This is a genomic window from Dyella sp. 01N448 (assembly GCF_056399225.1).
Map to the genome: position 1 here is coordinate 344169 of NZ_JBFTQX010000005.1, position 56716 is coordinate 400884.

Sequence of the window (56716 nt, forward strand, 5' to 3'; positions counted from 1 at the left end):
GCCAATCCGCTGGTGGAAGATCCGCGCTTCAAGCTGCTCTCCTTCACCGGCAGCCAGATCGGCTGGGATCTGAAAACCCGCGCCGGCCACAAGAAGGTGACGCTGGAACTGGGCGGCAATGCCGCGTGCATCGTCGATGCGGATCAAGGTCCGCACATGGACTATGTGATCGACCGCCTGGTGTTCGGCGCGCTCTATCAGTCCGGCCAGAGCTGCATCAGCGTGCAGCGCATCTACATCCACGAGTCGCTGTATGACGAAGTGAAAAAGCGCCTGGTGGCCGCCGTGAAAAAGCTCAAGGCCGGCGATCCAAAAAAGAAAGACACCTTTCTCGGCCCGATGATCGACGAGGCAGCTGCCGAACGCCTGCAGGGCTGGATCGAGGAAGCGCGCAAGGCCGGCGGCAAGCTGCTGTGCGGCGGCAAGCGCAACGGCGCCATGCTCGAGGCCACGCTGATGGAAAACGTGCCCACCAGCGCCAAGGCCTATCGCAACGAAGCGTTTGGTCCGTTCGCCCTGCTCGCGCCTTTCAAGAAATTCGACGAGGTCGTGGCCTTGGTCAACGATTCGGAATACGGTCTGCAGGCCGGCATTTTCACCGACAGCCTGGCCCACGCCATGCGCGCCTGGAACGAGATGGAACAAGGCGGCGTCGTTGTCAACGACGTGCCGAGTTTCCGCGTCGACAACATGCCCTATGGCGGCGTGAAGCTCTCCGGCATCGGCCGCGAAGGCATCCGCTGGGCCATCGAGGACATGACCGAGGTGCGTCTCATGGTCATGCGCGAGCGCTGATTTCCCGACTCATCCGGCCAGCCGCCGCGCCCTTGCGTTGACCGATGCAGGCGCGGCGGACCGCCCTCTGACTGTCACGTATCTGTCTTGCGCCAGTGCTTAGCTTGCGGGAGACCGACACCGAGGGCATGTCATGCAGACCGAAGCCGCAGTCGTCTCCGCCGCACCAGCACGCCAGGGATCGGGTCGACTGTTTGCGTTGATCTTCGTGGTGATCCTGTTGATCGGCGCCGGTTATGCCGGACTCCATCTGGTGCAGGACCTCTCGGCGGTCCGCTCCCAATCGCTGGCACCGTTTCTCCTGCTCGGCGTCGCGCTGTTGATCGCGCTGGGCTTCGAATTCGTCAACGGCTTCCATGACACCGCCAACGCGGTGGCCACCGTGATCTACACCAACTCCATGCCGGCCAATATGGCGGTGATCTGGTCCGGTGCCTTCAACTTCCTCGGCGTGTTGTTGTCCTCCGGCGCGGTGGCTTTCACCGTGGTCTCGCTGCTGCCAGTGGAGCTGATCCTGCAGGTGGGTGGACAGGCGGGTTTCGCCATGGTGTTCGCGCTGTTGATTGCCGCGATCCTGTGGAATCTTGGCACCTGGTATTTCGGCCTGCCCAATTCCTCCTCGCACACGCTGATCGGTTCGATCATCGGTGTCGGCCTGGCCAATCAGCTGATCTCCGGTCACAGCGGCACCAGCGGCGTGAACTGGGATGCCGCCATGAACGTGTTCCGCGGCCTGGTGTTTTCGCCCATCGCCGGCTTCCTGCTGGCCGGCCTGCTGATGTACCTGTTGAAGGCGCTGGTGAAGATTCCCGCGCTCTATCGCGCCCCCGAAGGCAAGAAGCCGCCGCCGTGGCCGATCCGCGCCCTGCTGGTGCTCACCTGCACCGGCGTGAGCTTCAGCCACGGCTCCAACGACGGCCAGAAAGGCATGGGCCTGATCATGCTGATCCTGATCGGTACGGTGCCTACGGCGTACGCGTTGAACGGCGCGGTGTCGGGTGGCGAAGTGAAGACCTTCCACCAGGTGTCGGTGGATACGCAGCATGTGCTCGGCAGCCTCGCCGGCAGCGTGACCTTCGACGGCGACCCGCGCGCCGTCATCACCACCGCCGTGCAGCAGCGCACGGCCCAGCCCAGCACGGCGCCTGCGCTGGCTCAGCTGATCGCGCAGATCGACCATGAAGTCGGCAATCGCACCTCGCTCAAGTCGGTGCCGCCGGAACAGATGGGCAACGTGCGCAACGACATCTACCTGGCCAACGCCGCCATTCCGCTGGTGCTGTCACAGCCGGGCCTCAGCAAGGAGCAGACCGCCACGCTCACCAGCTGGCGCGGACTGGCCACGCAGGCGATCCAGTTCATCCCGCCGTGGGTGAAGGTGGCCGTGGCGCTCGCGCTCGGCCTAGGCACCATGGTGGGCTGGAAGCGCATCGTGGTGACGGTGGGCGAGAAGATCGGCAAGGAGCACCTCACCTATGCGCAGGGTGCATCCGCCGAGCTGGTGGCCATGACGCTGATCCAGGCGGCCGACATGTACCACCTGCCGGTCAGCACCACCCACGTGCTCACCTCGGGCGTGGCCGGCACCATGGCGGCGAACGGTTCGGGCCTGCAATGGGCCACCGTGCGCAACCTGCTGATGGCCTGGATCCTCACCCTGCCCGCCTCGATCCTGCTGGCCGGCGGCTTGTACATTGTCTTCCGCCAGGTCTTTTGAGCGTTTAGGTAGCTAAGGCGTCGTTTCGGCTCCCTCCGGAGTGCACCGACCGTCCACGCCGGATGGCCATGGCCGCCTCCGCGCACCGCATCGGGCGTCGCAAGCACGGCTATCATGGCAACAGGGAGCCCGCCTTGGCGGGCTTTAGCCGTCGCGTCCTTTCAAGGAGCTTGCCGGATGCACGCAAGAACTGCCTTATGGCTTGGCGCGTTGCTGTTTATCAGCGGCGCGCAGGCGCAGAACATCCCCACACCCGCCGCCACGACGCCCGCGCCAGCGGCCGCAGTCGACTTGCAGACGGTGACCGTACGCGGCGAGCAACCCGGCCCTGAGTTATGGGAAGTGCGACGCGGCGACCATGTGTTGTGGATCGTCGGCACGCTGTCGCCGCTGCCCAAACACGCAGAGTGGCAATGGACCAAACTGGAGGAAGCGCTGGGCCGCTCATCGGAGTTGCTCGAAGCCCCTTCCGCACGCCTGAAGATGCCGTCGAGCCTGTTTTCCCGGCTTGCCCTGCAGCCGTCGGCCAAGCTCAATCCGGGCGGCGCCACCTTGCAGCGCCTGCTGCCGCCGGAGATGTATACGCGCTGGCTGGCGCTGCGCCATCAGTATCTGCAAGACGACGATGCGCTGGAATTCATGCGCCCGATGATCGTCGCCCAGCAGCTTTATGAGAAAGCGCTGGCCAAGGACGACCTGAGCAACGAGATCGACGTGGCCGCCATGGTGGAGAAGCTCGCGCGCAAGCATGGCAACCGCGTGATCGCCGTGCGCTATGAACTGCTGGTCACGCGGGCGCCGCCCAGTACCAGCATCGACCAGGACCAGCAGAATGGCATCGCCTGCCTGGACGAGACCATGCAACTGGTCGAGCACGACATGCCCAAGCTCACCCAGCGCGCCAACGCCTGGGCCACCGGCGACATGAAGACCCTGCAGAGCCTGATGCCGCAAAAGAACTACGAGCCCTGCATCGTGTCGGCCATCAACGGCGATTTCGAAAAGCAGCTCAATATTCCCGACCTGCCCCAGCGCATCGAGTCGGCCTGGATGAATGCCGCCGAGGCCGCGCTGATCCGCAACCGGCAGACGGTCGCCGTGCTGTCGATGGAGCAGTTGCTGTCGACGGACGGCTATCTGGCCAAGCTCAAGGCGCGCGGCTACATCGTGCGCCAGCCGGACAACACACTGCTCTGAGTCTGGCCGGCGCAAAGAAAAGGCCGCGCTCCTTTGAGAGGCGCGGCCCGCTCTGGTGCATCGATAAGCTTACTTGCTGCTGCGGTAGAGCGTGGCAGCGTCGGCCTTGAACGATTCGGCACTGCCCGGACGGCTGTAGAACATATGGCCGCCCGGATAGACCGCCAGCTTCACGCGCTGCGCCTGGCCGAACGTCGGCATCTGGTCGATGATCAGACGCGAGGTGAAGAACGGGCACGACAAGTCGTTGTAGCCGTGCACGATCAGCACCTTCATGTTCGGATCGTTGCCGATCGCCTTGCGCAGGTCCGCCACCGGCTTGTCGTCGGCGTTACCGCGATCCCAGGCCTTGTTCACGGCGTACGACAACGCTTCGTAGTGCGCGTCCGTCTTCCAGCCCACTTCGCGTGTCACGAAATCCACCATCGCGCTGGTGGTCGGCGCCAGCAGCGCTTCGAGAATCGGATCGCCCGACTGGCGATCGGCCGAGCCCGGGAACGGATCGAAGGCGGTGACGTTGGAGTCGTACACGCTGCCGATCTTCTTGTCGTTGCGATGGATTTCGCGCAGGTAGGTGGCGATGTCGACACGGCCATCCAGTCGCGACACCACGGCCGGATCCAGGCCCGTATACGCCGACACCTTCTGCACCATGCGACCGATCGCGCCCGGGTCCGAACGGCCGGCCAGGAAGTCGGTGACGAACTGCGTGCGCACATAGGTCTCGACGTCGTTCATCGCCGCCGGCGTGAGCTTGCCCTGGCTTTCCAGGCGCGCCGCGGTCATCGACGGCAGGTTGATCATCCACGGCAGCGGCGACAAGGCATCGCCATCGCCGATGGCGGCCGGATCGAGATACGGCGACACCATCACCAGGCCATTCACGCCCACACCCATGCGCGTCTGCAGCTCATAGCCGATACGCGGGGCGCGGTAGCCGCCGTAGCTCTCGCCCATCACGTACTTGGGCGCGCGCAGGCGGCCGTGCTTGACCAGCCAGTCGTACACCACGCGCGACAGATACTTGATGTCGGCCTCGGTGGAGTAGAAATCCTTCTTGGTCTGCTCATCGTCTTCCAGCGAACGCGAGAAGCCCGTGCCGACCGGATCGATGAACACCAGGTCGCTCATGTCGAGCCAGGTGTTGGGATTGTCCTTGGTGATCGCCGCATCGGACGGCGCATCGCCATCCACGCCGAACTGAATGCGCTTGGGACCAATGGCGCCCATGTTGAGGTACACCGACGACGCGCCCGGACCACCGTTGAAGGCGAAGGTCACCGGACGGTGCGGGTCGTTGCCCGGCACCACGTACGAGGTGTAGACCACGTCGGCGATCTTCTTGCCCTTGGCGTTGCGCACCTCGATGGTGCCCACGGTCGCCTCGTAGGACAGCGTACGGCCGCCTACGCGCACGCTCTGCTTGATGGTCTTGTCGGCGGGCAGCGGCGGCAGGTCGCTGTCGGACTTCTTGTCGGCGGCTTCGGCCGCGGGCTTGGCATCCTTGCCTTCGGCGGCCATGGCGGACCACGGCGACAAGGCCAGGCCCAGCGCGAACACACCCGCTGCGCACCACGCAGCTCCACGCCCCACACGGGCGAAACGACCTCGTACAGCCAAATCAGGATTCATCGACACTCTCACGCAGGGACTCATGGGACTCGACCGGCTATCGCGCGGGCGAAACACCATAGATGCGTCATGCGGCACCGGGTGACCAGTGCCGTAAGACAGGGTCAAGACCTTGCGATGCGAGCCGACGCCTTAGGTCGAAGGCACCGCGGCAACATCGCCGCGCGGCCGCGCCCCCATCACTACCATCCACAACACGAAGGCCAGCTCGCCCAGCTGGAGCGGGAAAGCCACTTTCGAGATGAGGTCTTCGTACGCCGGYAACACCACGCCGGTCACGCACAAAGCCAGATAGGCGAAGCCGTTGAGGATCAGCCAGTAGCCCAGAAAGCGCGGCAGGAAGCGCGAGCGGATCACCAGCAGCGCCAGCGGGAACAGCCACAAGCCCCAGAACATCTCGGCACACGAAATCATCATGCCGTGCAGGCGCAGGAACAGCGCCGCGAGCGCCTCGCGCTCGGGCTGCTCGAACGCTGCCAGAATCGGGCCGCCCTTGACCAGCAGCAGTGCCGCCGCATCATTGAGCACGTTGAAGAAATACAGCGGCGTATCCATGAAGCCCAGCACGAACATCAGCCCTGCCAAGGTTTTGTTGACGCCCTTGAACAGCTGGTAGAGCGTGAACGTCAGCAACAGGCTGATCACGCCGGTCAGCAGATCGCCAAAGATGCCGAGCCGGAACAACAACTCGTGCGCTGCGATATTGCCGGCCGTCGCGGCGGGGTTGTCGTGGACAAAAAGCGTGTTCGGGATATAGATCAGCCGGAATGGCGCGGTGATCGTCAGTGCCAGGTAGATGAGACCGGCAATACGCGCGTCACGCTTGAGCGTTGTCATTGGATGCATTCCCCAGAGATGCGTGACTCATCGTACCGATTATCGGGATGCAGAAACCGGCATCGATGTTGATGGCCCTGCCTGCACCTGCCGACACCGCAGCATCCAGACCATCCCGATGGCCAGCAACGCGCTAAAGACACGCAGGCCATTCCCCAGCCAGCCGGTCGCGGCCGATGGCGCCACATCGAAGACATCCCACGCGGCATTGAGCGAGCAGTGGAAGATCAGGCCGCACCACAGCGTGTAACCATCCATCGCATCGAGCACCGCGAACACGATGCCGCCGACGAAGGTGATGGCGAAGACTTGCAAAGCCAGCTCACTGTCCTGCATGCCCACCCAATGCACCCAGCCAAACACCAGGGCCTGCACCAGCACGGACGGCAGCATCCGCCACCCGAGGCCGCGACGTACGAAAATGAAGCCGAAGCCGCGAAACACCAGTTCCTCGGCCAGCGGAAACAACAAGGCCGTAAACAGGATGTCCCGCCAGTCGATGGTCGCCTGCAACTGGCCAGTGACCGCGCATCCGATCCAGAACGGCAGCGTGGCCAGCAGCACCAGCAGCGGCGCCTTCCATCCGTTCGAGTGCAGACCCAAGAGGCGCCGAACCGATGGCCCGGTCCGCCGCGACCGCAAGGCCAGCAAGGCAACGAGCGCCAACAGTACCGCCAGCAGGTTGTCCATGCTGGAGCCGCCGAAGGACGACATGGGCAAGCCGGGAATCTTCAGGCCCACCATCAAAGTCAGGTCGCGCACGGACAGCGCAGCGAACAGCACCGCGATCACCACGACCGCCTTGGCCCAAACAACTGCGGGATGCGACGCCTGCATATGCCCTCCTGGCCGATGGGACGAACGCCCTACTCTCACTCCGGCCCGTGGTTCACCGCAAGAATGACCTTTGGGGCAGAGCGTCGCCCGCCCGTGCCCGGGAGATCGTCGAAGCCTGGGCGATCGAACAACGTCTTTGATCCGCGAACCGTAGCCTCAGTGCGGTATGCCCTGATCCCGTTCCAGCTCACCCACGGTCACCGTGCCGTACCAGGCCGCATCGCGAATGCGAAAGTACTGCTTGGGGTCCCAGCGCCAGGCCACGTAAATATTCCCGCAACCCGTGATGGGCGCGCCGTCGATGGATTCAGCGCCGCACGACGGCAGTGGCCCGGTGAAGTCGCCCAGGGAGGGGTTGGCCGCCGCAAACTGTGCCAGCGTCAGCGAGCTGACCTCGGGCGCACCGTAGCCAACCAACGATCCAGTCATCCCGGTCCTGGCCTCGCGCAACGCCCGCTCCATGCGCGGCTTCGCCACCGCATCGCCGTACTCGCCGGACAGTTGATCCAACAGCACGCTTCCTTGTTGACGCTGACTGGCGTCCAGCTGATTCCATACGGCATCGCGGGTGGCTACGTAGCGCGGAAATTTCCGCTCCGCGCCCAGCGCCAGCCACGCATACGCGGTGACAGGATTCTTGGCGACACCCTCGCCGTGCAAATACATCAAGCCGATGCTGAGCTGAGACAGCTTGTCGGCATAGCGCGCGCCAATCTCGAAATATTTCATCGCCTTGGCGTAGTTGCCACTTGCATAGGCGCGCATCCCGACAAATTCGCCGTACTGATCGGGGTGCCCCCAGGTGGACGTGCGGTCCATGGCGGCCAGGACTTTCTGCGACGCCTTGTCGTCCATGGATGCCGCATGGCTCGTAACCAGAGAAAGCGGAAGAACCGCGACGACCAGGATACCGATCCATTGCGTCTTCATGAGTGCCTCCGAGGGTGTCCAGAGCTCTCTCGCGCATTTCATGACCAGACCCATTCACGCCATGTGAAGAGCCGGCGCCAGCCATCGATCAGCTCACTTCCTGCCACTGAAAATAGCGACGGTGGGCGATGCTAAGCAGATGCTGATCCTCCGGCGTATCGCCGTAGGCATAGACCACGGGATAAGCGGCCAGATCATAGGCGGCGCGGACGCGGCGCGCTTTTTCCGCGTTCACGCATTGTTCGCCGCGGTAGCGACCCGTCAGCTGGCCGTCGCGCGCCTCAAGCTGGGAGCACAGCAGTTCCAGATCATGCGTGCGGCACCAATGGGACATATAGACGTCCAGCGCACCGGATACCACGACGACGCGATCGCCCTGCGCCTTATGCCACTGGATGCGCTCCAGCGCCTGCGGGCGCAGCACGCCCGGCAATACATCGCGTGCAAATTGCTCGCCGCGTGCATGGGCATGCGTTTCCGGCACGCCACGAAAACCCAGCTGCACTGCACTGCGCCGCATGAGGTTGGGCGACACCCAGCCAAGCTTGTAGCCAGCCACCATCGGGGCAAGCAGCGCGCCGCCAAGGGCGCGCCGGCGCGGCGACACGGCAAATTCGATGAAGGGCCGGAACATCTCTCGCGTGGTGATGGTTCCGTCGAAATCGAACAAAGCGAGATTCATGGCATTCCCTGGCCGTGTTGTCAGCGCGGCGCATGCTCGATGCCTGCCACGCGAAGGTCAAGTGCCCTCAGGCGACCGACTCGGCGTCGGCCGGACGCAGGCGCGCCACGTCGCGCAAGGGCGGCGCGCCGAACTGGCGACTGTATTCGCGACTGAACTGCGAGGGACTTTCATAGCCCACCTGATGCGCCGCCGTGGCGACGTCGCACTGGCTGGCCAGCAGCAGGCGACGCGCTTCGTGCAAACGCAGCTGCTTCTGGTACTGCAGCGGACTCATCGCGGTAATGGCGCGAAAATGGTGATGCAGCGAGGAGGTGCTCATGTTCACGCGCATCGCCAGCTCCTCGATGCGCAAGGGCTCGTCGTAGTGCTGCCGCAACCAGTCGATGGCGCGCGACACCTGATGACCCTGGCTGCCGGACGTGGCGATCTGCGCCAGCAACGCACCCTGCTCGCCCGTCAGCAATCGGTACAGCAGTTCGCGCTCGATCAAGGGACCCAATACCTCGAGGTCGCGCGGCGTATCGAGCAGGCGAACCAGGCGCAGCAGCGGATCGAGCAGCCCGCCATCGAGCGGACTCATCGAAAGACCGGGCGCAGACGCGACGGCACTGCGGCGCAACTGCACGCCGGGCAGCAGCTCGCGGATGCACTGCAGATCCAGGCGAAAGGTCAGGCACAGGCACGGCGCATCGTCCGATGCCCGGACCACCTGCGAGGACACCGGCACATCCACCGCGTTGACCATGTAGTTGGCCGGCTCATGCAGGAACGTTTGCTGGCCGAGCAGGATCTGCTTCGCCCCCTGCAGCGCAAGGCCCAGACCCGGGCCGTACATGGCGCAGGTCGGCACGCCAACCGAGTTGGCGCGAAACAGCGTCAGGGCTGGCCAAACCGTGGTGTGCAAGCCATCAGCCGCCGCCAATCGTTCAACGATGGCTGTCAATTCCTCGCGATCTTGCGCCAGTCGCGCCGAAGAGCCAGGAGCGGAAGGTTTTTCATTCATGGACTTAGGTTCCATTTCTGCAGGACGAGATTGCCTGTTCCTCCGCCATATGGCGAGCCCCTGGGCCACGACCTTGCAGGATCAGGCAATCATCTCGCAGGAATCGGCTACCCGGGCCATACACCGGGCGCCCATACTCCTCGCCTTGCTGTCCCGTCCCCAAGGAGTCATGCCATGACGCTTTCCATCCGCGGCTACGCCGCCCAGTCCGCCACCACGCCGCTGGCCGCTCACCAGTTCGAACGCCGCGATCCGCGCGCGAACGATGTGGTGATCGACATCCTGTATTGCGGCGTTTGCCACTCGGATATCCACCAGGCGCGCGACGAATGGGGCGGCAGCCTCTACCCGATGGTGCCCGGCCACGAGATCGTGGGCCGCGTCAGCTCCGTCGGCCCCGAGGTCACCAAGTTCAAGGTGGGCGACACGGTGGGCGTGGGCTGCATGGTCGACTCCTGCCAGCACTGCGCCTCGTGCAACGCCGGCCTCGAGCAGTACTGTGTTGAAGGCGCCACCTGGACCTATAACGGCATCGATCGCCACGACAAGATGCCCACCTTCGGCGGCTACTCCGAGCGCATCGTGGTGTCGGACAAGTTCGTCGTGTCGATCTCCGACAAGCTGGACCTGAAGGCTGCCGCGCCGCTGCTGTGCGCCGGCATCACCACCTGGTCGCCGCTGCGTCACTGGAATATCGGCAAGGGCAGCAAGATCGCCGTGATCGGCCTGGGCGGCCTGGGCCACATGGGCCTGAAGTTCGCCAAGGCGATGGGTGCCGACGTCACCTTGTTCACCCGTTCGCCGGGCAAGGAAGCGGAAGCACGCCGCCTGGGCGCCGACCATGTGGTGTTGTCCACCGACGAGAAGCAGATGGCCGCCGTGTCGCGCCAGTTCGAGTTCATCCTCGACACGGTGCCCAACCCGCACGATCTCAACCCGTACCTGGCCACGCTCGCCGTCAATGGCGTGATCTGCCTGGTCGGCCAGCTGCAGCCGCTCGATCCTCCGGTGAACGCTGCGCAGGTGCTGCTGGGTCGTCGCTCGATCTCGGGTTCGGCCATCGGCGGCATCGCCGAAACGCAGGAAATGCTCGACTTCTGCGCCGAGCACAACATCGTCAGCGACATCGAAGTGATCGACATCAAGAACATCAATGCCGCCTACGAGCGCGTCATCACCAGCGACGTGCGCTATCGCTTCGTGATCGACATGGCTTCGCTCAAGGCTGCCTGATGATGTACTGACCCGGGCAGCACAAGCCGCCCGGACGCCCCACAAAACCGGCCCTTACACGGCCGGTTTTGTTTTTCCGCCGAGATGACGGCTGGCCTCATGTGCTTCGCGCAGTCGTTGCGCATGCGCCTTGAGCAGATCGCCGCGGGTGATGATGCCCACCATCCGGCGTCCCTGGCGATCCATCACCACCAGGCGGCCGACGTCGGCCTCCACCATATGATCGGCGGCTTCGCGCAGCGTGTGGTCTTCGCGCACCACGAGAGGCGGACGATGCAGCAGCGAACGCACTTGCGCATCCAGCGGCGAGCCGGCGCGCAGCAGATCGCGGCGGGTCACCACGCCCAGCAAGCGGCCCTGCTCGTCCACCACCGGAAAGCCCTGATGTTTGGCCGGTGCATGTTCCGTCGACAGCCAGGCCTGCACCTCGCCAATCGTCTCGCTGGCGCGCAGGCTCACGACGTCTCGGCTGCATGCTTCGCCAACAGCAAGGCGCTCCAGGTAATCGGCCGTGTACTCGTCCGGCACGAGCACGCCGCGACGGACGATCTTCTCCGTCATGATGGTGTTCCGCATCAACAAACCCGAAACCAGGTATGCCGCCGCGCAGGCGCCGAGCAAGGGCAGCAGGCCGTGCGGCTGCTGGGTCGTCTCGAACGCAAAAACGACCGAGGTGAGGAAGGCGCGCGACGCCCCCGCGAAAATCGCCGCCATGCACACCAGCGCCGCCACCCGCGGATCCACCTGCAGCCATGGCAACCAGTCCACGCACAGCAGGCCGAGCACGCCGCCCATCGCACTGCCGATGGTGAACAGCGGCGCGAGCGTACCTCCGGAAGTGCCACTGCCCAGCGCCACCGACCAGGACAGCAGCTTCATCAGACACAGCGCGAGCATGCCGGCAAACCCGACCTGCCCGGCAATCAGCGCCGCGATATTGCCGTAGCCCACACCCAGCGTGGCCGGCATGAAGTAACCCACCACGCCCACCACCACGCCACCGATGGCCGGCCACCACATCCAGTGGATCGGCAGTTTCTCGAAGCCGTCTTCAATGGCGTAGGTGAGCTTGGTGATGCCGACGCTGACCACGCCCGTGACGATGCCCATGACGATGTAGGCCACCACGGCGCTGAGTGCCGGCGTGGCGATGGCGGGCATCGGGAACATCGGTTCATTGCCTTCCAGCAGGTAGCGAACTGCTGTGCCCATCACCGCCGCCAGCGCTACCGGAATCAGCGAACGCGCGCGACGTTCGAACAACAGCAATTCGATCGCCAGCAACACGGACGAGATCGGCGCGGAGAACACCGCGGCCATGCCTGCCGCGGCGCCGGCCGCCAATAGTGTCTTGCGCTCGTCCGCCGTGACGCGCAACAGCTGGCCGATCAATGACCCCAATGCACCGCCGGTGGCGATGATCGGTCCTTCGGCGCCGAACGGACCACCGGTGCCGATGGCAATGGCGGACGACACCGGTTTCAGCCAGGTGATGCGCGGCGGAATCCGGCTTTCATTGAGCAACACCTGCTCCATCGCTTCGGGAATGCCGTGACCACGAATGGCACGCGAACCCCAGCGCGCCATCGCGCCGACGATCAGGCCACCGACCACCGGCACCGCAATCACCCACAGGCCCAGATGATTGCCTGCCGGGCTGCTGAATTCCGTACTGAGGCGCCCGTAAAAAGCGAGGTTGGTAACCAGTCCGATCAACGCGGTCAGTAACCGCGCCACCAGCGCCACCGCCGATCCCAGCAGCATGGCGAGCAGACAGATCCACAGCACGCGCCGCTCCAGCGGACGAAATTGGCGCGGCATGTGCGCCGCGGTCAGCGTCCGATCCAGCGAAGGGGCAAGCGGAAGCGCCGCACGCGAGTGCGGATCGGTGGGCAGTTCGGAGGGCATGGAAGCGACCGGCGTGAGTAAGCCGCGCAAGGTTACGCCGATACGCGCTCAGTAGCTGGCTGGAAAATGAACGGCTATCAGGCGCTTCAGGCACCCAGCGGCGGCGCCTTCGGGGCATTCCAGCCCAGCACGTTGTAGACCCGGTAACGCAGGATGCCCAGGTACTCGTGCAGCGAGGCATCCATCAGCATGAAGTTCCACGAGTCGGGCGCCAGTTCCCTGCGCGCATTGACCCAGTCGCCGGCCACCGGCTGCGGCACGATGCCGAAGTGCGCGAAGTACAACAGCGATCGACGCAGGTGAATGCCAGAGGTCACCAGCACGATGTGCTGCGGCGCGTACTCGGCGAGGATCGGACGGCTGAACTGCGCGTTCTGCCACGTGCTCATGCTGCGCGATTCAATCGACAAATCCGCCGCGGGAATGCCGAGCGCGCGAAGTGCCCGGCCATACACCACCGCCTCGGCCTCGCCGTGGTCTTGCGAATCGCCACCGCTCACCACCAGGCGGCACTCCTTGCCGGCGGATTTGCACGCGCTATAAAGCTGGGCGGCACGCAACAGGCGACCATTGACGAAATAGGAAGGTTGCAACGGATGGCCTTCGTCCACCGCCGTGCCCGCGCCAAGCACCACGATGGCATTGCGCGGCGTCCACGCAATCGCCGGATCGACTTCGTATGGCGCTTGCAGCCCGTCGGAAAGCCAGCGTGGCAGTGCGCCGCAACCGATGCCGAAGAACAGCAGCAGGCTCGCGATCAACAGCGCGCGCGCGGTCTTGCGCCAGCGCAGGCGATACAGCCACACGATCAACAGCAGCAGCACGAACAGAACGGCCAGCATGCGGATTCCCCGCTCCATGGAAAGGCATGGCATCTTAGGGCCTTACGCTATGGCGAGGCGATAGCGCAGGGTCGATCGACCTGTCGCCTGGGGACACGCCAGCATGCTGGCGAGCGGACAATGTGACACCGCAGGGACCGGTACATGACCACACTCGTTTTCGTGCACGGCTGGAGCGTCACCAATACTTCAACCTATGGTTTGCTGCCACAGCGTCTCCAGGCGCAGGCCGCATCCGCAGGCATCGCATTGGCGGTGGCCGACATCTGGCTATCGGAATACGTGAGTTTCGATGACGTGGTCACCATGGCCGACGTCGTGCGTGGATTTGATCACGCCCTGCGCGACCTGCATCTGCACGACGCCAGTTTCGTTTGCATCACCCACTCCACCGGCGGACCCGTCGTGCGCGAGTGGCTTCGCGCGCAGCGGGAACGACCGCACGCCTTCAGCACGATCCGCCTGACCCACCTGATGATGCTGGCGCCGGCGAACTTCGGCTCCGCCCTCGCCCAACTCGGCAAAGGCGTGCTGAGCCGCCTGCGCGCCTGGGCCGGTGGCGTGGAACCCGGGCAACGCATACTCGACTGGCTGGAACTGGGCAGCAGCGAATCGCTGTCGCTCAACCTCGATCATATCCACGGCGATGATGCGGCCGAGCGCGGCCAGTTCCTCTTCGTGCTCACCGGCGACCGACCTGATCGATCGCTCTACGACCACATCAACAGCTATACCGGCGAAGACGGATCGGACGGCGTCGTACGCATCGCGGCGGCCAATCTCAATGCGCGCCACGCCGTGCTCGCGCGCCAGGGCAGCAGCAACGACGCAACGCTGGCCATCAATGCCACGGTCGCGCCGCGCACCGCGTTCAAGCTGATCCCGGGCGCAGCGCACTCCGGCCTCGGGCAAGGCGTGATGGCCGCCGCGCCGCAAGCGACGGTGGACGCGCTGCTCCGCTGCCTGCAGGTGCGCGACGTGGGCGGCTACCACCAACTGTGCGACGCCTTCGATGCGCAAAATGCACAGCGCGACGCCGAGCGGGTGGAAAAGGAGCCCGTAGGTCCGTTCTCGCCCCGCGTCCATATCCACGATCCACGCAGCATGCTGGTGGTTCGCCTCACCGACGAGGCGGGTGAGCCGCTGCTTGGCGCACGCTGGCTGTTCGAGGCCGGCCTGCCGCCGAACCCCGACTGGATGCCACAGGGTTTCATGCTCGACCGCCAGGCGAACAGCCGGCAGGGACACGTGATCACGTTCTTCCTCAACCATGGCTTGCTGGCCGGCACTGCACGCGTCGCCGACCCGGACAACAGCCGGCGCACCTTGCGTGCCGCCATGAGCGGGCATCGGCCCTATAGCGCGACGATCGAACCGGCTGATCTGGCCGGACTCGTGCATCACGCCATCGCCAGCTCGGCCTCCAGCGACGACCTGTTCCTGATCCTCGCCCCGCACCAGACCACCGTGCTCGACGTGGTGCTGCCACGCCACGTGCGCGAAGGCGTGTTCCGGCTCACCCAGCAACGCGAGCCTGAGGATTTCTCGCACCCTGTAGCAGGTGACGTCATCCCCTGACCTCCGGGCACGGCCAAACCCCAAGTGGCGATGGCCTGCGTTACATGGGAATGCAGCCACCTTTCCTGAACCCGACACTTCAATGGACGCCTGCCACTGACCCGCCTGCTTACCCCAAGCCCCGGTTTGGCTTAACCTCGCCGCCCATGGATGCCCCTGTGGACGACGATGCGACGCTGATGCTTGCCTATGCCAGGGGCGAGGCTGCGGCGTTCAATGCGCTCTACGCCCGGCACCGGGCCGCACTCTATCGATTCCTGCTGCGCGCGGCGCGCGATCCCCAGCTGGCCGAGGAGCTTTTCCAGGAGACCTGGAGTCGCGTGGTGGCCTCGCGCGCGCGCTATGTGCCACAAGCCAAATTCACCACCTGGCTACTGCAGATCGCGCATAACCTGTTGATCGACAGCTACCGCCGCAAGCGCCCGCTCGCCACCGGCGAGGAAGCCGAGCGGGTATTCGAAGTAACCGCGTCACCGGAACGCGAACAACCCGAGCACCTGCTGTCGGAGTTCGAACGTCGCCGGCGTCTGCAGTTGGCGATCGAGCAACTGCCCGATGAGCAGCGCACCGCGGTGCTGCTGCGCCTGGAAAACGAACTGAGCGTGGAGGAGATTGCCGAAGTCACCGGCGTGGGACGCGAGACTGCCAAGTCGCGCCTGCGCTATGCCATGAACCGTTTGCGCGAACAGTTGGCCGAATGAATACGCACGACCACGACAACGACGCGCTGCCCGGCGAAGACGAGCTCAAGTCGCTCTATCGCAGCCTGCCGCGCAAGGAACCATCGCCCGCCCTCGATGGCGCGATCCAGCGCGCGGCGGCCGACGCCGTGCGCGCCGACAAGCGCAGCGGTGTGACGCGCTGGCCGGTAGCCGTTGCCAGTGTGGCCGTCCTGGTCGTGGCTGCCGGGCTGGGCTGGCGCATGGTGCAACAACCCGCGAGCGTGCCGCAGGGCCCTGCTTCGCGCGCTGTTGCCGTCAGCGCGGCGCCCGCATCCGAACCGGCGCAGGCGGCGTCCAGTCCAAGCGATGCGCAGGTCGTCAACACCCCTGCCGCACCCTTGGCGGCTGCAGCTCCGGCGACGCGCATCGCGGCGCCGACGGCAGCGAAGCGGGAAAACATCCGTTCCGCCATGAAGCCGAAAGTGGTGGCGCCGGTCGCCGCGACTGCGCAACCACCCACCTCCGAGACGGAAGCGGCACCGCTGGCAGCCATCAACGAGGACCGCATGGCGGCGGCGCCGCCGCCGGCAGCACCTGCGCCCGTCGCGCAAGCCGCCCCATCCGCTTATGCACCGCAGGCTGCGATGCGAGCCACGGCTGCCACCGGCGCGCTCAGCCAGCGCGCAACGGCGATGAAGGACATGTCTGCCCCCGCCGTTTCGCCGGACAGTACGGCAGCCAACGCGGCCGATACGCCAGCCCAAGAGCTGGAGAAGATCCGCCAGCTGTTCGCCCTGCATCGCCACGATGAAGGCGTGCAGCGGCTGACCACCTTCCAGCAGACACACCCGGACGTGCCCTTGCCCGACGACCTGCGAGCGCAACTGCCCGACCATGAGTGATCCGCTGCATACCCTTGCCGCTGCCTGCCAGCACAGCGAGGACATCAAGAAGAGTCGGTTCCTGGCCCAGGCGGCACCCGTACAGACGCCCGAACAGGCGCTGGCCTTCGTACGCCAGGTGAGCGATCCGGCAGCGACGCACAACTGCTGGGCCTACCGCATCGGCCAGGACTATCGCTTCAACGATGACGGCGAGCCGGGTGGCACCGCGGGACGCCCGATGCTTCAAGCCATCGAAGGCCAGGGTATCGATCGCGCCGTGGTGGTCGTCACGCGTTGGTATGGCGGCATCAAGCTGGGCGCCGGCGGACTCGTGCGCGCCTACGGTGGCACGGCTGCGGAGTGCCTGCGTCGCGCCGATCGCGTTCCCCTGGTTGCCATGGCGCGACTGGGCCTGCGTTGCGACTTCGCCGAACTGGCCTTGCTCAAGGCCCGCCTGCGCGAGTTCGACGCCGAGATCGTGCAGGAAAGCTTCGATGCGCAAGGGGTCGCGCTGGAGATCCAGCTGCCCGACAGGCATGCCGACGAGGCACAGGCGCTGGTCAACGACCTCAGCCGAGGCCGTCACCGTGCACGCCGCCTGGATTGAATCAGGCGCGAGTCGCCCCACCTTCAAACAGATGCGCCAGCCCGGCGCGGATGCCGACGACGAGAACTCATGAGCGAAACCGCCGACACTCAGCGCCCTGCACGTCGCATTGGCACCCTGATGCAGCTGTGGCCGTTCGTGCGACCCCATCGCGCGCTGGCCGGCGGGTGGCTGGTGTTTCTGGCGATCTCCTCGAGCGCCACGCTGGTGTTGCCGATGGCCGTGCGGCACATGATCGACCAGGGCTTTGGCCATTCCAGCCTCGCCACCATCAATGCCACCTTCCTGGGCTTGTTTGGCGTGGCCCTGGTGTTGGCGTTTGCCACGGCGGCGCGCTACTACTGCATCGCCTTGCTGGGCGAGCGTTCGCTGGCATCGCTGCGCTCTCAACTTTATGCGCATGTGATCCGCCTCGATGTGGGCTTTTTCGAGCGCAGCCGCGTGGGCGAACTTATCTCGCGCCTTGGCACCGACACCGAAGTCATCCAGGCGCTGATCGGCTCGGGCATCTCCGTGGCGCTGCGCAGCGCCGTGATGCTGCTGGGCGCCACAGCCATGATGGTCTGGACCAGCCCCCGACTGGCCGGCCTCACCGCGCTGGTGATTCCCGCCGTGATGCTGCCCATCCTGGTCTTCGGTCGCCGCGTGCAGAAGCTGTCACGCGCCAGCCAGGATCGGCTTGCCGATGCCGCGGCAGTGGCCAATGAAACGCTCAACGCCGCGCCAGCGGTCAAGGCGTATGCGCGCGAGGATATCGAAAGTGCGCGTTACGGCGGCGCCATCGCCCGCGCGCTCGCCACCGCCCGGCAACGCATCGGCATGCGATCGATCCTCACGGCGACCGTCATCGTGCTGTTCTTCGGCGCCATCGCGCTGGTGCTGTGGGCCGGCGCGCGTGATGTGCTGGCCGGCACGCTCGATGTCGGCGTGCTCGCGCAGTTCGTGATCTACGCGTTTCTCGCGGCCGGTTCGCTCGCCGGGCTTTCCGAGGTATGGGGCGACGTGCTGCGTGCGGCAGGCGCGATGGAACGCATTGGCGAACTATTCGAAGAGCGCGCAGAGATCACCAGCCCCGCGCAACCCACGTTCCTGCCTCGTCCGATGGAAGGCGCCTTGCGCTTCGAACACATCCAGTTCCATTACCCGTCCCGACCCGACGCACCTGCGCTACACGACTTCGACCTGAGCATTCGCCCCGGTGAGACCGTGGCGCTGGTTGGGCCTTCCGGAGCGGGCAAGAGCACGGTGTTCGCCTTGCTGCTGCGCTTCTACGATCCGCAGAGCGGACGCATCACACTCGATGGCATCGATCTGCGCGCACTCGCCCTGCCCGAACTGCGCGGCGCCATCGCACTGGTGCCGCAGGAAACGGTGATCTTCGGCGGCAGCGCGGCCGAGAATATCCGCTTCGGTCGCCAGGATGCCGACGATGAGGAAGTGCGCGATGCCGCCCGCGCTGCCGAAGCGCACGACTTCATCATGGCGATGGGCAAGGGCTACGGCGAGGAACTCGGCGAGCGCGGCGTACGCCTGTCCGGCGGCCAACGCCAGCGCATCGCGATCGCCCGCGCCATCCTGCGCGACGCACCGCTGCTCCTGCTGGACGAAGCCACCTCCGCGCTCGATGCCCAATCCGAAGCCGCCATCCAGCAGGCGCTGGAGCGTCTCGAAAAAGGCCGCACCACCCTCGTCATCGCCCACCGCCTCGCTACCGTGCAACGCGCCGATCGCATCGTGGTGATGGACGGCGGCCGCATCGTGGCCCAGGGCACGCATCAAAGCCTGCTGGCCGAAGGCGGTCTCTACGCGGAACTGGCGAGGCTGCAGTTCACTGCCTGAGGCATCACTCGATCGAGCGCTTGCGCTCAGCGTGAATGCTCGTTTTGTCACCTAATGACGCGGCGCTCATCGGCTCACCGCGACGGATCATCCGCGCGTAACGCCAGAAGCGTTTGATTGACGCGATCAACGTGTACCACCCCAGCGGCGTGGGATGGATGGCGGCCTTGAGTGCGCGGGCGTAATCAAGCACGAATCCCGGGGTCCAGGCCATAGCCTCGGCGCGCTTGCGCAATTGGGCGGCGACCCAGAGTTCCGGATTGACCATGGTTCGAAGGAAGCCGCGTTTTGCCGACGATCCTTCCAGCGCGGCCTCCAGACAATGCGCCACCGTGCTGCTGCAATTGCGGCTGGTCAGGTTGTACGTGGCGTCTTCGCGGTAGCGCTTCCAGAACGCCAGCAGGCGTTGGCGGTCGTAGCGATCAAAACGCACTTCCGCGTTCGATTCGCACCAGCCGGCGGATTCCTGCGCATAGCTGGGCTGGAATTTTCCAGGCACGTCGTTGATCGCAGTGGCGCGCAGCATGCGGGTGAAATCGCCGCTGGAGCGATCGATTTCGACAGCCGGATAATGACTGACGTACACATCGGGCGGGCACCCCAGCGCCGCGTGCCCCGTGGAAATCACTCCTTTCGCATCCACCGCAGCGATATAGCGATCCACCAGCGGCTGTGGCACGGCGTCGTCGACGGAGCCCGTCGGCGTCCACACGTAAACGACCAGGTCGCCCGCGGCCTCATCCAGCAGTTCGGGCGTGAAGCCCGCATCGGCAACCGGCATGTCACGCATCAACAGCCACGAAAGCACGGCATGATCGGGCAGTTTCTTCAGTCGCCAGGCCTGCCTGAACATGCCGCAGCCGGAGAGGAAAAGTCCCATGCCGATGCAGTACGGCACCGTGCCCGCGTAGAACGTCGGATACGGCTCGACCATGAAAACCGCAAAGCCCACCTCGAGCAGACCGGTGAGCAACGACAGCCGCCAACCGCGAAAGCGCACCACCAGCGCCGCTGCGATCCGGAAGATGCCATCGAGCAGGAAAGCGAGACCGAAGGCCATCGCCAGGATCACGCTCGCCGCATGATGCGGGTCGACGATCAACAAGCCGAGGATCAGGAACACTACGCCGCGCGCCTTGCGCAGTGCAGCCGAGGTACCGGGCCGGGGCGAGGACACTGCCAGCGTGACCACGGCCTCGACCACCAGCAGATAGCCGAACACGTGCACCGGGAAATACAGCACGTTGTCCAGCGCATCGATAAAGATCGCCACGCCCAGCGCCGCCCAGGCGATGCCCCCGATGGCCAGAATCAGCCAGCGCCGCCGGATGAAATCGCTGCCCAATAGAAGCAAGCCCAACTGCACCATGTGACGACTCCATCGTTCGAACCACGTGCGGACGCGGCGCCCCTCAGGTTTCGCTGCGCGACCTCGCAAGGAACACCGCAAACACCGCGCAACCCAGCGCAATGATGCCCGGCAAGCCGAACAGCGCATTCACGCCCATCGCTACGCCCGCGAGTGTCGGTCCCATCAGCGCGCCCAGGCCCCATGCCAGCCCCATCACGGCATAGACGCCCACCAGATCGTTGCCCTGGAAGCGACTGCCCACCATCGCCAGCATCACGGTGTAGATGCCCACGAACAGTCCACCCCACACGAACACCACGGCGAACGCCAGCCATGTCTCGCGCAACGCGAACGGCCAGAACAACGCCGTCAGCGCGGAAATCGCGGCCAATGCCAGCACCAGGCGCCGCTTGTCGACCTTGTCGGCCAGCCAGCCAATGGGCAGCTGCAACACGATGGCGCCGAACATCAACACCGAGATCAGCTGCATGGCACGCGCCTGTGTCCAGCCCAGCTGCGTGGCATACAACGAGATGAAGGAAAGTCCGGCAGTCTCTACCCCTGCATTGAGCACCGTGGTGGCCAAGGCAATCGGCGCCAGGCGCATATAGCGGAGGGGCTGCGCGCGCTCGGGCACACTGCGCCGGGGCGCCACCACCCAGGGCGGCAGGATGAACGCCACCGCCGCCAGCGCGATGGCCGCACCGGCGAGATAAGCACCCGCATCCACGCCCAGCACCGACAGCAAGGCCGGCCCCAGCACCATGCCCAGCGAGAGCGCGGCGGTATAGACGGCCATGGTGCGACCGCGTGCCTGCTCGGTGCTGAGCACGTTGGTCCAGGTTTCCGACATTACGAATAGGACTTCGGCAGCCATGCCGAGCACCACGCGCATCGGAAACCACCACGCCACGTCAGTGACTCGTGCGAACGCAGCCAGCACGACGGCCGTGACCACCAGGGCCGCCACGGCCAGTGTCCGAGCGCCGAAGCGTGCGGCGAGGGTCGGCATCACGGGCGCGATCAGCAACACGCCCAGCGCATGCATGGCCGCGTTGAGGCCGATGTAACTGCCGGAGTGCCCGCTCGCCGCCAGGCTCATGGCGATCAGCGGGGCGGAGAGGCTATAGCTCAGGCCGAAGATGGTGGCGGCCACGATGACAGCCGCGGTGGACAGCAAACGGGGCCAGCGGCCCAGGAGGAGCGTCGCCGAGGCGGCAGTCTCCTGCGGCGCACTCATGGCCGCACGCCCGGCGCCGGGGCCGCTCGAACACCTCGCCTGCTCCGCTCATCCATGCCGTGGACTCTCTGGAGGAAGGGTGACGCGGTTCGAGCTTAAGGCGCCATCGGTCTGAATGACAGCAAATCAGGCCTTCGAGTGGAGCGCAGCAACCAGGGCGTGCACTTCATCCACGTCGCTGCGGACCTCGCCAGCGGCCATATCGGTCAAGGCCGGATTGCTCCAACGCATGCCCGACGGCAGCATGCCCTTGGCCGAAGCGTGGAGTTCCGATGCGCCGGTCGCCTTGGCAAGCTCAGCGATATTGGCGGCCCGAACACCTGCACCCGGCATCACCACGATGCGGCCGGCCGCCTGGTCGATCAGCTGGCGAAGCGTATCGGCCCCGTCGATGGCCGCTATCGCACCGCCGGAAGTGAGCACGCGCTCCGCCCCCAAGGCCACGACATCCTCCAGCGCCCGAGGCAGATCACGCGTCATATCGAACGCGCGGTGGAAGGTCACGCCCATGCCGCCCGCCGCTGAAAGCAGCGGTTTGCAGCGCGCCACATCGACGCGCGCATCGGCATCGAGCACGCCAAACACCACGCCATCGCAACCCAGCGAAAGACAGGTCTCGATGTCGTGCTGCATCACGTCCAGCTCGTCATCGTTGTAGAGAAAGTCGCCGGCACGTGGACGTATCAGCACGTACAGCGGGATGCTCAGGCGCTCGCGCACCTGGGCGATCTGCGCCATCGATGGAGTGAGCCCACCCAATTCCAGGCCGGTGCACAACTCCACCCGGTCCGCACCGCCCGCCTGCGCGGCCAGCGCGGACGCCAGCGAATTGGCAGCGACTTCGAGCAGGCGTCGTGCCATCAGTACACGCTCTTGGACGGCACCAACCCATCCTGTTTGGTCGCGTCGCATACGGCATACGAGAAGCCGGACTGGATCGCGAACGCGCCCACTTCGCCGTGCTTGTTCATGGCAAGAAAGCCGACCTGCAGGTCCTTCGACGCCGCGGGCCGGCGCTTGACGATGCGCATCACCGCCTCGCGGCAGGCGTCCTGCGGCGAGCGACCATGACGCATCAACTCCACCACCAGGAAGCTGCCCACGTTGCGGATCACTTCCTCGCCCACGCCGGTCGAGGTGGCCGCGCCGACATCGCCATCCACGTACAGGCCTGCCCCGATGATGGGACTGTCGCCCACGCGCCCGCGCATCTTCCACGCCATGCCGCTGGTGGTGCAGGCACCGGCCAGGCGGCCGTTGGCATCGATGGCCAGCATGCCGATGGTGTCGTGGTTGCCCTTGCCGCCCGGCATGCCGGTCTTGCCGTAGTCGCGCACTTCGCTGTTGGCCGAGGGTTGGTAGTGGGCCGTCTTCAGCCACTCCTTCCACGCCGCCTCGGACTCCGGGGTCAGCAGTTCTTCCTTCTTGAAGCCCTGCTCCAGCGCGAACTGCAGCGCGCCATCACCGGCCAGCAAGACATGCGGCGTGCGTTCCATGACACGACGCGCCACCTGGATCGGATGAGCGATGTGCTCCAGCGCCGCGACCGCACCGCAACTGCCGTCGGCGTCCATGATGCTGGCGTCCAGGGAGACGTGGCCGTCGCGATCCGGATAGCCGGCGCGGCCTACGCTGTGATTCTTCAGATCCGCTTCCGGGATCATCACGCCCGCCTCGACGGCGTCCAGCGACCCACCGCCCTTCGACAACACGCCCCACGCGGCCTGGTTGGCGGCCACGCCGAAGTCCCAGGTCGAGATCACGCGCGCACCCGTGCTGCCCTTGCTCGTCCCACTGGCGCCGGCCAGCGCATGCGCGCCACCCGCCAGTGCCACCGCGGAGGCCCCCAGCACGGAGGCCTTCAGAAACCCTCTACGATCCGTCATCACCCCTCCACTCCAACCACTCCACACAAAAAAAGAAAGCCCCGCGCCTTGCGACGCGGGGCTTCCTCACATCGATGACCGGCGCTGGCGCCGGTTCGCCGACATTAGCCGGCGATTTCGACGCCCGAAGCCTGGGCGCCCTTCGGGCCCGTGGTGACTTCGAACTTCACGCGCTGACCTTCCTGCAGGCTACGGAAGCCCTTGGAGTTGATTGCCGAAAAGTGGACGAACACGTCCTCCCCACCGTCCTCAGGCGCGATGAAGCCGAAACCCTTGGCGTCGTTGAACCACTTGACCGTACCGAAACGCATTGCGTGAACCTCTGAATCATGGACTGGATGCACCACGGTAAGCGCTGAACCACCTTGACCCCTTGGTCCGCCGCCCCTGGCACAACGGAAGTATCAACATGTTTTATGGCAAAGCGCAATATGGTGACCACTTTGACACGATCAAAACCGTACCGGTTGCTCAGCTTTTGAGCAGAACACCCAGGATGCGGGGTACCTCGGCGGTGGCTGCTGCCAGGTGGGCGAAGATTTCCTCGATGCTGATCTCCGCCTCGTCGCCACAACCGGCGGCGAAGTTCGCAACCAGCGCGAGACAGGCGTAAGGCAGCTCCAGTTCGCGGGCGAGCACGGCCTCGGGCATGCCGGTCATGCCGACCAGGTCGCAGCCGTCGCGCTTCATGCGGGCGATCTCCGCCCGGGTCTCCAGGCGCGGACCCTGGGTCGCGCCATAGCAACCACCATCAATGACAGCGATGTCAGCCTTGGCCGCCGCGTCGATCAGTTCGCGACGCAGCGACTCGGTGTACGGCTCGCTGAAATCGATATGACGCACCTCGGCGCCCTCGACATCGCAAAAACTCGTGTAGCGGCCATGGGTGTAGTCGATGATCTGGTCGGGCACCACGATGACGCGCGGACCCATATCGGCGCGGATGCCGCCCACGGCGTTCACCCCGACCACCCGGCGCGCGCCCAGCGAATGCAGTGCCCACAGGTTGGCGCGGTAGTTGACCCGATGCGGCGGCACCGTGTGGCTCTCGCCGTGGCGGGCGAGAAAGGCCAGCTTGCGGCCGGCGAAATCACCCGTCACCACATCGCCCGAGGCCGCGCCGAACGGCGTGTCGATGCGATGGCGCGAGGCGTTCTCCAGGCCCGGAAAGTTGTACAAACCGCTGCCGCCGATGACGGCCAGATCGATGCTCACGATGCGTTCCTATATGCGTTCAATTCGTTCGGTGTCGCCGCCAACCGCTCGGCAAAGCCTGCGAGATGGCGAGTCAGTGCCTCGCGCGTCCGCTCATCGCTCAACTGACCGTCGACGATCTTGGTATGCGCGTGGAACACCAGCACGTCGCCCTGCGGCTCGGTACGGGCGCCTGCGCGGCGCAGGATCAGGCGCAGTTGGTCCTGCGCTCGCACCGTCCCGGTGACGCCCGGGCTCGCGCCGATGATGCAGACGGTCTTGCCGGCGAGCGCAGCCACTTTGCGCGCCTTGCCGGCGCGCGAGGCCCAATCCACCGCATTCTTCAGCACGCCGGTGATGCCGCCGTTGTATTCCGGGCAGGCAATCAGCAGCCCGTCGGCCCGATCGATGGCGTTCTTGAACTCGACCACCGACTCGGGATCGCCCTGCTCTTCCACGTCCTGATTGAACATCGGCAGGTCGTGCAGGCGATGCATCACGATGTTCATGCCGGCCGGCGCAAGCTCCTGCGCCGCATGCAGCAGCGCGGTATTGAACGAAGCCTCGCGCAGGCTGCCGGAAATCCCCAAAACATTCATGCGTGACTCCGTGGTCGATCGTCGCCTTACTTGAGCGCGTAAATGCCCGGCAGATTGCGGCCCTGCTCGTGATAGTCCATGCCAAAGCCGAACACGTAGCGATCAGGCAACTGGACGCCGTTGAAGTCGGCCTGGATGCCGTCGACCAGGCGGTCGTGCTGCTTGGTGCACAGACTCACCACCAGCACGCGGCGTGCGCCGCGGCGCATGCAGTCGTCGCGCACGGCCTTCAAGGTATGACCTTCATCGAGGATGTCGTCCACCAGCAGCACGGTGCGGCCGGCGAGATCCACCGCCGGCTCGCGCAGCCAATGCAGCTCGCTGCCCGAGGTGGCGCCGCGATAACGCGTGGCATGCACATAGTCGAACTCAACATCGGTGCGGATGGCCAGTGCGAGATGACCGGCAAAAATCAGCGCGCCGTTCATCACGGTAAGAAAGACGGCGCGCTCGCCATCGAGCGCGACGTCGATGTCGCGCCCCATGTCGACAATGACCGACTCCAGCGCCGCGCGATCGAACAACAGCTCGGCACCGGCAAGTGCGGTAGCCAGTGAAGGGGTGGATGTACTCATGCCGAAGCTTGTCCTTCCACGGCGTGCAGCGCCGCGATGCGCGCGATGAATCGTTCGCGCTGGGGGTTGTCGTTGAGGCCGTCCCAGGTGGAGGCCACGTCGCCGCGCAGGGCGGCGATGCGTTCGGGCGAGGTGGCCGCGCGGTCTTGCACAGCGGCAATCGCCTCGTCCACCACGTCGGGGAAGCAGGCGAGCACCAGGTCGCAGCCTGCATCCAAATGGGAATGCACGCGACCGGTCACGCCGCCTGCCGCGCCAGCAGCGGCCATGCTGATGTCGTCGCTGATCACCGCGCCGCCAAAGCCCAGCTCGTTGCGCAAGATGTCCTTGATCCAGCGCGAGGAAAAACCTGCCGGCTGTGCGTCGACCTGGGGATAGACCACGTGCGCCACCATGACCGCCTCGGCGTGCGCCGCCATGCCTTCGACGAAGGGCAGCAGATCTTCGCGACGAATCACGTCCAAGGGACGCGTATCCACTGCCGTGGCCTTGTGCGTATCCGCCGCCACCGAACCGTGACCCGGAAAATGCTTGAGCACGGCAGCCATGCCGCCCAGGTGCATGCCGCGCACATAGGCCTGGCCAAGCTCAGCAGCCACCGCGGGATCGGCGTGAAACGCGCGCAGACCGATCGCAGCGTTGCCGCGCGCCAGATCCACGACGGGGGCAAAGCTGAAATCCACGCCGCTGGCGCGCAACTCGCTGGACATCACCCAGGCGTGTTCTTCGGCCAGGCGGATGGCGTCTTCCGGATCGCGGTCGTACACGGCGCCGATCGCCGACAACGGCGGCAGGCGCGTGAAGCCCTCACGGAAACGCTGGACCGGGCCGCCTTCCTGATCCACGGCGATGAGCATGTCGTCGCCGCCGACCTCGCGAATATCGTCGATCAGTTTCATCAACTGATCGCGCGTACTGAAATTGCGCGAGAACAGCACCACGCCGGAAACGCCGGGCGCCTTGAGCCATGCATGCTCCGACGCAGCGAGTGTGGCGCCTGCCAGGCCGATCATCAGCATGAGGTGGGTTCTCCGGCCGCCTGACGCTCGTCCGACGTCCAGCGCGCATACGGATGCGCGATCAGGTTGACGTTGTAGTAGCGCGGCAGGTGGCTCACTTCGCGCCCCAGCCACGAGGGGCGCGGAAACGAGGCGTCGGTGCTGGGCAATTCCACCTCGACCACGACCAGTCCCGCATTGTCGCCAAAGAATTCGTCGACCTCGAACAGCACGCCGTCGACGACCACGTGATGCCGGATCTTCTCCACTACGCCGTCGCACAGCTCGGCGAGCATTTGCTCGGCATCGGCGATGGGCACGGGGTATTCAAACTCGGCGCGCTCGATGCCGAGCTTGGCCGATTTGATATTGAGCCACCCACGATCCCCGGTGCGGCGTACGCGCACCGACGCCCGCGCGGTACCGTCGTGCAGCGCCTGCGCACTGACCAGATAGCCCTGGGCGATGCGCTCGCTTTCGCTCACGGCGTCTCGCCAGCTGTCATCGCTGAGGAGGAATTTACGTTCGATCTCGATGCCCATGCGTCAACCGATGATTGGGGAAGGATGTGACGGAGCGGTGAAGGCGTCCCGCCTTCCTTGCCCTGGCTCAGCGTTCGAACAGCGCGATGGACTCCACGTGCGCCGTATGCGGGAACATATCCATCACGCCGGCCGCACTCAAGCGGAACCCATGCTTCTGCACCAGGATGCCGGCGTCACGCGCCAGTGAACCCGGGTGGCACGAGACATAGACAATGCGGCTGGTCTCCTTGTGCGGCAGATACTCCAGCACCTTGTCAGCGCCGGCGCGCGGCGGATCGAGCAACAGCTTGTCCCACGATTGCTTGGCCCAGTGGGTGTGACGCTGATCTTCGAACAGGTTGGCCACTTCGAAGCGGGCGTGGGTGATGCCGTTGCGTGCGGCGTTTTCCGCAGCGCGCTCGACCAGGCCATGCTCGCCCTCCACGCCGACCACCTCGGCGACGCGGCGACCAATCGGCAGCGTGAAATTGCCCAGGCCGCAGAACAGATCCAGCACGCGATCCGTGGGCTGCGGATCGAGCAGCTCCATCGCACGCGCCATCATGCGGCGATTCATGCCGGCATTGACCTGGACGAAATCGAGCGGGCGGAACTCCAGCTCCACGTCCGCGAACGCGGCATTGTCGCTGGGGATGTTGAAGGCCAGCCGCGGCGACTCCGGCCACAGCGGATGCACGCTGGTCACGCCGCCCGGCTGCAGGTAAATCGCAAAACCATGCTGCTGACCGAACGCAATCAAGGCCGCCTGATCGCGCTCGCTCAACGGCTGCATGTGGCGGAACACCAGCGCCACCACATCGTCGCCGGCGGCGAACTCGATCTGCGGAATGTCGGAGGCGGCATCCATGCTGCTGACCAGTTCGGCCAGCAAACCGATCTTGGGACCCAGCGCCGGATGCACGACTTCACACTGGGTGATGTCGGCGACAAAGCGCGGATTGCTCTCTTCGCGAAAGCCCACCAGCACGCGCCCCTTCTTCGCCACCGAGCGCACGGACAGGCGTCCCTTGCGACGATAACCCCAGGGCTCATCAGTCAGCGGCGGCAACCACAGCTCCGGCATCACTTTGCCAATGCGTTCGAAGTTGTCCTTCAGCACGCGCTGTTTCACTTCGATCTGCGCCGTCGCATCCAGATGCTGCAGCGAGCAGCCGCCGCACTGGCCGAAATGACGGCAGCGCGGCTCAACGCGATGCGGCGAGCGGGTCACCAGTTCCACCACTTCAGCTTCGTCGTAGTGACGATGACGCTTGCGGATGCGCAGCTTGACCTCTTCGCCCAACAGCGCGCCGCTGACGAATACGGCCTTGCCGTCGATGCGGGTGACGCCCTTGCCGTCGTGGCTGAGGTCGGTGATGGTGGCTTCGAATTCTTTCATCGTGGCAACTGTCTTCCAAAAACGCGCACGCCCGGATCAGCAGGACCCGGGCGCGTTGATCGGGTGATGAGGAGCGATGAGCTTATTTCTGCTTCCACGCCCCCGAGGGGTCCTGATAATACCAGCCCGGCCGCGCCCGCTCGATCCAGCCCTTGGCAAAGGTGGCGCGGATCTGCGCTTCCCATTCCGGATGGTTGTTGGCGTTGGCCACTTCGCGGTACAGCGCATTGCGATCGCGATTCTCGTCTGCCACCGCGGCGCTCAAGCCCGCCCGCTGGTCGAGCGGCACCTTGCCAGCGTCACGCACGGCCACCAGCCCATCCTGGGTGAAGCCCACCGCACCGCTATTGAAGAGCGGCGTCAGCGTGTCGCGGAAACGCGCCTGCATGCGGCCGTGGATCGCCTCCGTGGTCGCCGTCTGCACGCGCAGGTTCGGCGCATCGGCCGCGTAGGCGGCGGGAATCAGCAGGTCGAGCAACATGGCCGAGGGCTGGTTGTTCTTCTTCGGCGGTGCCGGCTGGTCGTCCTTGGCCGGCTGGGCCGGCGCCGAACTGTCGAGCACGGTGCCAATGAACTGATCGGCGGCCTTTTGCGCGGCCGCTTCAGGAAAATAGACATTGATGGTGACGCACCCCACCAGCGCGACCAGCAGCGTGGTCAGCAATCCATAGACGAGCTTGCGCATGATTTCGACTCCTTGGGGGTGGGGATGGGTCTAAGGCGTGCTTTGCCCTAGTGGACTTCCGGTCCATTGCCTTCCATAGCCGCCTTCAATCGACGGACGAGCGTTGGCCAGTCGACCTGCGCCTGGTGACCAATCACCTGCAGGCGCGGCAAGCCGCTGCCTTCGACGATAGTGTAGCCATCGGCATCGTTGTCGAGGCCACCCATATGGCATACCGACGCTTGCAACGTGCAGTTGAGGCCGATGCGCTTATAACCAAACGTCTTGAACAACTTGAGCACGGCGCCCTGCAAACCGGCTGCCACGCCGCCGCCACCGACGGCCGTCAGGTTGTTCACGGCGCGTTGACTGATGCGCCCGCCGCTGCCGGCGAGCAGGTTGGCCTTGAACGCCACCGGGTTCCAGTTGACCAGGCGCAGCTCATTGACGGAGCCGTCCATACGGCCGGTGATGCTGCCGAAGTCGAACACACTGGTCATGGCGGCCAGATCAAGCTGGCGCAATTGCACGTCGCCGGTGAGCACGGGACTGGGGCCAAAGGGCCCCTGCAGGCTCAGTCGCGTGATGTCGACAAAGCCATCGAAGACATTGACCGACAGGCCACCCTCGAGCTCAAAGCGATCATCCACCCAGCGCATGGCGGGAATGGCGCCGCCCAGGGTCCCCGGGAACTCCGGCCAGCCCATGGTGCGTGAGAACGAGGCCATGTCGATGCCGGCGAAAGCGAGCGAGGTTTCCAGTCGGCGCCCCTTCGCAGCGGCCGGGCGCCACGCCAGATCGCCCACATGCACACGCCCGTTCAGCACCGGAATATCCACCGCGCGCTGCAGGGTCAAGGCGCCACCCTTGCTCTGCCAGCGCAACTGCGTGGCACCGTTGGGTATGCGGTAGACCTGCAGGGCCTGCCACGACATCGAGGTCACCGGGCGGTCGTTGCTGGCATTCCAATCGAGACCGCCGCGCAAACCTTTCACGGCCAGGCGCCCGTCGGCATCGGCGGCGTCCAGACCGTCGGTGTCGAAAGCAAAACTTCGCAGGCCATCGGCGCCCAGATCGAGATTGCCGCTGAGCTCGCCATCGATGCGCATGTCGCGCAAGCCCAGCGTCGCCAGCCATGCCTGCCCGTACCGCTGGTACGCCGCCGGGAAGCGCGACTGCAGGCGATCGAGCTTGAGCTGCTGCAGGTCGCCCTTGGCGTTGAACGACATGGCCCCCTCAAGCTGCAGGGCATCGGCATCAGCCACGCGCAGGCGATTGAAATCGACCGCGCCGTTGCGCGTCGCGGCGGACAGGCTCAGCTGCACGGGGTGATCGGGCAGTCGCGCATAGATGGGGCCCAACAGCAGCTCGCCACCGCGCAGGCTGGCATCCAGGTCGATGCGGGTGGGTGCGCTGGTCGTGTCGAGGTTGAGTCGACCGTTGCCATTGACGGACTGTCCGGCCAAGGCACCGCCGGGCGTATCGAACCCGCCGCCGTTGAGCGCAAATTGCCCGGACGCCTGCAGGCCTTTGTCCTGAATATCCAGCGCCATGTCCGCATCAAGCTTGCCGCCGGTGGCTCGTCCGGACCAGACCGTGCTCAACAAGCCCTGCAACCAGGCCAGCGGCACGCCCTTGAGGCTGATCTGGGCGTGGGTCGGCTGGTCCAGCGGCAAGGCCGTGCTCGCCTGGATCACGCCCTGGGTCAGGTCGATCTGCAGCGTATTGGCCGCCTCGTCGATCACCATCGACACCTTGGCGTTGCTCAGTGCCGCGCCCGGGGCACCGGCAAGCTGGGCGGTGCCATCGAACAACCAGCGCATATGGGTGTCACGCTGGAGCACACCCTGCAGGTCCACGCCGACGCGCTTCCAGCCCATCGCCGGTACGTCGGCCTTGGCCGCGTGCAGACTGAGCTTGAGGCCACCCTCCCCGTCTTCGCCGATCTGCGACTGCACGCCCTGCATCTTCAGCCCGGGAGCGGTCACCGTCTTGGCGCCCAGCGCAACATCGGCGCGGGCTGGCAGCGACCAGCACGCCCAAAAGAGCATGCAGAGAGTGAGAATAAGTTGGCTTGATGTGGGGCGCATGAAGCGCCATTCTGCCAAAATCAGCTGAACGACACGGACAAGTCATGCAACACACGCTTTCCAGCGAGCCTTCAGGCCATCGGAGCGCGCCCATCACCGTCCGCGCCCTGGTAGCCGACGACGACCCGAGCAGCCGTCTTTTCCTGGTGGAAGCCCTGCGCAGCCTCGGTCTGCACGCGCATGCCTGCCATGACGGCCCCTCGGCGATTGCCATGGCACGCCACGAGGCCTTCGACCTGCTCCTGCTGGATTGCCGCATGCCCGGCGCAGGCGCCGAGGAAGTGCTCACCGCCTTGCGCCACGATCCGCAGGCACGCTCCAGCGATTGCACCGCCGTCGCCACCAGCGCCGAGATGGATGTCATCGAACGGCAACGCCTGCTTTCCGCGGAATTCAGCGAGGTGCTGCAAAAGCCCTGCAGCCTGGCCGACCTGCGTCGCATCCTCGCGCTGGTCTATGCGGGCGCTGCCGCCGTGCCGTTGCTGGATGACGAGCAGGCGATCGCCACCATGGGCGACGCGGATGTGGTGAGGGCGATGCGCACGCTGCTACGCGCGGAGTTGGCAGGGCTGTATCAGGATCTTGATGCGCTGCTGGACGATACCGAAGCACTCGCCGACCGCATGCATCGACTGCGTTCGTCCTGCGGCTTCTGCGGCGCAGCGGCGCTCGGCGTCCAGGCAACGTTGCTGCAGCGCCATCTCAAGCTCAAGCATTCCGGTTCGCTGGCGCCGCTGTCGCGCTTTCGTCGTTCGCTGCTGGCCACCATCGAAGCGCTGGGCGGCGAAACGACCGCCTGAGCTCAGCGACGCGACAACGCCGCACCCAGCACGTGCCACGCCCGCAGCTCCCCACCGCCCAGATGAAAGCGGATCACCTCGCGCATCATGCTGCGCAGGGCAGACAGTCCAGCGGTATCGGGCATCTCGTCGCCGGCCAGGGCGAGCAGATCGACACCGCGCAAGGCATGCGCCGTTCCCGGGCGGCATGGTGCAGGCCCCTGCTCCACGACATAGCGGTAGAGCTGCGTCGGTTCCAGCGGCTCGCCGGACTCCGCTTCGACTTCCAGCTGCAGGCCATAGCCGATGGCTTCGAGCAGGTCGCGCTCGAAACGCCGCAGCGTCCAGGCCAAAGGCTCGCCACCCGCAAGGCGCGGCAAGGTACGCGCATACGCCTCGAACAAATCAGGCAAGGGATCCTGGCGACCGGTCAGCCGCACGCAGAGCTCATTGAGATAAAGCCCCGCAAGACCGGCATCACCCATCAGACGCAACGGCGGGCTGGTATGTTCCGCGGTCTGCAAGGTGGCCAGTTCGCCGCGCAATAGCAGATCCAGCGACAACCGCTGGAAAGGCTCCAGTTGCGCACGCTGCACGCGCGCACGCTCGCGCCGCACGCCACGCGCCACGATGCCCAGGCGTCCGTGGTCGCGCGTCAGGCATTCAAGCAACAGCGAGGTCTCGCGATAAGGCCGCGAATGAAGCACATAGGCCGGCTGCTGCTCGATACGCATGGCGGTGGCTGTCGGACCCAATCAGTGGATGATCGCGCCTGACCTGCGATGGTCAGGCATACCAGGCAGAGCCACGCATGCGCAGACTCAATCGGTGTACCCGAATTTCTTCAGCATGGTCTCGTCGTCGACCCAGCCTTCGCGCACCTTCACCCACAGGCGAAGGAAAACCTTGCGCTCGAAGGTGCGCTCCATATGGCGACGCGCCGACGTGCCGATCGCCTTGAGCTGCGCACCGCCATTGCCGATAACGATGGCCTTCTGGCCATCGCGTTCCACCCAGATCACCGCGTGGATTTCGGCAATACCATCGGGGCGATCGCTGAACTGCTCGATCTCCACCGTGGTGGCGTACGGGAGCTCCTGGTCCAGGCGCAGCATGAGCTGCTCGCGGACCATTTCAGCGGCGAGGAAACGCTCGCTTCGATCGGTGACTTCGTCTTCGCCAAACACCGGCGGCTGCACCGGCAGGCGCTTGAGGATGCCTGACTCCAGCTCCTTGAGGCCCTTCTCCTTCAGCGCGCTGACGTAGTAGACCTCGTCAAAGCTGTGACGCCCCATCAGCTCCGCCACGAAGGGAAGCATGGTGGTCTTGTCCTTGGCCAGGTCGACCTTGTTGATCACCAGCAGGCGCGGCACTTTCTGCTCGACCAGGGCGTCGTAAAGCGCCTCGTCTTCATCGGTCCAGCGTCCCGCCTCGATCACCTGCACCACCACATCCACTTCGCTGATCGCCGAGCGCGCGGCACGGTTGAGGCTGCGATTCATGGCGCGCTTGGCGCCACGATGCAGGCCCGGCGTATCCACGTACATGATCTGGCCGGCCTCGCTGGTGGCGATGCCGAGGATGCGGTGACGAGTGGTCTGCGGACGCGGGCTGACAATGGACAGGCGAAACCCGATCAGCGCATTGAGCAAGGTGGACTTGCCCACGTTGGGACGCCCCGCGAGCGCTACGGTGCCGCAGCGAAAATCGTCGTGGGGAAGTTCGGCCGGCGCGCCGAGATCGAGTTCGTCGTTGTCGTTCATGAGTTCACTTCCTGCATTAGGCGCAGCACGGTTTCAGCGGCGTCCTGTTCAGCGGCACGGCGGCTGGTGCCATGCCCCTCGGCCCGGATGGGTGCCGGTTCGTTGATTTCGCACGAGACATCGAAGGTCTTGGCGTGGTCTTCGCCATGGCTGTCGATCAGATCGTACTGCGGCAAGGGCCAGCCGTGCGCCTGCAGCAACTCCTGCAGGCGGGTCTTGGCGTCCTTGGAAGAGCGCGGAATAGCCGCCACCAGCGGCTCGAACAGGCCGCGCACCACGTTGCGACACGCCTCGAAACCAGCGTCGAGATACACCGCCGCCAACAGGGCCTCGAAAGCGTCGGCGAGGATGGAATCGCGGCGGAAACCGCCGCTCTTCAATTCACCCGAGCCCAGCTTGAGCTCATCGCCCAGCTCCAGTTCGCGTGCGATGACGGCCAGTGCCTGGCCGTTCACCAGCTGCGCGCGCAAGCGGGACAGCTCGCCCTCGCTCGCGTTCGGGTGAGCCTCATACAACAGCTCGGCAACCACGACACCAAGCAAGGCATCGCCCAGGAACTCCAGCCGCTCGTTGTTGGGCTTCCCGGCGCTGCGATGCGTCAGCGCCAGTACTGCGAGGGCAGGATCACGAAAACAATAGGCGAGCTTGGTCAAATCCTGGGCCTGTGCTTAACCTTCGACATTACCCTGCAGCGCCACGCTCTTTTCGAAGTGCAACAGGAAGTCGATGTTGTACATAAACGGAATGCGCTTGTCGTAGCTGATATTGAGCGACGAGGCATTGCCAGTGCGCTTGATGGTGATGTCCTGCGGCGTGATGGTGTCGTCGCTCACGTACTGGAAATCCAGCTTCTTCATCAGGTCGTTGCGGACCTGGGTTACCGACTTGGGACCACCTTCAGTCGCCAGCTGGTTCATGGCCTTGGTCACGCCCATGAACTCGGTATAGGCCGGCACCAGCTTCATGGCCATGTAGCCAAAAAACGCCACGACCATCAATACGACGAGAAACCCGATCAGGGTGATGCCCGTTTGCTTCGATTTCATAGTCCCCTCGCTATGCCGCCTTACGGCGATACCCGGTTAACTGGCAAGACGCCACCCAGCCGCCCCGGAGGCGGCTTGGCGCGTGCATTGTCGCGCCAAGCTGGCTCGAACGACACCGGGCGCGTACCTATGCCCGTCACGCTTTTAATGAATGACCGTGCCCATGCGATGGAAGGCCACGCTCGAGCCGGTCCAGCTCAGCCAGATCAGGAAGGCCTTGCCGGCCAGGTTCTGCTCCGGCAGGCAGCCCCACCAGCGGCTGTCGGTACTGTTGTAGCGGTTGTCGCCCATGGCCAGGTAGCAGCCCTGCGGCACCACCAGCGGCACATGCGCATTGGGCAGCGGCGGCGGCACCGCGTAGTTGGGCATGCGCGCGGTCAGATGGTTGACCACCCCGCCCAGCCCGTTCGGCAGGTGTTCGTTCCACACCGTGGCGCCCATTTCCAGCATCAGGCGCGACTCGGCGCGCTTGGGATCGCCTTCGTACGGGCCGATGAGGTCTGCGGCCACCGGTTCACCGTTCACGATCAGCTGGTCGCCATGCATCTCGACCCGGTCGCCCGGCATGCCGATGATGCGCTTGATCCAGTTCTGGTTCGGCACCGGGGCATGCGGATCGGCGCAGCTCTGGTCGCCGCTGCGTACCAGCTTGCCGCCGTCTTCGCACAGATAACCCGGGAAGCGGAACACCACCACGTCGCCGCGCTTGGGCTCGCCCAGGCTGACGAACTTGTTGTTGAAGGCCGGCAGGCGCAGGCCATAGGCAAACTTGTTGACCAGGATGAAGTCGCCCACGTCCAGCGTCGGCATCATCGAACCGGACGGGATCCGGAACGGCTCGGCCACGAACGAGCGCAGCACCAGCACCACCAGCACTACCGGGAACAGCGAGCGAGCCCAGTCCACCGCCACCGGCTCGTGCGGTTCCTTGCCTGCCGCGTCGGCCTTGGCCTTGCGCGACTTGTAGAAGAACAGGCGGTCCAGACTCCATACCACGCCGAACAGCACAGTCAGGCCAAGCAGAATCGCCGAAAAATCAAAATCCATTGAAAGCTCCTCAGGAGCAGTGGAACGAGGGTGTGACAGGGAACCATCGATCGGTCGGGCGCCAGAAGGCGTCCCGCCATCGCTGCAACAAGCTCAGCTTTACTTATCCACCTTCAGGACGGCAAGGAAGGCTTCCTGCGGAATCTCCACACGGCCCACCTGCTTCATGCGCTTCTTGCCTTCCTTCTGCTTCTCCAGCAGCTTCTTCTTGCGGCTGACGTCGCCGCCGTAGCATTTGGCCAGCACATTCTTTCGCAGCGCCTTCACGGTGGAGCGCGCGACGATCTGAGCACCAATGGCCGCCTGGATGGCCACGTCAAACTGCTGGCGCGGAATCAGATCCTTCATGCGCTCGACCAGGTCGCGACCACGGCGCTCGGCATGGACACGGTGCACGATCAGGCTCAACGCATCCACCCGGTCGCCATTGATCAGCACGTCCACGCGCACGAACGGGCCGGCTTCGAAGCGCTCGAAGTGATAGTCCATCGATGCATAGCCACGCGACACCGACTTCAGGCGATCGAAGAAGTCGAGCACAACTTCGGCGAGCGGCATTTCATAGGTGATCTGCACCTGGGTGGCCAGGTACTGGATGGAGCGCTGCACGCCGCGCTTTTCCTCGCACAGCGTGATGATGTTGCCGATGTAGTCGGCCGGCGTGAGGATGCTGGCGACGATGATGGGCTCGCGGATTTCCTGCATCAGATGCGACGCCGGCAGCTTGGCCGGATTGTCCAGCATCAAGATCGAGCCGTCGCTCTTGAGCACCTCGTACACCACGGTCGGCGCCGTGCTGATCAGGTCCAGGTCGTACTCGCGCTCCAGGCGCTCCTGCACGATCTCCATGTGCAGCATGCCGAGGAAGCCGCAACGAAAACCAAAGCCCATGGCCTCGGAGCTCTCCGGCTCGAAGAACATCGCGGCGTCATTCAGGCGCAGCTTGTCGAGCGCCTCGCGCAGCGCCGGATAGTCGTCGGCCGATACCGGAAACAAACCGGCGAACACGCGCGGCTGCATGGTCTGGAAGCCAGCCAGCGGCTTCTCGGCGGGCTTGGCCGCCAGCGTCAGCGTGTCGCCCACGGGCGCGCCGTGCACGTCCTTGATCGACGCATTGATCCAGCCCACTTCGCCCGGGGACAGCTTGTCGAGCTTCTTGCGCTTGGGCGTGAATACACCCACTTCGCTCACTTCATGCGAGCGGCCGGTGGACATCACCAGCAGCTTGTCGCCCGGCTTGATCTCGCCCTGCATCACGCGGACCAGCGAGACCACACCCAGATAATTGTCGAACCAGGAGTCGATGATCAGCGCCTGCAGGCGATCGGTATCGCCCACCTTCGGCGGCGGAATGCGAGCGACGATCGCCTCGAGCACTTCCACCACGTTCTGGCCGGTCTTGGCGCTCACCGCAACGGCGTCGTCGGCATCGATGCCGATCACCGCCTCGATCTCGCCCTTCACTTTCTCCGGGTCGGCCGTCGGCAAGTCGATCTTGTTGAGGACCGGCACGACCTCCAGCCCCATCTCCACTGCGGTGTAACAGTTGGCCACCGACTGCGCTTCCACGCCTTGCGCAGCGTCCACCACCAGCAGCGCGCCTTCGCACGCAGCCAGCGAGCGGCTGACTTCATAAGAGAAGTCGACGTGTCCCGGGGTGTCGATGAAATTGAGTTGATACGTCTTGCCGTCGCGCGCCGTGTACGGCAGCGACACCGACTGCGCCTTGATGGTGATGCCGCGTTCGCGCTCGATCGGATTATTGTCGAGCACCTGCGCCTCCATCTCGCGTTCGGTCAAGCCGCCGCAGATCTGGATGATGCGGTCCGCCAAGGTGGACTTGCCGTGATCGATATGGGCAATGATGGAGAAATTTCGAATCAGTTCCATGGAGCACGCTAGCGGCGTTCACTGATCTGCGGTACGCGCAGGCAGCGCATGACCGGGATGGTCACACGAACCCAGCATTATCGCATGGAACCGTGCCACTTCGGGCATCGGGAAAAGCGGGCTATCTCAAGGGGATAAGCGAGATCGGAACGCCTCGTTGCGAGGCGTCACGCGATCCCTCCCAAAAGAGCGATGGTGGCCCAAGCGCCCATCGCTCCGCTGGTTCCGGCCCTACGCGACCGGAACACGACCCGTCACCGCGCGGCGACTGCCATCGCCGCCACGGTGACGTCAGTCGTCCTTGCCACCGGGCACGGTCAGCCCGATGAATCCACTCTGGTCGCCATGGCGGACCAGCAAAAGCACGGTATCGCCCGGCTTCGCGCCCTTGGTGGCCTCGCGGAAAGCCGCTGCCGTGCCCACCTTGGTCTGGTTGACCATCAGAATCACGTCGCCCGGCTGCAAGCCGGCCCGCGTCGCCACCGCACCGCTCACCTGGCTGATACCCACGCCTTCGCCAGCCTTGAGGCCAAGCTGCTGGCGACTGTCGCCGTCAAGATCCTGAACGGACAGGCCCAGGGCGCTGGCCGCCGCCTTGGCCGCCGGCTGCTCTGTGTCGGCGGCGGCCATCTTGGCGTTCTTGTCGCGCGGCATTTCCGCCACGGTGACCGGCACATTCTCGCGTTTGCCGTCACGCAGTATCTCAAGGGTGGCCTTGCTGCCCGGGGGCGTCTGGCCCACCAGCGGCGGCAGGTCCGCACTTTGATTGATGCTCTGGCCGTTGTACGCAAGGATCACATCGCCTGGACGGATGCCCGCCTTGTCGGCAGCGCTGCCCTTGTTCACCTGCGTCACGGCCGCGCCGCTCGCATTGTCGAGCTTCAGCGCCTTGACCATGTCGTCGCTGACCTGCTGCACCATCACGCCCAGCTGGCCGCGCGACACATAACCCTTCTCCTTGATCTGCTTGACCACGTTCATGGCCACGTCGATCGGAATGGAGAAGGCCACGCCCTGGTAGCCGCCGGTATTGGAATAGATCTGCGAATTGACGCCGACCACGCGGCCCTGCAGGTCGAACAACGGACCGCCCGAATTGCCGCGATTGATCGGCACGTCGGTCTGGATGAACGAGGTATACGGCTGATCCTGGCTGCCCAGGTTGCGTCCCACCGCACTGACGATGCCTTGCGTCACGGTGTAATCAAAACCGAACGGCGAACCGATCGCCAACACCCACTGGCCCGGCTTGAGCGTGCGCGAGTCGCCAATCGACACCGGCGACAGGCCGCCCTTCGGGTCCACCTTGAGCAGTGCAATGTCGTATTGCGGATCGCTGCCCACCACCTTGGCCGTGAGCACGCGGCGATCCTGCAGGCGCACGGTCACCGTGTCGGCGCCGTCCACCACGTGATTATTGGTGAGCACATAGCCATCACCGGAGATGATGAAACCCGAGCCCAGCGAAGTGTGCTGCTGCTCTTCCGGCGAAGGCATCATCGGCATGCCGAAGAAGCGCCGCAGCATGTCCATCTGCGGATCGTCGTCATCGTCCGGCGCATCGGGCATGCCACGCGCGCCCTGACGGGCCTTCGTCTGCTTCTTGCCGTTGAACTTGGCCTCGACGTGCACCACCGAGGGCGCGTTCTTCTGCACGATGCCGGTGAAATCGGGCAGGCCCGACATCGCCGGCGCCGCGCTCTGGGCCTGCACGCCGCCGGCCAGGGCCAAGCTCATCAAGACGCTGCACGACAGCGTCCGCAAGACAAGTCGATTCATGCACTACTCTCCTTCTGCGTCTCGGGCACACCATGCCAGCCCGCAGATCAGGCAGGCATGGATGGGTGAAAGGGAACGATCAGGCCGCGGCAAGGGACACACGGCCTGGGATCATTGCGGTCCGGCGGCGGACTGCGCGGGCTGCTGGTCCGGGTGAATCAGCAGCAGGTAGCGGCCATCGCCATTGCTGACGACCGGATAGCGTGCGACGCGGTAGGGCGTGAGGCTGTTGCGCGAATACAGCGGCGTGCCACTGTCACCCTCCAGCGTGGCCGAGGCCTGCTGGCTCATCTTGTACGGCACTTCGGAATAGACGTTGAGCCCCGGCGGCGCCACGGCCGGCGATTCCGCCTGCGCGACCTGGGTGTTGCCTTGTGCGGCCGGAGCCGCTGCCGAAGCGACTTGCGGCGAGAGACGATCAGCGCCCTGCCCGGCCGGCTGGGCCACCATCAGCGCGGCCACAGCCACGCCAGCGGCAATCGCGCCGCCGGCAGACCAGTGCAGCCAATGCCGCCGCTTGCCCTGCTGCACGGTGACGCCTTCGCGCTCGATCGCCTGCATCACGCGGGTAGCAAAATCCGCGGAGGCCAGCGCCGGCAACTCGCGACGCAGACCGTCACGGGCGACGTGATAGCGGGACCACTCCTGCTGCAGCGACGCATCGTGATCGAGCCGGCGCAGCAGAAAGCGCAATTCTTCCTTGGACAGTTGCCCGTCCATGCCAGCAGAAAGGTTTTCGCGTTGATGATCTGTCATGGGTTCTTGCCCTCGCGGTCCGACAACAGCGGCCGCAATTTTTCATCGATAGCTTCGCGCGCCCGAAATATACGTGAACGTACCGTACCGATCGGACAGCCCATCGCCTCGGCGATTTCCTCGTAGCTGAGGCCGTCCACTTCACGCAGGGTGATCGCGGTGCGCAATTCCTCAGGCAAGGCTTGGACAGTGGAAAATACCGTTTGTTCAATTTCCTGTCGCATGAGTTCGCGCTCGGGGGTGGCGCTCTCATGCATGCGGTCGGCGCCGGGGACGAAAGCGGCATCGTCGATGGCGATATCGTCGGCCGGCGGGCGGCGGCTCATGGCCACCAGATGGTTCTTGGCCGTATTGACGGCAATCTTGTACAGCCAAGTATAGAAAGCACTCTCGCCACGGAACGACCCGATCGCCCTCCAGGCGCGGATGAAGGCCTCCTGGGCCACGTCTTCACATTCTGCGTGGTTCTTCAGATAACGGGAGACCAGGCCCACGACCTTGTGCTGGTACTTGCGCACCAGTAGATCGAAGGCCCGTTTGTCCCCCTGTTGGACGCGCTCGACCAGCGCGCTGTCCAGTTCATTTTCGCCCATCCGGGCCATCTCCTTCGTCGATGCTGCCACGCGCCCTGGGATGCCTTGTGAATGGATGCGAGCTGCTCAGACAAGAACTTCACGTTCTAGTTCAGAGTGACCCCCATCCCCGGGACGACAAGTGCGCCAACGCGGCGACACCGATGGTGGAAACGCATGGGCACTCCTAAGGGAGCACCGGTCATGACGAAAGGACCACCACCGCCCCAGCAGTGCGGCCCACGGGCGCATCGGGCGCCCTACCCTTGAGTATGGGGCTCTTCGCGGCGCACGCAAGTCATGCGGCGGTATCGCTGATGCCGGCCAGCAGGCGCTGGCGCTCCAGCAACAGCTTCTCGAACACCGGCTGCGGCAGCGGACGGCAGAACAGGAAGCCCTGCAGTTCATCGCAGTCGTTGGCGCGCAGGAATTCCATGTGCTGCTCGGTCTCCACGCCCTCGGCCACTACGCCACGCTTGAGGCGGTGCGCCATCTCGATGGTGGCGCGCACGATAGCCTCGTCATCGGGATCCACGCCGATGTTCTTGACGAAACTCTGGTCGATCTTGATGCGGTCGGCCGGCAGCTTGCGCAGGTAATCGAGCGAAGCGGCACCGGTGCCGAAGTCGTCGATCGCGATGCGCACGCCTAGCCGGTGCAGACCTTGCAAGTTCTCCACCAGGTTGGGCGCGGCCTTGATGCTGATGCTTTCGGTGATCTCCATTTCCAGCAGGTTGGCCTCCAGCCCGCTTTCATCGAGCGCGGCCGAGACCACTTCCAGCAGGTTGGGCTGCATCAGCTGCACCGCCGACAGATTCACGCCCAGTCGCAGGCCGAGACCGAAGCGGCGCTCCCATTCCTGGGCGTGCCGGCAGGCCGCGCGCAATACCCATTCGCCGATGGAAACGATCAGCCCGGTTTCCTCGGCCAGTGGAATGAAAAAGCCCGGGCCGATGAAACCCAGTTCCGGGTGCTCCCAGCGAACCAGCGCCTCCATGCCCACGATGTCTTCAGTGACCGCATCCACCTGCGGCTGGTAGAACACGCGCAGCTCGCCCTTGTGCTCGGCATGGCGCAGGCCGGATTTCAACGCGAGGTTCTGCTGCTGCGACTGTTCGGCACTGCCTTCGAAAATCTGATAGTTGTTGCGGCCCAGACTCTTGGCGGCATACATCGCCTCGTCGGCGTGCTTGAGCAGCGTATCGGCGTCGGGGGCATCGTCGGGGAAGAAGCTCACGCCGATCGACGCCGTCACTTGCAGCTCCGTGCCGTCGTCGATGCGCAAAGGAGCGCCCATCACCTGCACGATCTTCTCGGCGATGCGCAGCACGTCTTCGTTCTTGACGATATGACGCAGGATCACCACGAATTCGTCGCCGGCATAGCGCGCCACCGTATCGGAGGCACGCACGCTGCCGCGCAAGCGCTGCGTGGTGGTCAGCAACACCTGGTCGCCGACCGCGTGACCCAGTGTGTCGTTGACGGTCTTGAAGCGATCCAGATCGACGAACAGCAACGCAAAGCACTCGCCCGTGCGATTGGCCTCGCGGATCACCGTATCCAGTCGGTCGTTGAACAACAGGCGATTGGGCAGGCCGGTCAAGGCATCGAGCAGACCTTCGGCGCGGCCTTGCTCACGCGTATGACGCAACTCGATCGCGTGCGCGAATCGCGACGCGGCGCACCGAAGTACAGGCTGCACGATGTCCAGCGCCGGCAGCGGCTGGCGCGTACCGACCAGCAAGGCGCCCAGCACGGTGCGTCGCTCGTCCTGCAGCGGCCAGCCCGCAAAACCGGCCAGACCCAGCTGCGCGAGCAAGGGATCCATCGGCGCAAGCCGTCCGGCATCGGCCTGATGCAGCATGGCCTGACCCGACAGCACCAGCCGCAACGAACTTTGCAGATGCGGCCCTGGCCACAGCTGCTCGTCGCCACGCCAGTACTGCACGAGCTGTACCGGCGCACCGCCTTCGTCGGGTCGCGCGGACCAGACTGCAACATAGTCCAGGCCCATTTCCTCGAACAACAGGCGGGCCGCTTCGGTGATGCCTTCGTCGCCGCTGCCGGCGGCGAACATGCGTGCCAGCAAGCTGAGCGCCACTTCGGCGCGGGCACTGGCCCGATCGCTGCGGAACATCAAGGCGACCGCGTCGCGACCGGCGTGCTGAATCGCACGTGCGCTGGCCTCGCCAGCATCGGCACCACGCGATGAACGTCGACGGCCGGCATGCCACTGGCGCGAACCTTCGGCAATCACCTGCTCGATGGTCGCATCCTTGAAGGCCAGCACGTCCTTGAGCGGCCGGCCGCGCAATTCGTGATCGCCCAGCCCGCTGTTGCGCGCCACGGCCGGACTGAAATCGACCAGCTGGCCACGCACGGGGTCGACGATCAACCACTCGCTGTCGACCTCGTCGAAGGCAAAGCGATAGTCGCCACCCGTTGACGTTGCCAGGCCTTCGCCGCTGCTGTCCTGTCGCGCAACCATGCGATGGACCCGCTGCCAGCGCGAGAGCAGTTCGTGCTCGATCTGCGAGGCATACAGCCAATCGGCAATGCCCGCTGGCAACACATTGGGCTTGAGCACGGCTGCGTCGTCGAGCACGGCCAGAATGGGCGCCCCGATGCAGGCCGGTACGCCGCGCAAAACATCGATGCCCGCCATGCCCTCGCGACCATCGCCCTCGAACACGATCACGATCAGCGCCAGCGGCGGCCGACCCTCGAGCAGGATGCCTGCGTGGGTGGCATCGCGGGCGGAATGCACCACGAAATGCCCGTCACGATCGAACGTGTCGAACAGGGCTCGGCGCAGCTCACGCTGCGCGGCAACGACCAGGATGCCCGCGTTGCTCGTCATATCAGAGGATCCAACGACCGTCGCGCAGGCGCGGACGCTGGGCGGGCTCGGACTGGCAGCTCAGGCGCACCAGCACGTCGTTGAAACTGGCCACGAAGGACTCCGGCGGATCGAGCATGACCACGCGGCGCACGTGCCCGGACGTGGCGCGCGCCAACTGTCGCAGCAGGGTGGCGTCGGCCATCGGCAGCGGGAGCGGCAGGCGCTGCAGCAGATAGATGCCGAAATGATTGCTCTGCAGCATGTAGCGCAGCGCGATATTGAGGCGTTGGGAACCGGGCAAGCCGACGTGCTCCTCGCGCAGGTTGCCCAGTCCCAACTCCGGATTCCACAAGTAGACGGCCTGTCCGCTCCGCCGTACCAGCGGGCGCAACAGCCCGACCAGGCCGACCTTGTCCCCGCCCTCGAGCGCAATCAAATTGCCCCGGGCCGCTAGGATGCGCTCGAGGATTTCGGCGCCGCCCTGCAAGGGGCTGGCGGGAGTGGCGATGGAGGTATTCATTCGGGTCTAAATTACGTGTTCTGCGTCGGTTCGCATAGGGAGGGACCAAGCCTCGCCGGAAACGGTGGCGTATTTCATGCGGCAGCGCACAGCACGGGTTTTTACAGGGTGTTCATCCTCCCCCGGGTCGTCTCGCAATCCTCGCTACGGGAGGGTATGGTGCAAGGCCTCGTGGCCACTCTCTTTATCCCCATGTTCGAAGGATTGCGCTTCAATCATTGGAAGACGAGCCTGGATGACAGCGGCATCGTCACCCTCTCCCTCGATCGCGCCGGCAGCAAGGTCAACGCCATTTCGCGCGACGTGCTGGACGAACTGGGCCAGATCGTGGAGCGCCTGGCCATCGAGAAGCCGGCCGGCGTGCTGATCCATTCGGCCAAGCCGTTCGGCTTTGCCGTAGGCGCTGACATCAAGGAATTCGTCACCTACGCCCAACAGGGCACGGTGCTGGAGAACATCGAGAACGGCCAGCGCGTGTACGAATCGCTGGCGCGCCTGCCTTGCCCCACCGTGGCAGCCATCCATGGCGCCTGCATGGGCGGCGGCACCGAACTGATCCTGGCCTGCCGCCAGCGCATCGCCGCCGATGACGACAAGACGCGCATCGGGCTGCCCGAAGTGATGCTGGGCATCCATCCGGGTTGGGGCGGCACGGCCCGCCTTCCGCGATTGATCGGCGCCACCGATGCCCTGCCCGTCATGCTTACCGGCAAGGCTTTGTCGGCCAAACGCGCCTTGGCACTGGGCGTGGTCGACCGGCTCGCACCGCCCGCCGAATTGCTGGCCGAGGCCCGCGCCCTGCTGCGTCGCCCGCATGCACGCCCGTTCGCCCTGCGCGCGAAAGCCTGGGCTACCAACACCTGGCTGGCGCGCCAGCTGCTCGCGCCGATGGTGATCAAACAGACGGCCGCCAAGGTACGCAAGGAGCACTACCCCGCACCGTTCGCCTTGATCGACGTATGGAAACGCGGAGGCGCCAGCATCCAGCAACGCCTCAAGCTCGAGGCGCGCTCGGTGGCCAAGCTGGCCGAAACCTCGACGGCGCAGAACCTGATCCGCATCTTCTTCTTGCAGGAACGCATGAAGAGTCAAGGCAGCGGTATCGAGCACGGCATCAAGCATGTGCACGTAGTCGGCGCTGGCGTGATGGGCGGCGATATCGCGGCCTGGGCGGCCTTCAAGGGCTTCGAGGTCACGCTGCAGGACCGCGAGATGAAGTTCATCCAGCCCGCGCTGGATCGCGCCCGCCAGCTCTACGAAAAGAAGCTCAAGACGGCCGACAAGGTCGATGCGGCGGTTCGTCGCCTGCGCGCCGACGTGGAAGGCAAAGGCGTGGCCACGGCCGACCTGGCGATCGAAGCGATCTTCGAGAATGCCGAGGCGAAGAAGGCGCTGTACGCGACCATCGAGCCGCAGTTCCAATCCAACGAACTGCTCGCCACCAATACGTCGAGCATTCCGCTGGACGAACTGCGCGTCGGCCTGAAGGCGCCACAGCGCTTCCTTGGCCTGCACTTCTTCAACCCGGTGGCGCAGATGCCGCTGGTGGAAGTGGTACGTCACGATCAGCTCGATGCGAACGCCGAGCAGCGCGCGCTCGCCTTCTGCAAGGCTATCGGCAAGTTGCCGGTGGCGGTCAAAGGAACCCCAGGCTTCCTGGTCAATCGCATCCTGATGCCTTACCTGCTCGAAGCCATGCGTCTGTACAGCGAAGGCGTGCCGGGCCCGGTGCTCGACAAGGAAGCAAAGAAATTCGGCATGCCGATGGGCCCGATCGAACTGGCCGACACGGTAGGCCTGGACGTCTGTGCGTCCGTCGGCAAGGAGCTCGCTCCCTTCCTTGGACTGGAATTGCCGCCCGGCCTGGAAGACAAGCTGGCTGCCGGCAAACGTGGCAAGAAGGACGGTCAGGGCATCTATGTCTGGCAGGACGGCAAGCCCGTGAAACCGGAAGTCGATCCCGACTATGCCGTTCCCGCCGACCTGCAGGACCGCATGATCCTTCCCATGGTCAACGAAGCCGTAGCCTGCCTGGCCGACCAGGTGGTCGACGATGCCGACCTGCTCGATGCCGGCGTGATCTTCGGCACCGGTTTTGCCCCGTTCCGCGGCGGTCCGATCCAGTACGTGCGCAGCGAAGGCGCCGCCGTGGTGAAGGGCAAACTCGAACGCCTCGCCCAGCGTTATGGCGAACGCTTCACGCCGAAGAACGGCTGGGATTTGCCGACGCTCGCCAAGACGGGTTTCGATTTACCCACCGGTGACGCGCAAGGTGACGATGCCGACGCCTGATCGACCCTCGTATGCACCAAAAAAAAACGCCCGGCATCGACCGGGCGTTTTTTCGTCGGCGTGCTTAAAGCGATCCGCTTACCACATCAAATCATCCGGCACGCCATCTTCGCCGACGCTACCAGTGCTGCCCGGCTCCACCAGCAAGGCGATCTGGTTGGCGTCGACCGCCTTCACCTGTTCGGCAAGCTCGCGCGTCACCACCAGGTAACGTCCCTGCTGCTGCACCACGCCAAGCTCACCCGCATTGATCGCCTTGAGTTGATCAGCGTCGACATGCACGCGGCGAATCTTGCCGCCGTATTCGAAATGCCGAACATGATCGACGTCAGGCTTGTTCAAGGTCTTGCCGTCCAGCAACTGCTGGATCTTCAGCTTGCGCTCGCGACGAACACGCGCTTCCTCGGCCGCCGCCTGCTCGGCACGCTTGCGCTCATTCGCTTCGGTCTGTGCGCGGATCGCATAAGCCTTGGCCAGGTCGATCTCCTCCTGGCTCTTGGGGCCGGAAGGCTTGCCGTGCGGCTTGTGCTGGCCCGGCTTGCCGCCCTTGGACGGCGAACCGCCCTGGCGCTGCGGGTAAGACTTGCCAGCGGGCGGCGCCGGCGGGCGCTTCTCTTCGCGGACCTGTTTGACGATGCCGCTCTTGAGCAGCTGATCGCGCAGGGAATCGGCCATGGTTGAAACTCGCTTGCTGTAGTGCTGTTACGAAAAGAGAGAGATCGATCAATAGTGCGGCGGCGGTGGCTCGCTGTGCGGATCATGCCCTTGCGAACCACGCAACGAGGACAGCTCGCTGCGCAATCCACGAATGACATCCTCCAGCGCAGCCAGACGCATCGACAGCTCCGCATCGGCTGAAGCCAGCGCGTTCACCGTGTCATCGACAAAGGTGAGCCGCACTTCCAGCTCCGTCAATCGTTGCTGCAAGGTGTCGTCGGACATGCTCACTGCCTCAGGCTGCGACCGCGACCGATACCGTAGTACGCCAGGCCCGCCTCTTCCACTGCGGCCGGATCGTAGAGATTGCGGCCATCGAACACTGCCGGTTCGGCGAGCATGCTGCGGATGCGGACGAAATCGGGACTGCGGAAGGCCTTCCACTCCGTCACGATCGCGAGCACGTCGGCACCATCGAGTGCCTGATAGGCGCTGTCGCACAGCACCAGATCGTCGCGATCGCCATAGATGCGATGCGTCTCGTGGCGTGCTTCCGGATCGAACGCGCGCACTTTGGCGCGCGCCTTCCACAAGGCCTCCATCAGGTTGCGGCTCGATGCCTCGCGCATGTCATCTGTGTTCGGCTTGAAGGCCAGGCCCCACAGGGCAATCGTCTTGCCCGCGAGTTCGCCATTGAAGTGACGCGAAATCAGCTCGAACAGCTTGGTCTTCTGATCGTGGTTCACCGACTCCACCGCACCCAGCAAACGGGCGCTGTAACCGACGCCGCGCGCGGTGCGCTCCAGCGCCTGTACGTCCTTGGGGAAACACGAGCCACCGTAACCCGCACCCGGATAGATGAAGTGGTAGCCGATGCGCGGATCCGAACCGATACCCTGGCGCACCAGCTCGATGTCCGCACCCACCCGCTCGGCGATATTGGCGATCTCGTTCATGAAGCTGATCTTGGTGGCGAGCATCGCGTTCGCCGCGTACTTGGTCAGCTCGGCGGAACGCTCGTCCATCACCACCGTGCGATCGTGGTTGCGATTGAACGGTGCATACAGCTTGCGCAACACGCCGATGGCGCGTTCGCTGGAGCTGCCGATGACGATGCGGTCGGGGCGCAGGCAGTCTTCCACTGCGTCGCCTTCCTTCAGGAATTCCGGATTGGACACCACGTCGAACTCGACGGACACGCCGCGCTTGGCGAGCTCGCCCGCGATCGCGTCGCGTACCTTGTCCGCCGTGCCCACGGGCACGGTCGACTTGTTCACCACCACCGTGTAACGGTCCATGTGCTGGCCGACCGTTCGCGCCACGCTGAGCACGTACTTCAGATCCGCACTGCCGTCTTCGTCCGGCGGCGTGCCTACGGCAATGAAGACGACCTGGCCGTGCGCAATGCCCGGAGCCGGATCGGTGGTGAAGTCCAGCTGTCCGCTCGCATGGTTGCGCTTGACCAGAGGCTCCAGGCCCGGCTCATAAATGGGGATGTCGCCGTTCTTCAGGCGCTCCACCTTGCCCGCGTCGATATCAACGCAGACCACGTGGTTGCCCATTTCCGCCAGGCAGGCGCCGGTGACCAAACCCACATAGCCGGTGCCGAAAATCGTGACCTTCATTGTCGTGAAAACTCCAGGAGACAAGAATCCGATTCTAACAGGCCCGCCCTGACCACGGCTGCAGACCAAGCGCCGCCCCGCGACCAAAAGCCGCCGGCCACAAAAGACACGGGGCGCGAATTGCTTCGCGCCCCGTGGATGGTTCAACCAGCTTTGGTGGCGATTACTTCGCGCCGCCAGCCTGATCAGCAGCGGCCGTCGGGCCGGTCTTGACCAGGGTGACGTCGAAGATGATCGTCGAGTTCGGCGGGAAGCCGTTCTGCGGCTGGGCGCCGTAGGCGATGTTGGACGGGATGAAGAACTTGTAGTGACCGCCAACCTGCATCAGCTGCATGCCTTCACGGAAGCCCGGAATCACGCCAGCGAGCGGGATGGAAGCGGCGCCGCCGCCTTCATGCTTGGACGAATCGTCGAACACTTCGCCGTTCACGAACGAACCGACGTAGTTGACCTGCACGGTGTCGCTCGGACCCGGGCGGGCGCCCGTACCCTGGCTGATCACCTGGTACTGCAGACCCGAAGCGGTGGTCTTCACGCCCGGCGCGGTCTTGTTCTTGGCGAGGAATGCAGCGCCTTCGCTCTGGTTCTTGGAGGCGACCTGGGTGTACTCGGCCTTGGCCTTGGCCTGCAGATTGGCCACGAACGCGTCACGAACCTGCTTGGCTTCGGCTTCGCTCATGGTCGGCTTCTGGCCCGACAGGGCGGACTGCAGCGCGCGAGCGACCGTAGCCGGATCCACTTCAGCGCGAACCAGCGGCGGCAGCGAGCTGGCCAGATCCCAACCGACCACGTAGCTGGCCTTGGTCTTGTCCACGGCAGCCGGAGCTGCGGCGGCGGGGGCGGCTGCGGGCTTCGCGGCCTGTGCGTGCACGCCAGCGGTCGAGCCCAGAGCAACAGCGAGCGCGGCCGCCGTCAGCGTGGGACGCAGAAAATGCTTCATGTAGAACTCCCTCGTATTGGATATGCCGGCGCTACCGGACTTAAGGCCCCCCCGATGGAGGCAGGCCCCGCATTGTGCGGTGCTTGCTTAGTCTTGGCAACGATAGTGGCGGTATGACCGTCAGTCGTGATTAAAAGTTCACGTTTCGACGAAAAACGTGGATTTTTACGAATTGTGCACGCGCATTCCCGTAGGCCCGCGCCGCTCAGGATCAGCCATGGCCCTCCCCTGACCGCCCCGGTTTATCCAGGGTGTCGCGCAAAGCCGCCTGAAGTCGCGCATGGACCTGCACGAGGAGGCGCCACAGCAGCCACGCAAGCAGCAGCAAAACCAGCACCAATACAATCGCCACCTCGCGCGGCGGCAGGATGGTCGAGGCCAGGGCCGCCACCAGCAGGCCCAGCACCCACATGGTCGCAAGCGGAATGAAACGCGCCATCACGGCGCGGATGCGCATGTTGTAGGCGCCACCAATGCGTTCGGGAATGYTCAACTCTGCCAGCAGCATGCCGAGCGCCGAGGCCTTGCGATACGCCGCCACAATCATCGGCAGTGAGACGATGGCCGCAATTGACCAGGCCAGGCTGCGCTTTACCTGCGGGCTGTCGGCCAGCCAATCCCAATGGAAGAAACCGCGGCGATACAGGTAGGACATGATCAGAAACGCCGCCACCACCAGCATCATATTGATGATCACGTGCCACACCAGGCGACGGATCATCTTGGCCACCACCACGCCCTGCCCGCCCAGGCTAAGGTTGCCCATCCAGTCCGTATAGGCGCTCAGCAGGCCGGTAAGGCCCTGAGGCAACCGACGCGATAGCCCACTGGCCAACGGATCCGATGCACGGATCAGGTAAGGCGTGAGAAACGTGGTGATGGCCGATACCGCCACCGCCACCGGATAGAGAAAACCGCTGGTCACCTTGAGCGTCAGTCCCAGCGAGGCGATGACAAAAGAAAACTCGCCGATCTGCGCCAGCCCCATGCCCACGCGCAACGAGGTGCGCCCGTCATTGCCCGCCACAAATGTGCCAAAGCTGCAGGTAATGACCTTGCCCAGCACCACGACCGTGGTGACGACGATGATGGGCAGCCAGTACTCCTTGAGCATCGCCGGGTCGATCAGCATGCCGATGGCGACGAAGAAGATCGCACTGAACATGTCGCGCACCGGCCCGATGATGCGCTCGATCCGCTCCACACTCTGCGATTCGCCCACGATCGCACCGATCATGAAGGCGCCGAGCGCCACGCTGTAACCCATCTCGGTGACCAGCAGGCAGAAGCCGAAACACAGCCCGAGCACGGCCACGAGCAGCACGTCGTCGCGACTGACGCGCGCGATGTAATCGATCACGCGGGGCACCAGCAGCAGGCCGACCACCAGCGATACGGCCATGAACAGCGTGAGGCGACCGACGGCAGCCATCGCTTCGCTGGCCTCCAGACCTCCGGTACTGGCGATGCCGGTAAGCAAGGCCATCAGCACGATCGCGATCACGTCCTCGATGATCAGGATCCCGAACATCAGTTGCGCGAAGCGCTCGCGCTTGAGGTCCAGATCATCGAGCGCCTTCATGATGATGGTGGTCGAGGACATCGAAAGCATCGCGCCGAGGAACAGCGCATCCATCGAACTCCAGCCGAAGAAGCGGCCGATCTCGTAGCCCAGCCACAACATCAGCACGATTTCGCACACCGCCGCGACCAGCGCGGCGCCGCCTACCTCGCGCAGCTTTTTCAGGCTGAATTCCAGGCCCAGGGCGAACAGCAGCAGGATCATGCCGAGCTCGGACAAGGTGCGGATGGTCTGCTCGTCGTGGATGAACACCACGGGAAACGTATAAGGCCCCACCAGCACGCCGGCGATGATGTATCCAAGCACGACCGGCTGACGCAGCCGCTGAAAAATCACCGTGGTCAGGCCCGCGATCAGCATGACGGTCGCGAGGTCCTGGATGAAGTGCAAATCGTGCATCAATGAAATCCGTCGGAGCGTTCCGCAAGACTAACAATCGCGCACCCGATGCACAGCACTACGTGATGACGCGGATCATCAGAGCGACAAAATTGGCGCTCGCATCGAACGCGCGGCAAACTCAGGCGCAGCTAACTGCTTGTTGTGATTCATTCGTGAAGAAAAGTTGAAATATTTTCACGACGAACGCTTGACGAAATCTCGATCCCTGTCTATTCTTTCGGGCTTCCAGAGGCACACGGGGCCATAGCTCAGCTGGGAGAGCGCCTGCATGGCATGCAGGAGGTCGGCGGTTCGATCCCGCCTGGCTCCACCAAATTTAGATACGTCCCCATCGTCTAGAGGCCTAGGACATCACCCTTTCACGGTGGCGACCGGGGTTCGAATCCCCGTGGGGACGCCACTCTACCGATAAAACGGCAAGAGTGGTCAAGGACGAAATCCAAGTTGGTGCAGTGCTGGAAGCAGTAAAAAATGTGGAGCGGTAGTTCAGTCGGTTAGAATGCTGGCCTGTCACGCCGGAGGTCGCGGGTTCGAGTCCCGTCCGCTCCGCCACTTTACGAAGAGCCCGCCATTGGCGGGTTTTTTGTTGCCTGCGATTCAAGGTTCTCTGTGGGAGCGCACCCTGTGCGCGACAAACCTACGGAGCAGCGCCGTGATGGCCCAAGTCGCGCACAAGGTGCGCTCCCACAAGGGTCAGTCCGCGGCGTGCTGAGATTCCAGCCGCTCCAGCGTCCCCTTCGAATGCCCCTGCTCCGCCAGGTATTCCAGCCAGCGCGAGAGAAACCCATTCATGCGCAGCCGGTGCTGCAGCACCGTATTGGCCGGCGGGAACGGCCCGAGCACCTGCCACAGGTGACGCCCTGGATGGCAGTGCAAAGCCTCGGCCACATGGGCGTCGGTGTACATGCGTAACTGCGCCGACGGCGACGGCTGGCCGGTGTGCGCATCGACAAAGTTGTAGGTGAGCTCGAGCTCCAGCGTATACGGATGCCGTTCCTGCACCTGCAAACGCACATCCAGGCCATCGTCCACGCTGGACAGATAAAACCCCGGGGCCAGCTCCTGCGGCGTAAACAGCCGCACCAGCCGATGGTAGTTCTCGGCGTAAAGCCCCATGAGGAAGCCGAAACGTCCTGGCAATAAGGCTTGGCGACTGTCTAATACGGCACTCATGGGCGGTACGAACTCCTTAGAACATGGTCCGCTCGATTCCGAAGCGGTCAAAGATCTTGCTCGCAATCTCTTCAATGGACACGTGCGTCGTGTTGAGGCTGGGAATGCTTTCGCGGCGCATCAGCTTTTCGGCCTGCGCCAGTTCCCAGCGGCACTGCTCCAGCGTCGCATAACGGCTGCCGGCGCGCCGCTGTTCGCGAATCTGCGCCAAACGCATGGGGTCGATGGTGAGACCAAACAGCCGATCCTTATACGGACGCAAGCGCGCCGGCAGTTCGAGTTTGTCGAGGTCGTCGTCGGTCAAGGGGTAATTGGCGGCGCTGACACCGTAATGCAAGGCCATGTAGAGACAGGTGGGCGTCTTGCCCGAGCGCGACACCCCCACCAGGATCAGGTCGGCCTGAGCATAGTCCACATCAATACCGTCATCGTGTGACAGCGCATAGTTCGTGGCATTGATGCGGGCCTCGTATTTGTCGAAGTCGACCAGGCCATGCGAGCGATTCACCGCGCCGGATCGCTTGGCGCCCAGCTCATCCTCCAGCGGGCCGATGAACGGCGCGAACACGTCCAGCATCAACCCGCCGCTCTCGGCCACGATCTCGCACAATTCGCGCGAGGCCATGGTGTTGACCACGATGGGACGCTCGCCGGTTTGCGCGTAACGGGTCTTGATGCGCAGCGCTGCCGCCTCGGCTTTATGGGCGTCGTCGATGAACGGCAAGCGGTGCTTGTCGAACTGCACGCCCTCAAACTGGGCCAAAATACTGTTGCCGATTGTTTCCGCCGTAATACCAGTGGAATCGGAGATATAGAAAACGGTTCGCTGCATGGCTGATCCAAAGTCCCTGGTGGTTCTTGGCCCTCACCTTAGCGCAAGGTGAAAAGCCTGTCTTTGCTTGACTCACGGCTGACTGGTATTGCGTTGGCGCTGGTTTTCACCCGAATGGTCTTCTTGTGCTTCGCACCATCGGCAGCGGACAATACCAGTTCTTTGTGGCCCGATTTCTCCTCGAAACCGGGCTACCGCCACTTTTGAAACCCTACGAGCTCTCGAGGAGACTCCCTTGAACGATCTGGTGCTTTGGCTCGACACGCTGCGCATGACCGACCTGGGCAAGGTTGGCGGCAAGAATGCGTCGCTCGGCGAGATGATCGGCAATCTCGCCAAGCTCGGCGTGTCGGTGCCGGGTGGTTTTGCCACCACCGCCGACGCGTTCCAGGAATACCTCGACAAGAGCGGCGTGGCCAAGCGCATCCAGGAGCGGCTCGCCTCGCTCGACGTCGATGACGTGATGGCCCTGACGGCTGCCGGCAAGGAAATCCGCGAATGGGTCACCGAGACGCCGCTGCCGGCGGATCTGGACAAGGCCATCCGCGACGCCTACGCCAAGCTCTGCAAGGATGCCGGCGCCGAGAATATCGCCGTGGCCGTGCGCTCCTCCGCCACCGCCGAAGACCTGCCCGACGCATCGTTCGCCGGCCAGCAGGAAACCTTCCTCAACGTGGTCGGCATCGAGGACGTGCTGCACAAGGTGAAGGAAGTCTTTGCCTCGCTCTACAACGACCGCGCCATCGCCTATCGCGTGCATCAGGGCTTCAAGCACGAAGATGTCTTCCTTTCCGCCGGCGTGCAGTTGATGGTGCGCTCGGATGTGGGCGCCTCCGGCGTGCTGTTCACGCTGGACACCGAGTCGGGCTTCCGCGATGTGGTGTTCGTCACCGGTTCGTACGGCCTGGGCGAAATGGTCGTGCAGGGCGCGGTCAATCCCGATGAGTTCTACGTGTTCAAGCCCACGCTGAAGGCCGGCAAGCCGGCTGTGCTGCGACGCAGCCTCGGCGCCAAGCAGCAGCGCATGGTGTATTCGGACAAGCCCGGCGAGCGCGTGCGCATCGAAGAAACGTCGGCGGAACTGCGCAACAAGTTCTGCATCACCGATGAAGACGTGCAGGAGCTGTCCAGGCAGGCATTGATCATCGAGAAGCATTACGACCGCCCGATGGACATCGAGTGGGCGAAGGACGGCAACACCGGCAAGCTCTACATCGTGCAGGCCCGTCCGGAAACGGTGAAGTCGCGTGCACATGCCACGCAGCTGGAGCGCTTCCATCTCAACGAAAAGGGCAAGGTGCTGGCCGAAGGCCGCGCCATCGGCCAGAAGATCGGCTCGGGCAAGGCGCGTGTGATCCGCTCGCTGGCCGACATGAACAAGGTGCAGACCGGCGACGTGCTGATCGCCGACATGACCGATCCCGATTGGGAGCCGGTGATGAAGCGTGCCGCCGCCATCGTCACCAACCGCGGTGGCCGCACTTGCCACGCTGCCATCATCGCGCGCGAACTGGGCGTGCCTGCGGTGGTGGGCACGGGCAATGCGCTGGAGCTGATTCCTGACGGCGCGGAAGTCACCGTGTCCTGTGCCGAAGGCGACACCGGCACGATCTATGAGGGCCTGCTGAAGTTCGACCGCGTCACTGCAGACCTCGGCGACATGCCAGACGCGCCGCTCAAGATCATGATGAACGTGGCCAACCCGGAGCGCGCGTTCGACTTCGGCATGCTGCCGAACGCCGGCATCGGCCTGGCCCGCCTGGAAATGATCATCGCCAGCCATATCGGCGTGCATCCCAAGGCGCTGCTGGAATACGCCAAGCAGGATGCGGAAACCAAGAAGAAGATCGACGAGCGCATGGCCGGCTATGCCGATCCCGTGTCGTTCTATGTCGATCGCCTCGCCGAAGGCATCGCCACCATCGCGGCATCGGTGTATCCCAAGCCGGTGATCGTGCGCCTGTCCGACTTCAAGTCGAACGAATACGCCGGCCTGATCGGCGGCTCGCGCTACGAGCCGCATGAAGAGAATCCGATGATCGGTTATCGCGGCGCCAGCCGTTATGTCGATCCGGGCTTTGCCGAATCGTTTGGGCTGGAGTGCAAGGCCGTCAAGCGCGTGCGCGAAGTGATGGGCCTGGACAATGTGTGGGTGATGATTCCGTTCGTGCGCACGCTGGGCGAAGGCCGCAAGGTCATCGAGGTGCTGGCCAAGAACGGCCTCAAGCAGCGCGAGCACGACCTCAAGGTCATCATGATGTGCGAAGTGCCGTCCAACGCCCTGCTGGCAGACGAGTTCCTCGACATCTTCGACGGCTTCTCCATCGGCTCCAACGACCTCACCCAGCTCACCCTGGGCCTGGACCGCGACTCCAGCATCGTCGCCAACCTGTTCGACGAGCGCGACCCGGCAGTGAAGAAGCTGCTGGCCATGGCCATCAAGACCGCCCGCGACAAGGGCAAGTACATCGGCATCTGCGGCCAGGGTCCGTCCGACCACCCGGATCTTGCCG

51 protein-coding genes and 3 tRNA genes (2 of these 54 only partly in view) are annotated in these 56716 nt (G+C 64.6%); 15 read left to right on the forward strand and 39 right to left on the reverse strand.

The window, feature by feature from the left end:
• The 3 genes from AC1DKY_RS11195 to AC1DKY_RS11205 all read left to right on the forward strand — a co-directional run.
• Nucleotides 1–795: the 3' portion of an aldehyde dehydrogenase family protein gene (locus AC1DKY_RS11195; RefSeq protein WP_441603270.1), read on the forward strand. Its footprint begins 636 nt before the window's first position; the window shows 795 of its 1431 coding nt (coding positions 637–1431); its start codon lies off the left edge, out of view; it ends in the stop codon at nt 793–795.
• Nucleotides 796–928: 133 nt separating this feature from the next.
• Entirely contained in the window at nt 929–2512 is a 1584-nt protein-coding gene (locus AC1DKY_RS11200; RefSeq protein ID WP_441603269.1) for an inorganic phosphate transporter, read from the forward strand.
• 177 nt (nt 2513–2689) lie between these two features.
• Complete coding sequence (locus AC1DKY_RS11205) at nt 2690–3709, forward strand: TraB/GumN family protein (RefSeq protein ID WP_441603268.1); 1020 nt, start codon at nt 2690–2692, stop codon at nt 3707–3709.
• Between the two features lie 69 nt (nt 3710–3778).
• Here the strand turns inward: AC1DKY_RS11205 and AC1DKY_RS11210 are convergent, their stop codons facing one another.
• The 6 genes from AC1DKY_RS11210 to AC1DKY_RS11235 all read right to left on the reverse strand — a co-directional run bounded on the left by AC1DKY_RS11210 (nt 3779) and on the right by AC1DKY_RS11235 (nt 9633).
• On the reverse strand, nt 3779–5341 hold the full coding sequence (locus AC1DKY_RS11210; protein ID WP_441603267.1) for a S10 family peptidase: 1563 nt from the start codon (nt 5339–5341) through the stop codon (nt 3779–3781).
• Between the two features lie 132 nt (nt 5342–5473).
• Nucleotides 5474–6178, reverse strand: a complete 705-nt coding sequence (locus AC1DKY_RS11215; protein ID WP_441603266.1) for a DUF4386 domain-containing protein — start codon at nt 6176–6178, stop codon at nt 5474–5476.
• Between the two features lie 39 nt (nt 6179–6217).
• Complete coding sequence (locus AC1DKY_RS11220) at nt 6218–7015, reverse strand: CPBP family intramembrane glutamic endopeptidase (RefSeq protein WP_441603265.1); 798 nt, start codon at nt 7013–7015, stop codon at nt 6218–6220.
• A gap of 156 nt (nt 7016–7171) precedes the next feature.
• Complete coding sequence (locus tag AC1DKY_RS11225) at nt 7172–7999, reverse strand: SEL1-like repeat protein (protein ID WP_441603264.1); 828 nt, start codon at nt 7997–7999, stop codon at nt 7172–7174.
• A gap of 34 nt (nt 8000–8033) precedes the next feature.
• Complete coding sequence (locus AC1DKY_RS11230; RefSeq protein ID WP_441603263.1) at nt 8034–8627, reverse strand: HAD family hydrolase; 594 nt, start codon at nt 8625–8627, stop codon at nt 8034–8036.
• Nucleotides 8628–8694: 67 nt separating this feature from the next.
• A complete protein-coding gene (locus AC1DKY_RS11235) occupies nt 8695–9633 on the reverse strand; it encodes an AraC family transcriptional regulator (RefSeq protein ID WP_441603262.1) in 939 nt (312 codons plus the stop codon).
• Between the two features lie 174 nt (nt 9634–9807).
• On the opposite strand from AC1DKY_RS11235, the gene AC1DKY_RS11240 reads away from it, so the two are divergent.
• The gene (locus AC1DKY_RS11240; protein WP_441603261.1) at nt 9808–10866 is read left to right on the forward strand and encodes an NAD(P)-dependent alcohol dehydrogenase; all 1059 of its coding nucleotides are present in this window, start codon (nt 9808–9810) and stop codon (nt 10864–10866) included.
• A 54-nt stretch (nt 10867–10920) separates the two neighbouring features.
• On the opposite strand, the gene AC1DKY_RS11245 is transcribed toward AC1DKY_RS11240, so the two are convergent.
• Both AC1DKY_RS11245 and AC1DKY_RS11250 read right to left on the reverse strand, forming a co-directional pair.
• Nucleotides 10921–12687, reverse strand: coding sequence for a chloride channel protein (locus tag AC1DKY_RS11245; RefSeq protein ID WP_441603363.1), 1767 nt, complete (start codon nt 12685–12687; stop codon nt 10921–10923).
• 173 nt (nt 12688–12860) lie between these two features.
• Nucleotides 12861–13616 (reverse strand): YdcF family protein, encoded by a 756-nt coding sequence (locus AC1DKY_RS11250; protein ID WP_441603260.1) that lies wholly within the window; start codon nt 13614–13616, stop codon nt 12861–12863.
• Between the two features lie 144 nt (nt 13617–13760).
• Here AC1DKY_RS11250 and AC1DKY_RS11255 point away from each other — a divergent pair, with 144 nt between their 5' ends.
• The 5 genes from AC1DKY_RS11255 to AC1DKY_RS11275 all read left to right on the forward strand — a co-directional run bounded on the left by AC1DKY_RS11255 (nt 13761) and on the right by AC1DKY_RS11275 (nt 19186).
• Nucleotides 13761–15194, forward strand: coding sequence for a lipase family protein (locus tag AC1DKY_RS11255; RefSeq protein WP_441603259.1), 1434 nt, complete (start codon nt 13761–13763; stop codon nt 15192–15194).
• A gap of 146 nt (nt 15195–15340) precedes the next feature.
• Nucleotides 15341–15895, forward strand: coding sequence for an RNA polymerase sigma factor (locus AC1DKY_RS11260; RefSeq protein WP_441603258.1), 555 nt, complete (start codon nt 15341–15343; stop codon nt 15893–15895).
• Complete coding sequence (locus AC1DKY_RS11265; protein ID WP_441603257.1) at nt 15892–16758, forward strand: hypothetical protein; 867 nt, start codon at nt 15892–15894, stop codon at nt 16756–16758. The genes AC1DKY_RS11260 and AC1DKY_RS11265 overlap by 4 nt, the downstream gene beginning before the upstream one ends.
• Nucleotides 16751–17347, forward strand: a complete 597-nt coding sequence (locus AC1DKY_RS11270; RefSeq protein ID WP_441603256.1) for an IMPACT family protein — start codon at nt 16751–16753, stop codon at nt 17345–17347. The genes AC1DKY_RS11265 and AC1DKY_RS11270 overlap by 8 nt, the downstream gene beginning before the upstream one ends.
• Before the next feature lie 69 nt (nt 17348–17416).
• A complete protein-coding gene (locus AC1DKY_RS11275; RefSeq protein ID WP_441603255.1) occupies nt 17417–19186 on the forward strand; it encodes an ABC transporter transmembrane domain-containing protein in 1770 nt (589 codons plus the stop codon).
• Nucleotides 19187–19190: 4 nt separating this feature from the next.
• Here AC1DKY_RS11275 and AC1DKY_RS11280 read toward each other — a convergent pair whose 3' ends face one another.
• From AC1DKY_RS11280 to AC1DKY_RS11340, 13 genes are all read right to left on the reverse strand, one after another.
• On the reverse strand, nt 19191–20555 hold the full coding sequence (locus tag AC1DKY_RS11280) for an HdeD family acid-resistance protein (protein ID WP_441603254.1): 1365 nt from the start codon (nt 20553–20555) through the stop codon (nt 19191–19193).
• 43 nt (nt 20556–20598) lie between these two features.
• Nucleotides 20599–21777: an MFS transporter gene (locus AC1DKY_RS11285; RefSeq protein WP_441603253.1), complete on the reverse strand. Its 1179-nt coding sequence runs from the start codon at nt 21775–21777 to the stop codon at nt 20599–20601.
• Between the two features lie 126 nt (nt 21778–21903).
• Nucleotides 21904–22638: a copper homeostasis protein CutC gene (locus AC1DKY_RS11290; protein ID WP_441603252.1), complete on the reverse strand. Its 735-nt coding sequence runs from the start codon at nt 22636–22638 to the stop codon at nt 21904–21906.
• Nucleotides 22638–23663, reverse strand: a complete 1026-nt coding sequence (locus AC1DKY_RS11295; RefSeq protein WP_441603251.1) for a glycosylasparaginase — start codon at nt 23661–23663, stop codon at nt 22638–22640. Before AC1DKY_RS11295 ends, AC1DKY_RS11290 begins: the two co-directional genes overlap by 1 nt.
• Nucleotides 23664–23767: 104 nt before the next feature.
• Complete coding sequence (locus AC1DKY_RS11300) at nt 23768–23974, reverse strand: cold-shock protein (RefSeq protein ID WP_026633225.1); 207 nt, start codon at nt 23972–23974, stop codon at nt 23768–23770.
• Between the two features lie 160 nt (nt 23975–24134).
• Nucleotides 24135–24878 (reverse strand): S-methyl-5'-thioinosine phosphorylase, encoded by a 744-nt coding sequence (locus AC1DKY_RS11305; protein ID WP_121879682.1) that lies wholly within the window; start codon nt 24876–24878, stop codon nt 24135–24137.
• Nucleotides 24875–25456: an NADPH-dependent FMN reductase gene (locus tag AC1DKY_RS11310; RefSeq protein WP_441603250.1), complete on the reverse strand. Its 582-nt coding sequence runs from the start codon at nt 25454–25456 to the stop codon at nt 24875–24877. The genes AC1DKY_RS11305 and AC1DKY_RS11310 overlap by 4 nt, the downstream gene beginning before the upstream one ends.
• A 26-nt stretch (nt 25457–25482) precedes the next feature.
• Entirely contained in the window at nt 25483–26031 is a 549-nt protein-coding gene (locus tag AC1DKY_RS11315) for a hypoxanthine-guanine phosphoribosyltransferase (RefSeq protein ID WP_441603249.1), read from the reverse strand.
• Nucleotides 26028–27050: a beta-N-acetylhexosaminidase gene (gene nagZ / locus AC1DKY_RS11320; protein WP_441603248.1), complete on the reverse strand. Its 1023-nt coding sequence runs from the start codon at nt 27048–27050 to the stop codon at nt 26028–26030. Before nagZ ends, AC1DKY_RS11315 begins: the two co-directional genes overlap by 4 nt.
• Nucleotides 27044–27571, reverse strand: coding sequence for a CYTH domain-containing protein (locus tag AC1DKY_RS11325; RefSeq protein WP_441603247.1), 528 nt, complete (start codon nt 27569–27571; stop codon nt 27044–27046). The genes nagZ and AC1DKY_RS11325 overlap by 7 nt, the downstream gene beginning before the upstream one ends.
• Before the next feature lie 67 nt (nt 27572–27638).
• Nucleotides 27639–28952 (reverse strand): 23S rRNA (uracil(1939)-C(5))-methyltransferase RlmD, encoded by a 1314-nt coding sequence (rlmD, locus tag AC1DKY_RS11330; protein ID WP_441603246.1) that lies wholly within the window; start codon nt 28950–28952, stop codon nt 27639–27641.
• Between the two features lie 82 nt (nt 28953–29034).
• Entirely contained in the window at nt 29035–29637 is a 603-nt protein-coding gene (locus tag AC1DKY_RS11335; RefSeq protein WP_441603245.1) for a YdbL family probable chaperone protein, read from the reverse strand.
• Nucleotides 29638–29684: 47 nt separating this feature from the next.
• Nucleotides 29685–31706: a hypothetical protein gene (locus AC1DKY_RS11340; RefSeq protein ID WP_441603244.1), complete on the reverse strand. Its 2022-nt coding sequence runs from the start codon at nt 31704–31706 to the stop codon at nt 29685–29687.
• A gap of 44 nt (nt 31707–31750) precedes the next feature.
• Here AC1DKY_RS11340 and AC1DKY_RS11345 point away from each other — a divergent pair, with 44 nt between their 5' ends.
• Nucleotides 31751–32506 (forward strand): response regulator, encoded by a 756-nt coding sequence (locus AC1DKY_RS11345; protein ID WP_441603243.1) that lies wholly within the window; start codon nt 31751–31753, stop codon nt 32504–32506.
• 2 nt (nt 32507–32508) lie between these two features.
• On the opposite strand, the gene recO is transcribed toward AC1DKY_RS11345, so the two are convergent.
• The 11 genes from recO to AC1DKY_RS11400 form a co-directional block, all read right to left on the reverse strand.
• On the reverse strand, nt 32509–33219 hold the full coding sequence (gene recO / locus AC1DKY_RS11350) for a DNA repair protein RecO (RefSeq protein WP_441603242.1): 711 nt from the start codon (nt 33217–33219) through the stop codon (nt 32509–32511).
• A gap of 87 nt (nt 33220–33306) precedes the next feature.
• Nucleotides 33307–34248, reverse strand: coding sequence for a GTPase Era (gene era, locus AC1DKY_RS11355; RefSeq protein ID WP_441603241.1), 942 nt, complete (start codon nt 34246–34248; stop codon nt 33307–33309).
• A complete protein-coding gene (gene rnc / locus AC1DKY_RS11360) occupies nt 34245–34901 on the reverse strand; it encodes a ribonuclease III (RefSeq protein ID WP_441603240.1) in 657 nt (218 codons plus the stop codon). The genes era and rnc overlap by 4 nt, the downstream gene beginning before the upstream one ends.
• A 15-nt stretch (nt 34902–34916) precedes the next feature.
• Nucleotides 34917–35294, reverse strand: a complete 378-nt coding sequence (locus AC1DKY_RS11365; RefSeq protein ID WP_441603239.1) for a DUF4845 domain-containing protein — start codon at nt 35292–35294, stop codon at nt 34917–34919.
• A gap of 144 nt (nt 35295–35438) precedes the next feature.
• Nucleotides 35439–36341 carry a signal peptidase I gene (gene lepB, locus AC1DKY_RS11370; RefSeq protein WP_441603238.1) on the reverse strand — a complete coding sequence of 301 codons (903 nt, stop codon included), beginning with the start codon at nt 36339–36341 and terminating at the stop codon, nt 35439–35441.
• Nucleotides 36342–36440: 99 nt separating this feature from the next.
• Complete coding sequence (gene lepA, locus AC1DKY_RS11375; protein WP_441603237.1) at nt 36441–38231, reverse strand: translation elongation factor 4; 1791 nt, start codon at nt 38229–38231, stop codon at nt 36441–36443.
• 291 nt (nt 38232–38522) lie between these two features.
• Nucleotides 38523–40010, reverse strand: a complete 1488-nt coding sequence (locus AC1DKY_RS11380; protein ID WP_441603236.1) for a Do family serine endopeptidase — start codon at nt 40008–40010, stop codon at nt 38523–38525.
• 111 nt (nt 40011–40121) lie between these two features.
• Nucleotides 40122–40766: a sigma-E factor negative regulatory protein gene (locus AC1DKY_RS11385; protein WP_441603235.1), complete on the reverse strand. Its 645-nt coding sequence runs from the start codon at nt 40764–40766 to the stop codon at nt 40122–40124.
• Nucleotides 40763–41359 (reverse strand): RNA polymerase sigma factor RpoE, encoded by a 597-nt coding sequence (gene rpoE / locus AC1DKY_RS11390; protein WP_046971630.1) that lies wholly within the window; start codon nt 41357–41359, stop codon nt 40763–40765. The genes AC1DKY_RS11385 and rpoE overlap by 4 nt, the downstream gene beginning before the upstream one ends.
• Nucleotides 41360–41636: 277 nt before the next feature.
• Nucleotides 41637–44198 carry a putative bifunctional diguanylate cyclase/phosphodiesterase gene (locus AC1DKY_RS11395; RefSeq protein WP_441603234.1) on the reverse strand — a complete coding sequence of 854 codons (2562 nt, stop codon included), beginning with the start codon at nt 44196–44198 and terminating at the stop codon, nt 41637–41639.
• A gap of 1 nt (nt 44199) precedes the next feature.
• The gene (locus tag AC1DKY_RS11400; RefSeq protein WP_046971628.1) at nt 44200–44700 is read right to left on the reverse strand and encodes a hypothetical protein; all 501 of its coding nucleotides are present in this window, start codon (nt 44698–44700) and stop codon (nt 44200–44202) included.
• A gap of 192 nt (nt 44701–44892) precedes the next feature.
• Here AC1DKY_RS11400 and AC1DKY_RS11405 point away from each other — a divergent pair, with 192 nt between their 5' ends.
• The gene (locus tag AC1DKY_RS11405; protein ID WP_441603362.1) at nt 44893–46992 is read left to right on the forward strand and encodes a 3-hydroxyacyl-CoA dehydrogenase NAD-binding domain-containing protein; all 2100 of its coding nucleotides are present in this window, start codon (nt 44893–44895) and stop codon (nt 46990–46992) included.
• Nucleotides 46993–47070: 78 nt separating this feature from the next.
• Here the strand turns inward: AC1DKY_RS11405 and AC1DKY_RS11410 are convergent, their stop codons facing one another.
• The 5 genes from AC1DKY_RS11410 to AC1DKY_RS11430 all read right to left on the reverse strand — a co-directional run bounded on the left by AC1DKY_RS11410 (nt 47071) and on the right by AC1DKY_RS11430 (nt 52195).
• A complete protein-coding gene (locus tag AC1DKY_RS11410) occupies nt 47071–47667 on the reverse strand; it encodes a DUF2058 domain-containing protein (RefSeq protein WP_441603233.1) in 597 nt (198 codons plus the stop codon).
• A 48-nt stretch (nt 47668–47715) separates the two neighbouring features.
• Complete coding sequence (locus AC1DKY_RS11415) at nt 47716–47934, reverse strand: SlyX family protein (protein ID WP_441603232.1); 219 nt, start codon at nt 47932–47934, stop codon at nt 47716–47718.
• A gap of 2 nt (nt 47935–47936) precedes the next feature.
• A complete protein-coding gene (locus tag AC1DKY_RS11420) occupies nt 47937–49274 on the reverse strand; it encodes a UDP-glucose dehydrogenase family protein (RefSeq protein ID WP_441603231.1) in 1338 nt (445 codons plus the stop codon).
• Nucleotides 49275–49437: 163 nt separating this feature from the next.
• Complete coding sequence (locus AC1DKY_RS11425) at nt 49438–50214, reverse strand: FKBP-type peptidyl-prolyl cis-trans isomerase N-terminal domain-containing protein (RefSeq protein ID WP_441603230.1); 777 nt, start codon at nt 50212–50214, stop codon at nt 49438–49440.
• 211 nt (nt 50215–50425) lie between these two features.
• Entirely contained in the window at nt 50426–52195 is a 1770-nt protein-coding gene (locus AC1DKY_RS11430) for a cation:proton antiporter (protein ID WP_477179928.1), read from the reverse strand.
• Nucleotides 52196–52435: 240 nt separating this feature from the next.
• On the opposite strand from AC1DKY_RS11430, the gene AC1DKY_RS11435 reads away from it, so the two are divergent.
• From AC1DKY_RS11435 to AC1DKY_RS11445, 3 genes are all read left to right on the forward strand, one after another.
• A tRNA-Ala gene (locus AC1DKY_RS11435) sits at nt 52436–52511 on the forward strand.
• A gap of 11 nt (nt 52512–52522) precedes the next feature.
• Nucleotides 52523–52598, forward strand: a tRNA-Glu gene (locus tag AC1DKY_RS11440).
• Between the two features lie 75 nt (nt 52599–52673).
• Nucleotides 52674–52750 (forward strand) — tRNA-Asp (locus AC1DKY_RS11445).
• Nucleotides 52751–52891: 141 nt separating this feature from the next.
• Here the strand turns inward: AC1DKY_RS11445 and AC1DKY_RS11450 are convergent.
• A complete protein-coding gene (locus tag AC1DKY_RS11450; RefSeq protein ID WP_441603228.1) occupies nt 52892–53371 on the reverse strand; it encodes a DUF1249 domain-containing protein in 480 nt (159 codons plus the stop codon).
• A gap of 16 nt (nt 53372–53387) precedes the next feature.
• On the reverse strand, nt 53388–54203 hold the full coding sequence (gene ppsR / locus AC1DKY_RS11455; protein ID WP_441603227.1) for a posphoenolpyruvate synthetase regulatory kinase/phosphorylase PpsR: 816 nt from the start codon (nt 54201–54203) through the stop codon (nt 53388–53390).
• 235 nt (nt 54204–54438) lie between these two features.
• On the opposite strand from ppsR, the gene ppsA reads away from it, so the two are divergent.
• On the forward strand, nt 54439–56716 hold the 5' portion of the coding sequence (gene ppsA / locus AC1DKY_RS11460; RefSeq protein ID WP_441603226.1) for a phosphoenolpyruvate synthase. The gene runs 95 nt beyond the window's last position; 2278 of the gene's 2373 nt are visible here — the first part of the coding sequence; its start codon is at nt 54439–54441; the stop codon falls past the right edge of the window.

What these genes read in the sequence shown, in the direction of transcription:
- AC1DKY_RS11200 (WP_441603269.1), top strand. Translation starts at nt 929, where the DNA reads ATGCAGACCGAAGCCGCAGTCGTCTCCGCCGCACCAGCACGCCAGGGA.
- AC1DKY_RS11205 (WP_441603268.1), top strand. Translation starts at nt 2,690, where the DNA reads ATGCACGCAAGAACTGCCTTATGGCTTGGCGCGTTGCTGTTTATCAGC.
- AC1DKY_RS11210 (WP_441603267.1), bottom strand. Translation starts at nt 5,341, where the DNA reads ATGAATCCTGATTTGGCTGTACGAGGTCGTTTCGCCCGTGTGGGGCGT.
- AC1DKY_RS11220 (WP_441603265.1), bottom strand. Translation starts at nt 7,015, where the DNA reads ATGCAGGCGTCGCATCCCGCAGTTGTTTGGGCCAAGGCGGTCGTGGTG.
- AC1DKY_RS11225 (WP_441603264.1), bottom strand. Translation starts at nt 7,999, where the DNA reads ATGGGTCTGGTCATGAAATGCGCGAGAGAGCTCTGGACACCCTCGGAG.
- AC1DKY_RS11230 (WP_441603263.1), bottom strand. Translation starts at nt 8,627, where the DNA reads ATGAATCTCGCTTTGTTCGATTTCGACGGAACCATCACCACGCGAGAG.
- AC1DKY_RS11235 (WP_441603262.1), bottom strand. Translation starts at nt 9,633, where the DNA reads ATGAATGAAAAACCTTCCGCTCCTGGCTCTTCGGCGCGACTGGCGCAA.
- AC1DKY_RS11240 (WP_441603261.1), top strand. Translation starts at nt 9,808, where the DNA reads ATGACGCTTTCCATCCGCGGCTACGCCGCCCAGTCCGCCACCACGCCG.
- AC1DKY_RS11245 (WP_441603363.1), bottom strand. Translation starts at nt 12,687, where the DNA reads ATGCCGCGCCAATTTCGTCCGCTGGAGCGGCGCGTGCTGTGGATCTGT.
- AC1DKY_RS11250 (WP_441603260.1), bottom strand. Translation starts at nt 13,616, where the DNA reads ATGCTGGCCGTTCTGTTCGTGCTGCTGCTGTTGATCGTGTGGCTGTAT.
- AC1DKY_RS11255 (WP_441603259.1), top strand. Translation starts at nt 13,761, where the DNA reads ATGACCACACTCGTTTTCGTGCACGGCTGGAGCGTCACCAATACTTCA.
- AC1DKY_RS11260 (WP_441603258.1), top strand. Translation starts at nt 15,341, where the DNA reads ATGGATGCCCCTGTGGACGACGATGCGACGCTGATGCTTGCCTATGCC.
- AC1DKY_RS11265 (WP_441603257.1), top strand. Translation starts at nt 15,892, where the DNA reads ATGAATACGCACGACCACGACAACGACGCGCTGCCCGGCGAAGACGAG.
- AC1DKY_RS11270 (WP_441603256.1), top strand. Translation starts at nt 16,751, where the DNA reads ATGAGTGATCCGCTGCATACCCTTGCCGCTGCCTGCCAGCACAGCGAG.
- AC1DKY_RS11275 (WP_441603255.1), top strand. Translation starts at nt 17,417, where the DNA reads ATGAGCGAAACCGCCGACACTCAGCGCCCTGCACGTCGCATTGGCACC.
- AC1DKY_RS11280 (WP_441603254.1), bottom strand. Translation starts at nt 20,555, where the DNA reads ATGGTGCAGTTGGGCTTGCTTCTATTGGGCAGCGATTTCATCCGGCGG.
- AC1DKY_RS11285 (WP_441603253.1), bottom strand. Translation starts at nt 21,777, where the DNA reads ATGAGTGCGCCGCAGGAGACTGCCGCCTCGGCGACGCTCCTCCTGGGC.
- AC1DKY_RS11290 (WP_441603252.1), bottom strand. Translation starts at nt 22,638, where the DNA reads ATGGCACGACGCCTGCTCGAAGTCGCTGCCAATTCGCTGGCGTCCGCG.
- AC1DKY_RS11295 (WP_441603251.1), bottom strand. Translation starts at nt 23,663, where the DNA reads ATGACGGATCGTAGAGGGTTTCTGAAGGCCTCCGTGCTGGGGGCCTCC.
- AC1DKY_RS11300 (WP_026633225.1), bottom strand. Translation starts at nt 23,974, where the DNA reads ATGCGTTTCGGTACGGTCAAGTGGTTCAACGACGCCAAGGGTTTCGGC.
- AC1DKY_RS11310 (WP_441603250.1), bottom strand. Translation starts at nt 25,456, where the DNA reads ATGAATGTTTTGGGGATTTCCGGCAGCCTGCGCGAGGCTTCGTTCAAT.
- AC1DKY_RS11315 (WP_441603249.1), bottom strand. Translation starts at nt 26,031, where the DNA reads ATGAGTACATCCACCCCTTCACTGGCTACCGCACTTGCCGGTGCCGAG.
- nagZ (WP_441603248.1), bottom strand. Translation starts at nt 27,050, where the DNA reads ATGCTGATGATCGGCCTGGCAGGCGCCACACTCGCTGCGTCGGAGCAT.
- AC1DKY_RS11325 (WP_441603247.1), bottom strand. Translation starts at nt 27,571, where the DNA reads ATGGGCATCGAGATCGAACGTAAATTCCTCCTCAGCGATGACAGCTGG.
- rlmD (WP_441603246.1), bottom strand. Translation starts at nt 28,952, where the DNA reads ATGAAAGAATTCGAAGCCACCATCACCGACCTCAGCCACGACGGCAAG.
- AC1DKY_RS11335 (WP_441603245.1), bottom strand. Translation starts at nt 29,637, where the DNA reads ATGCGCAAGCTCGTCTATGGATTGCTGACCACGCTGCTGGTCGCGCTG.
- AC1DKY_RS11340 (WP_441603244.1), bottom strand. Translation starts at nt 31,706, where the DNA reads ATGCGCCCCACATCAAGCCAACTTATTCTCACTCTCTGCATGCTCTTT.
- AC1DKY_RS11345 (WP_441603243.1), top strand. Translation starts at nt 31,751, where the DNA reads ATGCAACACACGCTTTCCAGCGAGCCTTCAGGCCATCGGAGCGCGCCC.
- recO (WP_441603242.1), bottom strand. Translation starts at nt 33,219, where the DNA reads ATGCGTATCGAGCAGCAGCCGGCCTATGTGCTTCATTCGCGGCCTTAT.
- era (WP_441603241.1), bottom strand. Translation starts at nt 34,248, where the DNA reads ATGAACGACAACGACGAACTCGATCTCGGCGCGCCGGCCGAACTTCCC.
- AC1DKY_RS11365 (WP_441603239.1), bottom strand. Translation starts at nt 35,294, where the DNA reads ATGAAATCGAAGCAAACGGGCATCACCCTGATCGGGTTTCTCGTCGTA.
- lepB (WP_441603238.1), bottom strand. Translation starts at nt 36,341, where the DNA reads ATGGATTTTGATTTTTCGGCGATTCTGCTTGGCCTGACTGTGCTGTTC.
- lepA (WP_441603237.1), bottom strand. Translation starts at nt 38,231, where the DNA reads ATGGAACTGATTCGAAATTTCTCCATCATTGCCCATATCGATCACGGC.
- AC1DKY_RS11380 (WP_441603236.1), bottom strand. Translation starts at nt 40,010, where the DNA reads ATGAATCGACTTGTCTTGCGGACGCTGTCGTGCAGCGTCTTGATGAGC.
- AC1DKY_RS11385 (WP_441603235.1), bottom strand. Translation starts at nt 40,766, where the DNA reads ATGACAGATCATCAACGCGAAAACCTTTCTGCTGGCATGGACGGGCAA.
- rpoE (WP_046971630.1), bottom strand. Translation starts at nt 41,359, where the DNA reads ATGGGCGAAAATGAACTGGACAGCGCGCTGGTCGAGCGCGTCCAACAG.
- AC1DKY_RS11395 (WP_441603234.1), bottom strand. Translation starts at nt 44,198, where the DNA reads ATGACGAGCAACGCGGGCATCCTGGTCGTTGCCGCGCAGCGTGAGCTG.
- AC1DKY_RS11400 (WP_046971628.1), bottom strand. Translation starts at nt 44,700, where the DNA reads ATGAATACCTCCATCGCCACTCCCGCCAGCCCCTTGCAGGGCGGCGCC.
- AC1DKY_RS11405 (WP_441603362.1), top strand. Translation starts at nt 44,893, where the DNA reads ATGTTCGAAGGATTGCGCTTCAATCATTGGAAGACGAGCCTGGATGAC.
- AC1DKY_RS11410 (WP_441603233.1), bottom strand. Translation starts at nt 47,667, where the DNA reads ATGGCCGATTCCCTGCGCGATCAGCTGCTCAAGAGCGGCATCGTCAAA.
- AC1DKY_RS11415 (WP_441603232.1), bottom strand. Translation starts at nt 47,934, where the DNA reads ATGTCCGACGACACCTTGCAGCAACGATTGACGGAGCTGGAAGTGCGG.
- AC1DKY_RS11420 (WP_441603231.1), bottom strand. Translation starts at nt 49,274, where the DNA reads ATGAAGGTCACGATTTTCGGCACCGGCTATGTGGGTTTGGTCACCGGC.
- AC1DKY_RS11425 (WP_441603230.1), bottom strand. Translation starts at nt 50,214, where the DNA reads ATGAAGCATTTTCTGCGTCCCACGCTGACGGCGGCCGCGCTCGCTGTT.
- AC1DKY_RS11450 (WP_441603228.1), bottom strand. Translation starts at nt 53,371, where the DNA reads ATGAGTGCCGTATTAGACAGTCGCCAAGCCTTATTGCCAGGACGTTTC.
- ppsR (WP_441603227.1), bottom strand. Translation starts at nt 54,203, where the DNA reads ATGCAGCGAACCGTTTTCTATATCTCCGATTCCACTGGTATTACGGCG.